The sequence below is a fragment of the Streptomyces sp. NPDC001890 genome (assembly GCF_042891445.1).
In the GTDB taxonomy this organism is placed as follows: Bacteria; Actinomycetota; Actinomycetes; order Streptomycetales; family Streptomycetaceae; genus Streptomyces.
The window spans coordinates 115,344-173,014 of record NZ_JBIATE010000012.1 but is presented as its reverse complement, the minus strand read 5'-3'; the positions used below and the strand labels follow the sequence as shown (position 1 = coordinate 173,014).

At 71.1% G+C, this 57,671-nt stretch carries 43 protein-coding genes, 1 tRNA gene and 1 pseudogene (2 of these 45 cut by a window edge); 15 read left to right on the top strand and 30 right to left on the bottom strand.

All coding sequences use genetic code 11. The annotated features are described in order from the left end of the window. Nucleotides 1-559 carry the 5' portion of a deoxynucleoside kinase gene (locus ACFYY1_RS26400; RefSeq protein WP_388589968.1) on the bottom strand. It extends 107 nt beyond the left edge of the window, so 559 of the gene's 666 nt are visible here — the first part of the coding sequence; its start codon is at nt 557-559; its stop codon lies beyond the left edge, outside the window. A 208-nt stretch (nt 560-767) separates the two neighbouring features. Beyond that, a pseudogene (locus tag ACFYY1_RS26395) lies at nt 768-2,208 on the bottom strand (alanine--tRNA ligase-related protein); the annotation flags it as partial. A gap of 15 nt (nt 2,209-2,223) precedes the next feature. On the opposite strand from ACFYY1_RS26395, the gene ACFYY1_RS26390 reads away from it, so the two are divergent. Beyond that, a complete protein-coding gene (locus ACFYY1_RS26390) occupies nt 2,224-2,697 on the top strand; it encodes a helix-turn-helix domain-containing protein (protein ID WP_388589965.1) in 474 nt (157 codons plus the stop codon). Beyond that, nucleotides 2,697-3,914: a tyrosine-type recombinase/integrase gene (locus ACFYY1_RS26385; RefSeq protein ID WP_388590129.1), complete on the top strand. Its 1,218-nt coding sequence runs from the start codon at nt 2,697-2,699 to the stop codon at nt 3,912-3,914. Before ACFYY1_RS26390 ends, ACFYY1_RS26385 begins: the two co-directional genes overlap by 1 nt. 110 nt (nt 3,915-4,024) lie before the next feature. Here the strand turns inward: ACFYY1_RS26385 and ACFYY1_RS26380 are convergent. Both ACFYY1_RS26380 and ACFYY1_RS26375 read right to left on the bottom strand, forming a co-directional pair. Beyond that, nucleotides 4,025-4,098 (bottom strand) — tRNA-Pro (locus tag ACFYY1_RS26380). Nucleotides 4,099-4,148: 50 nt separating this feature from the next. After that, complete coding sequence (locus ACFYY1_RS26375; RefSeq protein WP_388589962.1) at nt 4,149-6,782, bottom strand: ATP-binding protein; 2,634 nt, start codon at nt 6,780-6,782, stop codon at nt 4,149-4,151. 107 nt (nt 6,783-6,889) lie between these two features. Here ACFYY1_RS26375 and ACFYY1_RS26370 point away from each other — a divergent pair, with 107 nt between their 5' ends. Together ACFYY1_RS26370 and ACFYY1_RS26365 are read left to right on the top strand one after the other, a co-directional pair. Beyond that, the gene (locus ACFYY1_RS26370; protein WP_388589959.1) at nt 6,890-7,417 is read left to right on the top strand and encodes a DUF309 domain-containing protein; all 528 of its coding nucleotides are present in this window, start codon (nt 6,890-6,892) and stop codon (nt 7,415-7,417) included. 117 nt (nt 7,418-7,534) lie between these two features. Then, complete coding sequence (locus ACFYY1_RS26365; RefSeq protein WP_388589957.1) at nt 7,535-8,041, top strand: hypothetical protein; 507 nt, start codon at nt 7,535-7,537, stop codon at nt 8,039-8,041. A gap of 7 nt (nt 8,042-8,048) precedes the next feature. On the opposite strand, the gene ACFYY1_RS26360 is transcribed toward ACFYY1_RS26365, so the two are convergent. Genes ACFYY1_RS26360 through ACFYY1_RS26350 form a run of 3 tightly spaced genes read right to left on the bottom strand, consistent with a single transcriptional unit; the run spans nt 8,049 to nt 12,209 of the window. Beyond that, a complete protein-coding gene (locus ACFYY1_RS26360) occupies nt 8,049-9,284 on the bottom strand; it encodes an FAD-dependent oxidoreductase (protein ID WP_388589954.1) in 1,236 nt (411 codons plus the stop codon). Further along, nucleotides 9,281-10,735: an NAD(P)/FAD-dependent oxidoreductase gene (locus tag ACFYY1_RS26355; protein ID WP_388590126.1), complete on the bottom strand. Its 1,455-nt coding sequence runs from the start codon at nt 10,733-10,735 to the stop codon at nt 9,281-9,283. Before ACFYY1_RS26355 ends, ACFYY1_RS26360 begins: the two co-directional genes overlap by 4 nt. Nucleotides 10,736-10,775: 40 nt before the next feature. Beyond that, nucleotides 10,776-12,209, bottom strand: coding sequence for an FGGY family carbohydrate kinase (locus ACFYY1_RS26350; RefSeq protein ID WP_388589951.1), 1,434 nt, complete (start codon nt 12,207-12,209; stop codon nt 10,776-10,778). A gap of 442 nt (nt 12,210-12,651) precedes the next feature. Here ACFYY1_RS26350 and ACFYY1_RS26345 point away from each other — a divergent pair, with 442 nt between their 5' ends. Then, a complete protein-coding gene (locus ACFYY1_RS26345) occupies nt 12,652-13,659 on the top strand; it encodes a hypothetical protein (protein ID WP_388589948.1) in 1,008 nt (335 codons plus the stop codon). 88 nt (nt 13,660-13,747) lie between these two features. Further along, nucleotides 13,748-15,277 (top strand): amino acid permease, encoded by a 1,530-nt coding sequence (locus ACFYY1_RS26340; protein ID WP_388589946.1) that lies wholly within the window; start codon nt 13,748-13,750, stop codon nt 15,275-15,277. 130 nt (nt 15,278-15,407) lie between these two features. Here the strand turns inward: ACFYY1_RS26340 and ACFYY1_RS26335 are convergent, their stop codons facing one another. Genes ACFYY1_RS26335 through ACFYY1_RS26325 form a run of 3 tightly spaced genes read right to left on the bottom strand, consistent with a single transcriptional unit; the run spans nt 15,408 to nt 19,212 of the window. Next, on the bottom strand, nt 15,408-16,688 hold the full coding sequence (locus ACFYY1_RS26335) for an MFS transporter (protein ID WP_388589944.1): 1,281 nt from the start codon (nt 16,686-16,688) through the stop codon (nt 15,408-15,410). A 5-nt stretch (nt 16,689-16,693) separates the two neighbouring features. Further along, a complete protein-coding gene (locus ACFYY1_RS26330) occupies nt 16,694-17,299 on the bottom strand; it encodes a DUF5825 family protein (RefSeq protein ID WP_388589941.1) in 606 nt (201 codons plus the stop codon). Further along, nucleotides 17,296-19,212, bottom strand: a complete 1,917-nt coding sequence (locus tag ACFYY1_RS26325; RefSeq protein WP_388589939.1) for a RiPP maturation radical SAM C-methyltransferase — start codon at nt 19,210-19,212, stop codon at nt 17,296-17,298. Before ACFYY1_RS26325 ends, ACFYY1_RS26330 begins: the two co-directional genes overlap by 4 nt. A 430-nt stretch (nt 19,213-19,642) precedes the next feature. On the opposite strand from ACFYY1_RS26325, the gene ACFYY1_RS26320 reads away from it, so the two are divergent. The 6 genes from ACFYY1_RS26320 to ACFYY1_RS26295 all read left to right on the top strand — a co-directional run bounded on the left by ACFYY1_RS26320 (nt 19,643) and on the right by ACFYY1_RS26295 (nt 27,203). Then, entirely contained in the window at nt 19,643-20,776 is a 1,134-nt protein-coding gene (locus ACFYY1_RS26320) for a substrate-binding domain-containing protein (RefSeq protein ID WP_388589936.1), read from the top strand. A gap of 102 nt (nt 20,777-20,878) precedes the next feature. Next, on the top strand, nt 20,879-22,234 hold the full coding sequence (locus ACFYY1_RS26315; RefSeq protein WP_388589933.1) for an ABC transporter substrate-binding protein: 1,356 nt from the start codon (nt 20,879-20,881) through the stop codon (nt 22,232-22,234). A gap of 94 nt (nt 22,235-22,328) precedes the next feature. Continuing rightward, a complete protein-coding gene (locus tag ACFYY1_RS26310; RefSeq protein ID WP_388589930.1) occupies nt 22,329-23,345 on the top strand; it encodes a carbohydrate ABC transporter permease in 1,017 nt (338 codons plus the stop codon). Further along, the gene (locus ACFYY1_RS26305; protein WP_388589927.1) at nt 23,342-24,214 is read left to right on the top strand and encodes a carbohydrate ABC transporter permease; all 873 of its coding nucleotides are present in this window, start codon (nt 23,342-23,344) and stop codon (nt 24,212-24,214) included. The genes ACFYY1_RS26310 and ACFYY1_RS26305 overlap by 4 nt, the downstream gene beginning before the upstream one ends. A 35-nt stretch (nt 24,215-24,249) precedes the next feature. After that, the gene (locus ACFYY1_RS26300; protein ID WP_388589924.1) at nt 24,250-25,305 is read left to right on the top strand and encodes a hydroxyacid dehydrogenase; all 1,056 of its coding nucleotides are present in this window, start codon (nt 24,250-24,252) and stop codon (nt 25,303-25,305) included. Continuing rightward, a complete protein-coding gene (locus ACFYY1_RS26295) occupies nt 25,302-27,203 on the top strand; it encodes a DUF2264 domain-containing protein (RefSeq protein ID WP_388589921.1) in 1,902 nt (633 codons plus the stop codon). Before ACFYY1_RS26300 ends, ACFYY1_RS26295 begins: the two co-directional genes overlap by 4 nt. Before the next feature lie 70 nt (nt 27,204-27,273). On the opposite strand, the gene ACFYY1_RS26290 is transcribed toward ACFYY1_RS26295, so the two are convergent. The 5 genes from ACFYY1_RS26290 to ACFYY1_RS26270 form a co-directional block, all read right to left on the bottom strand. Continuing rightward, nucleotides 27,274-27,906: a lactate utilization protein C gene (locus ACFYY1_RS26290; protein WP_388589918.1), complete on the bottom strand. Its 633-nt coding sequence runs from the start codon at nt 27,904-27,906 to the stop codon at nt 27,274-27,276. Next, nucleotides 27,903-29,495, bottom strand: a complete 1,593-nt coding sequence (locus ACFYY1_RS26285) for a lactate utilization protein B (RefSeq protein WP_388589915.1) — start codon at nt 29,493-29,495, stop codon at nt 27,903-27,905. Before ACFYY1_RS26285 ends, ACFYY1_RS26290 begins: the two co-directional genes overlap by 4 nt. Continuing rightward, complete coding sequence (locus ACFYY1_RS26280) at nt 29,492-30,259, bottom strand: (Fe-S)-binding protein (protein ID WP_388589913.1); 768 nt, start codon at nt 30,257-30,259, stop codon at nt 29,492-29,494. Before ACFYY1_RS26280 ends, ACFYY1_RS26285 begins: the two co-directional genes overlap by 4 nt. A gap of 156 nt (nt 30,260-30,415) precedes the next feature. Beyond that, the gene (locus tag ACFYY1_RS26275; RefSeq protein ID WP_388589910.1) at nt 30,416-31,162 is read right to left on the bottom strand and encodes a FadR/GntR family transcriptional regulator; all 747 of its coding nucleotides are present in this window, start codon (nt 31,160-31,162) and stop codon (nt 30,416-30,418) included. Nucleotides 31,163-31,295: 133 nt separating this feature from the next. Beyond that, complete coding sequence (locus ACFYY1_RS26270; RefSeq protein ID WP_388589908.1) at nt 31,296-32,075, bottom strand: crotonase/enoyl-CoA hydratase family protein; 780 nt, start codon at nt 32,073-32,075, stop codon at nt 31,296-31,298. 173 nt (nt 32,076-32,248) lie between these two features. Here ACFYY1_RS26270 and ACFYY1_RS26265 point away from each other — a divergent pair, with 173 nt between their 5' ends. Further along, on the top strand, nt 32,249-33,127 hold the full coding sequence (locus ACFYY1_RS26265) for a DUF2510 domain-containing protein (protein WP_388590124.1): 879 nt from the start codon (nt 32,249-32,251) through the stop codon (nt 33,125-33,127). A 120-nt stretch (nt 33,128-33,247) separates the two neighbouring features. Continuing rightward, the gene (locus tag ACFYY1_RS26260) at nt 33,248-33,553 is read left to right on the top strand and encodes a hypothetical protein (protein WP_388589905.1); all 306 of its coding nucleotides are present in this window, start codon (nt 33,248-33,250) and stop codon (nt 33,551-33,553) included. Nucleotides 33,554-33,612: 59 nt separating this feature from the next. Here ACFYY1_RS26260 and ACFYY1_RS26255 read toward each other — a convergent pair whose 3' ends face one another. Continuing rightward, nucleotides 33,613-34,245, bottom strand: a complete 633-nt coding sequence (locus ACFYY1_RS26255; RefSeq protein ID WP_388589902.1) for a class I SAM-dependent methyltransferase — start codon at nt 34,243-34,245, stop codon at nt 33,613-33,615. Between the two features lie 462 nt (nt 34,246-34,707). Between ACFYY1_RS26255 and fusA the strand changes: the two genes are divergently transcribed. Further along, nucleotides 34,708-36,807 carry an elongation factor G gene (gene fusA / locus ACFYY1_RS26250; RefSeq protein ID WP_388589899.1) on the top strand — a complete coding sequence of 700 codons (2,100 nt, stop codon included), beginning with the start codon at nt 34,708-34,710 and terminating at the stop codon, nt 36,805-36,807. Here the strand turns inward: fusA and ACFYY1_RS26245 are convergent. The 14 genes from ACFYY1_RS26245 to ACFYY1_RS26180 all read right to left on the bottom strand — a co-directional run. Next, a complete protein-coding gene (locus ACFYY1_RS26245) occupies nt 36,696-37,319 on the bottom strand; it encodes a hypothetical protein (protein ID WP_388589897.1) in 624 nt (207 codons plus the stop codon). The genes fusA and ACFYY1_RS26245 overlap by 112 nt on opposite strands. A 366-nt stretch (nt 37,320-37,685) precedes the next feature. Beyond that, entirely contained in the window at nt 37,686-38,579 is an 894-nt protein-coding gene (locus tag ACFYY1_RS26240) for a peptidoglycan-binding protein (RefSeq protein ID WP_388589894.1), read from the bottom strand. Then, complete coding sequence (locus ACFYY1_RS26235) at nt 38,579-40,195, bottom strand: DUF6519 domain-containing protein (RefSeq protein ID WP_388589892.1); 1,617 nt, start codon at nt 40,193-40,195, stop codon at nt 38,579-38,581. The genes ACFYY1_RS26240 and ACFYY1_RS26235 overlap by 1 nt, the downstream gene beginning before the upstream one ends. 86 nt (nt 40,196-40,281) lie before the next feature. Next, nucleotides 40,282-42,423, bottom strand: a complete 2,142-nt coding sequence (locus tag ACFYY1_RS26230; RefSeq protein WP_388589889.1) for a hypothetical protein — start codon at nt 42,421-42,423, stop codon at nt 40,282-40,284. Next, nucleotides 42,423-46,214 (bottom strand): putative baseplate assembly protein, encoded by a 3,792-nt coding sequence (locus ACFYY1_RS26225; RefSeq protein WP_388589887.1) that lies wholly within the window; start codon nt 46,212-46,214, stop codon nt 42,423-42,425. The genes ACFYY1_RS26230 and ACFYY1_RS26225 overlap by 1 nt, the downstream gene beginning before the upstream one ends. Then, nucleotides 46,211-49,342, bottom strand: a complete 3,132-nt coding sequence (locus ACFYY1_RS26220) for a putative baseplate assembly protein (RefSeq protein ID WP_388589885.1) — start codon at nt 49,340-49,342, stop codon at nt 46,211-46,213. Before ACFYY1_RS26220 ends, ACFYY1_RS26225 begins: the two co-directional genes overlap by 4 nt. Beyond that, entirely contained in the window at nt 49,339-49,725 is a 387-nt protein-coding gene (locus tag ACFYY1_RS26215) for a GPW/gp25 family protein (RefSeq protein ID WP_266727805.1), read from the bottom strand. Before ACFYY1_RS26215 ends, ACFYY1_RS26220 begins: the two co-directional genes overlap by 4 nt. Next, on the bottom strand, nt 49,722-50,075 hold the full coding sequence (locus ACFYY1_RS26210; protein ID WP_388589883.1) for a hypothetical protein: 354 nt from the start codon (nt 50,073-50,075) through the stop codon (nt 49,722-49,724). Before ACFYY1_RS26210 ends, ACFYY1_RS26215 begins: the two co-directional genes overlap by 4 nt. Before the next feature lie 22 nt (nt 50,076-50,097). Next, nucleotides 50,098-50,631 carry a phage baseplate assembly protein V gene (locus ACFYY1_RS26205; protein WP_388589881.1) on the bottom strand — a complete coding sequence of 178 codons (534 nt, stop codon included), beginning with the start codon at nt 50,629-50,631 and terminating at the stop codon, nt 50,098-50,100. Between the two features lie 51 nt (nt 50,632-50,682). After that, nucleotides 50,683-51,822 (bottom strand): hypothetical protein, encoded by a 1,140-nt coding sequence (locus ACFYY1_RS26200; RefSeq protein WP_388589878.1) that lies wholly within the window; start codon nt 51,820-51,822, stop codon nt 50,683-50,685. Further along, complete coding sequence (locus ACFYY1_RS26195) at nt 51,815-52,183, bottom strand: hypothetical protein (RefSeq protein WP_356087805.1); 369 nt, start codon at nt 52,181-52,183, stop codon at nt 51,815-51,817. The genes ACFYY1_RS26200 and ACFYY1_RS26195 overlap by 8 nt, the downstream gene beginning before the upstream one ends. A 51-nt stretch (nt 52,184-52,234) precedes the next feature. Further along, nucleotides 52,235-52,906, bottom strand: coding sequence for a hypothetical protein (locus tag ACFYY1_RS26190; protein ID WP_388589875.1), 672 nt, complete (start codon nt 52,904-52,906; stop codon nt 52,235-52,237). Continuing rightward, complete coding sequence (locus tag ACFYY1_RS26185; RefSeq protein ID WP_388589872.1) at nt 52,903-53,610, bottom strand: hypothetical protein; 708 nt, start codon at nt 53,608-53,610, stop codon at nt 52,903-52,905. The genes ACFYY1_RS26190 and ACFYY1_RS26185 overlap by 4 nt, the downstream gene beginning before the upstream one ends. A 30-nt stretch (nt 53,611-53,640) precedes the next feature. Further along, nucleotides 53,641-57,671: the 3' portion of a DUF4157 domain-containing protein gene (locus ACFYY1_RS26180; RefSeq protein ID WP_388589869.1), read on the bottom strand. Its footprint extends 2,797 nt past the window's final position; only the last 4,031 of its 6,828 coding nucleotides appear in the window; its start codon lies beyond the right edge, outside the window; the stop codon is at nt 53,641-53,643.

The window sequence follows — 57,671 nt, the reverse complement described above, 5'->3', positions numbered from 1 at the left end:
CGAGGACGTCACTGGCGGAGTATTGCTCGTGGACCCAGTCGTCGTACCCGGACCACAGCGTCCGGTAGTACTCGACGAGGCTCCGGTCCTGCTCGAACTCGCGTCCCCGTAGCCCGATGCGGTGCAGTACCGTCTCGAAGTCCGCCCGGAGATACACCATGAGATCGGGTGCCTTGCGGTAGGGCAGGCCGTCGATCTCGCGCATCATCTCCGCGAGCAGCCCCTCGTAGACCTGCATCTCCAGGGAACTGATCCTGCCGAGGTCGTGGTTGACCTTGGCGAAGTACCAATCCTCGTAGATCGACCGGTCGAGGACGTTGTCGTCCTGCTTGTACGCCTCTTTGATCGCGGCGAACCGCGTCTGCAGGAAGTAGAGCTGGAGAAGGAAGGGGTAGCGCCGCGCCGCTATCTCCTCGGGGCCTGCTGTGTAAAAGAGGGGCAGGATCGGATTGTCGTCCACGCTCTCGTAGAAGACCTTGCTCCCCAGCTCCTTGGCGATCAGTTCGGCCACACTCGTCTTGCCGATGCCGATCATACCGCCGACGCAGATCACTGCCATACCTCGCTTCTTTCCCGGGCACCGTCAGAGGCGCGCGATGTCAGCGGGCGCGGCACTTGCACCACGCCACGAACCGTCGCGGAGCCTCAGAGACGCCGCAGCGGACATCAAGGGGCGAATTCGGCACTCTCGCGCATGACGGCCGGGAGGATCATATCTGCGGGGGGCAACGGCCGAATCCAGGTGACCGAGCCGACTGTCCGCACCGTCAGTGCGCCGCGATCACCTGCGGCAGCGAGCCCAGTGTCTCAGCGACCCGGTCGGCGGGCAGGCCGCCGCCCTGGGCGAGGTCGGCGGAGCCACCGCCTCGTCCGTCGAGGAGCGCCTTGATCAGCGCGGAGGCGTCGAGGCCGCTCGCGGGCCGCCCGGTTCAGGGCGATGACCATGGTTCCCGTGGTGGTGGCGACGGCCGCGGTGCCTGGGACGGTGGCGGGCAGGAGGTCACGGACGGCTGTGGCCAGCGCGCGAGCCTCTTCCGCGCCGCCCTCGACCGTGGCGGTGACGGTCTGCACGCCGTTGACATCGGTCGCGGTGCCGGCGAGTTCTCGGGCGCGCGCTCTGATGGCCCGGTCCTTGAGGCGGGCGTTCTCCCGGTCGGTGGTCCTGAGGCGGTCCAGGAGGGCGGCGATCTTCTCGGGAAGTTCGGCGCGGGGCGCGCCCACCTGTGCGGCAAGAGCGGCGACGAGGTCGCGTTCGCGGGCGAGGTAGCTGAAGCCCTCGATGCCGACGGCGGCCTCCAGGCGTCGCATGCCCGTGCCGACGGAGGACTCACCGACCAGGGCGACGGTGCCGATCTGCGAGGCGTGCTCGACGTGGGTGCCGCCGCACAGTTCGCGTGACCAGGCGCCACCGATCTCGACGACGCGGACCTTTTCGCCGTAGGTCTCGTCGAACAGGGCGAGCGCGCCGATCTCCTTGGCCTCGGGCAGCGTCATCCAGCGCACGCCGACGGTCAGGTCCTTGCGCAGGGCACGGTTCGCGGCTTCCTCGATCTCGCTGCGCGCGGCCGGGGACAGTGCGCCGCGCCAGGGGAAGTCGAGGCGCAGGTGGCCGGGCCGGTTGTAGGAGCCGAACTGGAGGGCGGTCGGTCCGAGGATCTCGCGCAGGGCGGCGTGCAGGACGTGGGTGCCGGAGTGGGCCTGGCGGGCGCCGAGCCGCCACTCCGGGTCCACCGCGGCGACCACGCGGTCGTCAGGCGCCATCTCACCTGCGGTGACGCGGACTTGGTGGGCGACCAGGCCGGGCAGCGGGCGCTGCACATCGAGGACTTCGGCCTCTGCGTGGGCTGACGAGAGGCGTCCGGCGTCGCTGTCCTGGCCGCCGGACTCGGCGTAGAACGATGAGCGGTCCAGGACGACGGTGACGATCTCGCCCTCGCGGGCGACCGGGATCGGGCCTGCCGGACCGAGGATGCCTAGGACGCGGGACTCGGTGGTCAGGGTCGTCCAGGCTTGCCAGTCGGTGGGGCCGTGGGCGTCGAGCAGGGCGCGCAGGGCAGTGGTGTCGGTGGTGTCGGTGGTGCCGCCTGACTTGCGGGCGCGGGCGTCGGCACGGGCGCGTTCGCGTTGGTCGGTCATGAGGGCGGTGAAGCCGTCGCGGTCGACCTCGACGCGGCAACATAGCCGAACATCGCCGGTTAGCCAAACCGGCGCTTCTGCAGACGATTGTTGTCCACCGTTTGCCCAGAGCACCACTGCGGATCAGTTCCATCAGAAGGGACTCACCGCTTCTGTGCATGCAGAACCGATGGTTCTCCACCTGCGGACCGCGTCGCTTGTCGCCGACCGCCTTCTTCGGTACCCCTTTGGTGCTCCATACCCCCCGGAGATCCACCGCCCTTGCCCACCGAACCGATAGCAGACAACACAGACCGTCAGACACACACGAAGGATGAGGGCAGTGCCCCTTTCGTCCGAGATGACAACCAGTCGTTTCTCCTGGCCAATGCCTGGTACTCGACGCGCGACCTCGCCGACTGCCTGCGTGTAAACACCTCGACTCTGCGCCGTTGGCGCACCGCTCGGCCGCCCCAGGGCCCGCCGTTCGTCTCCGTTTCGGAACGCGTCATCATGTACAGCGCGGTCGACGTTGAAGAATGGCTGCGTCGCCACCGGACCGTCCCGCGCCGAGTCGCATGATGACCGACAAGGCCATTGTGCCGGTCGGTGTCCGACTCACCACCGACATCGAGTACCGGCCTGATCGCCCCAACCCGTACCGCGCCCGAGTCCGCTGGTTCGACCCAGCTACGAAGCGGCGCCTGTCCCTGTCGGAGGGAAAGGCTGACGAGGATGAAGCGCAGGAGTGGCTCCAGTCCATCATCGAAGCGGCTGAGGCAGGGCTGTCCCCGTCGCTCGCCACCATGAAGCTCGCCGAATACGGCAACGCGAACATGGACCTCGCCCTGCGCGGCCTGGAGCTGAAAACACTCGACCCCTACCTGTCAGGCTGGCGGATGCGCGTCGTGCCCGCCCTGGGCCACGTCGCGGTCCGGATGATCACCAACGGCGCTGTCGACCGCACCGTGCAGAACTGGATCGCCGACGAGCACAGCCGCTCAACGGTCAAGAACACCATCGCCGTCCTGGTCCGCGTCATGGAGCAGGCAGTCCGCGACGGCATCATCAAGGTGAACCCCGCCCGGGTGACCGGCTGGCAGAAACTCTACAAGCAGGCTGAGGACGAACTCCTCGACCCACGCGCACTCGCCCTGCCCAACTGGGAAACACTCGTCGCACTGGCCGACGCACTCGTGGCCGCCTCCCACGACGAGTACCGCGGCTGGGGAGACGTGGTCATCTTCGCCGCGTGCACCGCCGCACGGATCGGAGAGATCTCAGGCTGCCGCATCGGAGACATCGACACCACCCAGTGGATCTGGACCGTGCGCCGTCAGACCACACCCGCCCCCGGCGGGCTGACCGACAAGGGCACCAAGGGCAAGCGGGCCCGCAAGGTTCCCATCGTCGAGGAGATCCGCCCCCTCGTCGCGCAACGCATCCTGTCCGCCGGCCCCAATCCGGACGCCCGCCTGTTCACGGGCCCGCGAGGCGGACGCATCTCCACCGCCGTCCTGCGCGACGCCACACACTGGGACGACGTGGTCACCAAGCTCGGCTACGAGCATCTGCGCCGCCACGACCTCCGACACACCGGACTGACCTGGTTCGCCGACGCCGGGGTCCAAGTACACGTGCTCCGCAGAATCGCCGGCCACGGTTCACTGACCACCACCCAGCGCTACCTTCACCCGGACGTCCACAAGATCACGGCCGCCGGGGCGGCGCTCTCGGCCCACTTCAGCGCGCTGCGCGCACCGCGCTCACTGCCGAGCCCCATCGTCATGACCCGCTGACCCGGTCAAGGACGCCGGACCTCCAGCTGGTCCCCAACTGGTCCCCAAAAATGATCAAGGGCCGGTTTCGGATTGCTCCGAAACTGGCCCTGATCTGCGACTGTCTCCAGTCGGGACGACAGGATTTGAACCTGCGACCCCTTGACCCCCAGTCAAGTGCGCTACCAAGCTGCGCCACGTCCCGATGCGGTTCCCCCCGGTGTTCCCCGGCGGGCTCGCAGGACAAACATTACCTCACTCCGAGGACCGGATCGACGCCCGTGCCTGGTGGGCGCGGTTCGCCAGGGATTCCGCGCCGCATGCGGTGGCCAGCTTGTGGGCCCGGGCGAGCTCGCGTGGTGAGCGGATGGCGATGCCGTAGTCGACGAGTGCCAGCGCGTGTTCGTACGCGGACGGGGACGCCTCCAGGTGGCGGACCGACTCGGCCAGCAGACGGGTGGCGTCCTCGGGGCCGACGAACAGGGAGACACAGCGCAGGGCCTCACCGATCGCGGTGTCCGTGCCGAAGCGCTCGGCGTGCACCCGGGCCGTGGTGGCGAGTTGGGCGGCGCGGGCCGGATCCTCCTCGGCCAGGGCGCGGGCCAGGTCACCGGCCCAGGGGGCCCAGACCCCGTTGAACCTGCCCCGGGGTTCGAGGGCCTGGCCGGCCGCTTCGAGTTCGGCGATCGCTTCCTTCGTACGGCCTTCGGCCAGCAGCAGGCGACCGCGTACGCACGGGCCGTCGGGCAGCACCATCGCGCTGGGGTAGGGCGCGCCGAAGGCGTAGCGGTCGGCGATCTCGCGGGCCTCGGTGACCCGGCCGCGGGCGACCAGGGTGTCGATGAGCAGGCAGGCCGCGTCCCAGTGGACCGGAAGTCCGCTGCCGACCCGGTCGGCGAGGCGCAGTCCTTCGCGCAGGAAGCCCTCGGCCTCGGCGAGCCGTCCGCGACGGCGGTGGACCAGTCCGAGCAGGGTGTGCGCGAACGCGAGGTGCGCCCCGCTCCAGCCGGAGATCTCGAAGGCCCGGACGGCCTCGCCGAAGAGTTCCTCGGCCCGGTCGAGCTGGTCGGTGAAGGCGTAGGTGATGCCGACGAGGGTCGGCAGTTCGAAGCCCCACTCCGTGTCGGTCCAGCCGAGGCCCCGGGCGGGGTGGCCGTCGACCAGGGCGCGTTCGCAGAGGTCGACGATGAGCTGGGAGTTCTCGCCGCGCAGCATGGCGTCGAAGGCGCGGAGCGTGAGGAGGGCGCGCTCGGCGTTGTCGCGGCCCTGGAGGTGGTCGGCGTTCCGTGCGAGACGGCTGGACCGGCCGGGACCGTCCTCCTCACCGGCCTGCATGCCCTCCCAGAGGAAGTGGGCCGCCTGGAGCCGCATCAGGCCGGGGCCCGGAGCGGTGCGTGCGGCCTCCGCGGCGAGGGCGCTCGCCGCTTCCCTGAGCTGGTTGTTGTGGGAGTGCGCGGCCGCGAGCCGGTAGGTGGCGTCGACCCGCTGGTCGTCGCCGAGTCCCGGCATGTCGAGGGCGGCGCGCAGGTGCTGGACGGTGGTGGCCGGGGAGCTGAGCAGCGTGGCGCAGCCCAGTTCGTACAGCAGGGTGGCCTTGACGCGCTGGCGCGGCGGTTCCTGCAGGGCACGTTCGAGACAGCGGCGGGCGGCTTCCGGGGCGCCGACGGCGAGGTGCAGCTTGGCTGCTTCGCGGAGCTGCTCGACCAGTTCCTGGTCGTCGTCCGGGTGTACTTCGAGCAGGTGTCGGGAGGCCGCGGCGGGGCCGAGGCCCGCCCGGGTGATCGCCCAGGCGGCGCGGCCGTGCATGGCGGTGCGGGTGGCCGGCGGGATGGACCGGTACACCGCGCTGGCGATGAGCGGGTGGACGAATTCCAGCGGGTCGAAGCCGGTGACGATACGCGCTTCGCGCAGTCGTGCCGTGCAGTCGGCGGCCTCGGCCGAGCTCATTCCGGCCAGGGTGGCGGCGAGGTCCTGTGAGATGTCCGTGCCGAGTACGGCGGCGGCCCAGGCGAACCGGTTGGCGTTGGTGCCGAGCCGTTCGAGCCGGGCGACGAGGCCGCTGCCCCGGGCCGAGGCGCCGAGCTCGCGCAGCAGTCCGGCGGCCTCCTCCAGCGGTGCCAGTTCGCGGTCCTGGACCTTGGCGACGAGTTCGACCGCCTCGTAGGGGTTGCCGCCGGTGACGGCCCACACCTCGCGGCAGAACGGGTCGTCGGCGTGCTCGCCGAGGGCGGCGCGGACCAGTTCCGCGGTGGCGTCCGGAGTGAGTGCGCGCAGCGCGACCCTGACCTGGGAGGGGTGGGCGCTGCCCGGTCCGCTCTCGTTCTGCCGCGCCGCCAGCTCTTCCGGGCGGTGGGCCTGGACGACCAGGACGGGCAGTTCGCCGAGGCGGGCGGTGAACGAGGCGAGCCAGGCGAGGGATTCGCCGTCCGCCCAGTGCGCGTCGTCGATGATGAGGAGCAGCGGACGGTGGCTCAGCCGGGAAGCGAGCCGGGCGACGACGAAGTCGAGGCCGTCGCGCACACCTTGCGGGTCCGGCTGCGGGCCGGTCGGCTCGGCCAGTCCGAGGGCCGGTGCGGCGATCTCGTACCAGGGCCCGAACAGGGTTCGTACCTCGTCGGGCGGGAATTGGTCCAGTGCGGGTTGCAGCAGCTGGCGCACGACGTGGAACGGCACGGATGTGACCGTTTCGCCGCCTCGTGCCGACCAGACGGTGCAGCGGTCGGCGGCGATCCTCTGGATCTCGCCGAGCAGTGCTGTCTTGCCGATGCCTGCCTCGCCGCTGAAGATCAGCAGCCCGCCGACGGCCTGGGCGCCGCAAAGGGCGTCCACGGCTTGTGCGGCGGCAGCGAGTTCCGGTTCGCGCTCGTACAGCGGCCGGGACGGCTTCATGCCTACCCTCCCCAGGGTGGTACGGATGGCTTCGACACTAGTCGTGTCCGGGGGTCCACGGACAGTGGTTCGGACAGTTCGCCGCAGGTGCGGGGCACAATCGTGGCGTGGACGAGACTCGCAGGGACCGGGACACCGAGGGCCGGGCGCGCAACGCCCGCCCGCGCGACGGGCTGGGGCGCCCCCTTCCGTACGGGGTGCCGGGGGTCGAACGGCAGCCGGAGGGGGTGGTGCGCACTCCCGAGGAGACGGTGCGGGAGGCGCAGCGGTTGCTGGACTCGGGGATGCCGTTCCACGCGCACGAGGTGTTCGAGGACGCGTGGAAGTCGGGTCCGGTGGCGGAACGGGAGTTGTGGCGCGGTCTGGCCCAGTTGGCCGTGGGGCTGACCCATGCGGCCCGGGGCAACGCGACGGGAGGGGCCCGGCTGTTGCGGCGCGGGGCGGCGGCGCTCGCGGAGTTCGCCGGGGCCCGGCCGTACGGGATCGGCGTCGACGGGCTGATCGGCTGGGCCGGTGAGCTGGCCGGGCGGGTGGAGGCCGCGGGTGGTGGGGGCGCGGCCGGTGGCGGAGGTGTGCGTGCCGAGCCGGTCGACGCGGCCGCCGAGGCGCCGCGCCTGCGGCCCCCGGCCCGGTGACCCGGTGGCACGGGCCGCGGGGATGTGGCCGGGCGCGCCGCAGGCCCGCGTCATATTGCGCCGCCCGTCTGCCGGAGCGGTGAACAGGGCGGCCCGTACCGATTACGATCGCGCGTCATGAGCACTTCTGACCAGGACCAGGCCGTGGACACCCCGATACCCGTCCCCGAGGCCGATCCCGAGACCGGTCCCGGGGCCGTCGTGGAGGCCGAGCCCGTCGCGGAGGCGAAGTCCATCGCGGAGGCGGAGCCCGACGTGGAGGCGAAGCCCGTCGCGGACGAGGAGACCGTCGCGGACGAGGAGACCAGGGCCGACGAGGAGAGCGGGGCTGCAGAGGAGGCCGGGGCCGACGAAGAGGCCGGGGAGCGTAAGCTGACGCCTCGTCAAGCCAGGCGGCTGCGGGTGGTTCTCTCCTCGGTCGGCATGGCCGCGATGGCGGTGGTCCTCGCGCTGCGGATCGCCAGCCGGTCTTCCGTCCTGGTGGTCGGGGTGTACGGGCTCGCGCTGATCCTGTGCGGGATCGTGATCGAGCTCAGCCGGAACGGCCGTACCCGCCTCGGCAGTTGGCTGCTGGCCGTCGGCCTGGCCGCGGCGATCGGGTCGGACTGGCTGTTGATTCCCTGACATACGGTCAGCGCACCGAGACCCGTACGGTCCCGCCGCGCGGATCGGCCCGGTCGAGCCAGTCGCCGCGCAGATGGAACGGGCGGTCCGGCACGGCGGGCAGCAGCAGCCGCTGCCGGTGGAGCTCCCGGCCGTCCTGGCGGACGACGAGCAGCGGCGAGGACAGCCGCCGGTCGGTGCGCAGGACGAAGCGGCCCCGGAGCGGGAGGCCGCCGTCCCGGTCCACGAGGTTCGGCGCGATCCACCGCAACGGGGAGTCGACCGCGACGGCCGGCCGGCCGGTGGGCCAGTCGCCGGTTGTCAGATGACGCAGTACGGGCGCGGCGACCGCCCGGCCCTCGGCCCGTGCGACGCCCGCGCTCTCCACGCCGTGCAGCAGGTTGCCGACAGCGAAGACTCCGGTGCGGTCGGTGCGGTGGGCGGCGTCGTACGCGGGACCGCGGGTGCCGGGGTCGAGGGTGACCTCGCCGCGCCGGGCGATTTCGTGGTCGGGGATCCAGTCGCCGGTGAAGACGACGGTGTCGCAGCGCAGGGTCGCCCTCCGGCCGTCGTGGTGGCGCACCGAGACTCCGGTGAGCCGTTCCCGGCCGGTCAGGGCGGTGACGGTGGTGCGGCCGAGGACCGGGGTCCGGTCGCCGGACCGGGTCAGGGCGGCGAGCCGGGGAGCGGGCCGGTCGGTGACCATGGCGACCACGTCCACGCCCGCGACGCGCAGGGTGTCGGCCGCGGCACGGCTGACGGGCTCGTCGCCGATGACGACCGCCCGGGTGCCGATCCGCTGCCGGTACAGGTGGACGGCCTGCTGAAGTTGGCCGGTGGTGTAGACGCCGGGCGGGCGGCTGCCGGGGACGAGACGGGCGCTTCGGGGGCGTTCGCGGGCGCCGGTGGCGAGGATCACCGCCCGGGCGGTGATGCGTTCGAGGCCGGTGGGTGCGGTGGTGTCCACGGTGAGCGGTCCGGCCCAGCCGGTGACGGTGACACCCGTACGCAGGGTGGCTCCGGCGCGGACGGCGGCGGCCACGCAGCTCTCGGCGTACGCGGGCCCGGTCGCCCTTCCCCCGCCGATGCTGCGGCCGCCGAATCCGCCGTGGTGGCAGTGGCGGGGGACGCCGCCCGCGGTCTGTTCGCGTTCCAGGATCTCGACCCGGCCCGCGCCGGACGCGGCGAGTTCGGCACCGGCGCCGAGGCCGGCCGGGCCGCCCCCGACGATCAGTACGTCGACGGTCCGTTCGTGCCGGGTCATGTCCTGGCCTCCTCGAAGAGTGCGCGGACCGCTGCCCCGCAGTAGAAACCCTGGCACCGTCCGTTGCCGGCTCGCGTCCTGCGCCGCAGGCCGTCCGGGGAGTGCGGCGGCACCGGGCCGGCCAGGGCGTCCCTGATCTCGCCCGCGGAGACCCGTTCGCAGTGGCAGACCAGCGTGCCGTACGCCGGGTCCGCCGCGATGCGTCCGGCGTCCTGGTACGGGCGCGGGAAGGCCTCGCCGAGGTTGGGCATGGTGACGGCCGGCAGTTCGTGCGGCGTTCCGAGATCGAGGCCCGAGTCTCCGAGCAGGTCGACGACGTGCGCGGCGATGGCCATGGAGGCGGTGAGTCCGGTGGAGCGGATACCGCCGACGGTGATGTACCGCAGCTCCGGCCGGGAGCGGATGCGGTAGTCCTCCTGGCCGGTCGCGGCACGGAGTCCGGCGTAGACGGCGGTGACTTCCTCGTCGAGCAGTTCCGGCAGGATGCGGCGGCCCTTCTCGCGGAGCAGGGCGATCGCGTCGGCCGTCGATCCGGTGGCGGTCTTGTCGTCGAGTTCCTCGGCGGTGGGGCCGAGCAGCACGTTGCCGAAGACGGTCGGTGCGACCAGGACGCCCTTCCCGGCGGCGGTGGGCACCGGCAACAGGATGTGGTCGACGAGATCGCGGGCGAGCTTGTCGAAGACGATGAGCTGGCCGCGGCGCGGGGTGACGGTGAAGTCTTCGTGGCCGAGTTCCCGGTCGAGTTCGTCGGCGTACAGTCCGGCGGCGTTGATCAGGTGGCGGGTGCGCAGCGGTCCCCGGGTGGTGGTGAGGGTGTGGACGTCGTCGCCGCGTTCGATGTGCCGCACCCGGCAGTTGAGGTGCAGATGGACTCCGGCGCGCACGGCCTGGGTGGCGTAGGCGAGCGGGGTCGTCCAGGGGCAGATGATGCTCTCGTCGGGGATTTCGAGTGCACCGAGGGCGCCGGGTCCCAGGTGGGGTTCGCGGGCGCGCAGCTCGTCGGCGTCCAGGAGGCGGGCCGCGTGGTAGTCGTTCCGCTCGGCCTTGGCCAACAGGGTGGGCAGTGCGGCGAGTTGCTCTTCGTCCCAGGCGACGAGCAGGGCTCCGACGCGTTCGACGGGGATGCCGGTCTCGGCCGCGTACGCACGGAGCCTGTGCTGTCCCTCGCGTACCAGCCGGGCTTCCAGGGAGCCGGGTACCGCGTCGAAACCGGTGTGCAGGATGGCGGTGTTGGCCTTCGAAGTGCCGTTGCCGATGTCGTCGGAGGCTTCCAGGAGTGCGGTGCGCAGCCGGTGGCGGGCCAGTTCGCGGGCGATGGCGGCGCCGACGACGCCGGCACCGACGACGGTCACGTCGTAGACAGGGCCGCCGGGCGGTTCGTCGGCGACGCGTTCACCGGCGATCGGTGCGCCGACGGTCAGTTCGCCGGCCGTTGTGATGGTCGGGCTCATCGCTTTGGTCGTGGGGCTCATCGCGTGACTCTCGTACGTCTCAGGCATGATCCAGCAGGGTCTGTACGGCGGTCCGGAACCCGGCGAGCCGTTCGGCCGCCTCGTCGGCGCCGATCCGGGGTTCGTACACGGCGGCCGGCTTCCAGTCGGGCAGGGCCTGGCGGACCGGGAGCCGCGGGTCGATGCCGAGCCTGGCGACGGCCCCGACGCCGAGTGCGGTGACATCGGGCAGGACGGACACCTCGACGGGCCGTTGCAGCAGGTCGGCCTGGGTCTGCATGAGGAGTTCGGAGCGGGTCAGGCCACCGTCGACCCGGAGCGCGGTCAGTGGCGAGCCGAGGTCGGTCGCGACCGCCTCGGTGAGCTCGACGACCTGGGCCGCGATGCCTTCGCACAGGGCCCGCACCAGGTGGCCCGGGGTGGTGCCGAGGCCGAGGCCGGTCATCGATCCGCGCAGGTCACCGCGCCACCAGGGGGCGGCGAGCCCGGCGAGTGCCGGTACGAAGGTGACGCCGCCGGAGTCGGGGACGGCCGTGCCGACCGGGTCGAGGTCGGCCGCGCCGGAGATCACCCCGAGGCCGGTGAGCCAGTCGACGGCGGACGCGGCGGTGTACACCTGCCCGTCGAGGCAGTAGCTGGTGCGGCCGCCGAGCCGCCAGGCGACGCAGCTGACCAGTCCGGTGGAGCCGCGGCGTGGGGCGGGCCCGGTCTGGGCGAGCAGGAAGGCGCCCGTCCCGTAGGTGCATTTGGCGTTGCCCGGGTCCAGGGCGTTCTGGGCGAGCAGGGCGGCCTGCTGGTCGACGAGCAGGCCGGTCAGCGGGAGTTCACCGCCGAAGGCGGTCGTCGTGCCGACCGTGGTGTCGCAGTCGACGACCTCGGGCAGCCGTTCGTCGCCGAGGCCGAAGACGTCCAGGGCCCGGGGCGACCAGTCCGCCCGGTCGAGGTCGAGCAGTTGGGTGCGGCCCGCCGTAGCCGTGTCGGTGACGAACGCGCCGGTCAGCTGATGGACCAGCCAGGAGTCGCTGGTGGTGACGACGCCTTCGCGGGTCAGCTCCCGGCGGATCCAGGCCATCTTCGGCGCGGCGAAGTACGGGTCGAGCGGCAGCCCGGTGAGATGCGTCAACTCGTCGTCGTATGAGGCGAGTTCGGTGCAGATCGAGGCAGCTCGCCGGTCCTGCCAGACGATCGCATCGGTAAGTGGCCGTCCCGTGTCCGGGTCCCAGGCGAGCACCGTCTCGCCCTGGTTGGCGAGGCCGACCGCGACCACGGGCTCGGCGGCCTCCCGTAACGCCCGGCCACCCGCTTCCACGACCGAGCCGAGCAGGTCGGCGGGGTCCGCCTCGACCACGCCTCCGGCGCCGTGCCGGGTTCGTACCGGAACGGAAGCGGAACCGATCACCCCTCGCTCGGGGCAGATCACCAGAGCCTTCGTCCCCGACGTGCCCTGGTCCACGGCGAGTACCGGGCCTGTCATCGACTCTCCAGCTGTGCGGAAGCTCTGCGGCTTGAACGGAATCGTGATCACTGAACTCGCCGCCCAGAGTGGTGCAGACCACCGCGTACGTCAAGCGCCGCCCGGGGCACGACCGGAACAACCGGTACATCTTTCAACGTCCTGGATAATCAGCCGACTTGAGTAAGATCCGCGAATCGGTCCGGAGTTCGGAGTGACTGGCCTTACACTCACCGCCGAGCAACAACCGGACGCTTTCGAGCAGTTCGTACTTCAACAGCTGCTTCACCCCCCACGTCCTTGAGGATTGATGAGACCGACAACCTGCCCCGAACCACCGACCACCGATGTCCCGGCCTTTTGCCATCGCACGGGTTCCATGCCGCCAACGGGTTGCGTGACGTGCTGAGCAGATCTCCCGACCGTCGCATGCCGGTTTGTCGTGCAGGGGCAGGGCAAGTCCATGGCCAACAGTGATTTCCGGCCGGTCTACCATCCGGCCGGCCATGACAACGATCTACGGGTCGCGTTACAGGACCTTCGCACCGGACGCTGGATGTCCATGCGGAGTCTGCTGGAGAGCACACCGGACTGGACCCTGTGGACCCAGCGCACACAGGTGCTCGGGGCGGTTGCCGCCGGTTCGGACGCGGTGCAGGCCTGGCTGGCCGAGGACCCCCGGAGCGTCGCCGCCACGGTGATGCAGGCGCGCGTCGTCGTCGAGCGGGCGGTGCGCGCCCACCGCGAGGGTCACCACCGGGCACAGGAGTTGTGGCAGGAGGCCTGGCAGGCGTGCCGGACGGCCGCGAACGCCTCGCCCGCGGACCCGGTGCCGTGGGTGTGCCTGCTGGCCCTGTCCCAGCTGGACGAACACCAGCAGCTGGAGGAACACCGGCTGCACCCGCCGGGGCCGATGCTCTTCCCCGGCCCGTGGGGGCTGCTGGCCGAGGCCGACAAGCGCGATCCGTGCAACCGCGAGGCCTACCACCGGATGCTCCAGTTCGTGTACGCGCGCAAGGCCGGCGGATCGCTCTCGGAGGCCGTCAACTTCGTTCAGTGGGCTGCCTCTTCGGCGCCCGACGGCTCCGCACTGCACGTGCTGCCGCTGTATGTGCGGGTCGAGCGCTACCGCCGCGAGCAGGGCCACGAGAAGGCCCTGGACCTGCACTGGGTCACCGAGGACGCGGAACGGGACGCGGCCCGTGCGCTGGAGCTCTGGTTCCGTCGCACACCACCGATCTCACACTCCCTGCTCGACCTCAACCACCTGGCCCACGCTCTGTGGGGCGCCCTCCAATTCGCCGATGCCGCAACGGTGTTCCAGGAGCTCGGCCCCTATTTCACCTCGGTTCCCTGGGTGTACCGCACACGGGGCCGCAAGGGCCCCGGAGACGCGGAGGACGTCTTCCTGCGTGCCCGCAGCCGCTGTCTCTCCGCCCCCCGCGATCCCGGACGGGGGCCGCAGCGCTGAGCGACGGCGCCACGATGCCGTGCGCCCGCCCCTTGCCGGACCGATACCTGACCGTCCCTTCCACAACCCGCTCACGGAGGTTTTCCCGATGTCCATATCCACCCCGACCCAGTCGGGTGCGGAGGCAACCCCGCCGAAGGACGAGGAGGAGCGGCTGCGCGAACTCGGCTACCAGCCGGTGCTCGCCCGCCGCATGGGAGGCTTCGGCAACTTCGCCATCAGCTTCTCCGTCATCTCGATCCTGTCCGGCTGCATGACCCTGTACGGCTTCGGCATGTCGACCGGTGGTCCGGCCGTGATGCTCTGGGGCTGGGCCGGTGTCGGGCTCTTCGTGCTCTGTGTCGGCATGGCGCTCGCCGAGGTCACCAGCGCGTACCCGACCTCGGGAGCGCTGTACTACATGGCCGACCGGCTCGGCGGCCGCAAGTGGGGCTGGTACACCGGCTGGCTGAATCTGCTGGGTCTGCTGGGCGCGATCGCGGGCATCGACTACGGTGCGGCACTGTTCACCGGTGCGCTGATGAACCTCCAGTGGGGATTCACTCCCACGCCCGGCAAGACAATGATCATTTTTGTCTGCATCCTGCTGCTGCACGCCGTGCTGAACCTCTTCGGCGTCCGCCTCGTCAGCGTCCTCAACTCCATCAGCGTCTGGTGGCACCTCGCCGGTGTCGCGGTGATCGTCACCGTGCTGGCGATCGTCCCCTCGCACCACCAGTCGCCGTCGTTCGTCTTCACCGAGTTCGTCAACGACACGGGCTGGCACAACCCGTTGTACGTGGCGGCGATCGGCCTGCTCCTCGCTCAGTACACCTTCTGCGGCTACGACGCGTCGGCGCACCTGTCGGAGGAGACGTCGAACGCCTCCGTGACGGCGGCCAAGGGCATCGTCCGCGCGATCTGGGTCTCCTGGATCGCCGGCTTCGTGCTGCTCGCCGGGCTGACCTTCGCCATCCAGGACTACGCGGGCGCCCAGAACAGCGACACCGGTGTGCCGCCCGCGCAGATCATGATCGACGCGCTGGGCACCTCCGGGGCCACCGCACTGCTGCTGATCGTGATCGCGGCCCAGCTGTTCTGCGGCAACGCCGAGGTCGCTGCCGCGAGCCGGATGGTGTTCGCCTTCAGCCGTGACAACGCCCTGCCGGGGTCGGCGCTGTGGCACAAGGTGAGCGCCCGCACCCAGACGCCCGTCAACGCGGTGTGGCTGTCGGTCGTCGTCGCCGGAGTGCTCGCCCTGCCCTCGCTGTACTCCGCCACCGCGTACGGTGCGGTGACCGCGATCAACGTCATCGGCATCACGCCCGCCTACGCGATCCCGATCTTCCTGAAGCTGCGCTCCGGCAGCCGGTTCGAACGCGGGCCGTGGCACCTGGGCCGCTGGAGCAAGCCGATCGGCTGGATCGCCGTCGTGTGGGTCGCCCTCGTGACCGTGCTGTTCCTGCTCCCGCAGTCCTCCCCGGTGACGGTCGACTCGATGAACTACGCGTCGATCGCGCTGATCGCGGTGCTGGTCCTGGCCACCGTGTGGTGGTTCGTCGCCCGCCGTTCGTACAGCACGCCATCGGCGTACGGAAACGCCCGCGAGCAGGCGGAGATCGAGGAAGGCATCGTCTGATCCGGTCCTTCTCCCCACCGGCCCTTCCGGAACCGCCCCGCCGACAGGCAGCGGTCCGGGAGGGCCGTGTGCGTGGTGGATCCCCGCACGGCCCGAGACGTCACGCGCCGCGTCCCTTCGGTTCCACGCGCTACGGCAGCCAGAGGCAGGCGGCGGCCACCAGTGCCACCGTCGCCCCGCCGGTGAGCACCGGCACATTGCCCAGCCAGGCGGCGAGCGCACCGCCGCCGAGGGCGCCGATCGGCACCGTACCGATGAGCGCGGCCTGCAGGACCCCGGCGACCCGGCCCTGGAGCTCGGGCGGTGTGATCAGTTGCTGGGTGGTGGTCATGGAGATGGCCCAGACCGTGGCCGCGAGACCGAAGACGAACTGGTACGCGAACAGCGCCGGGAAGCCGGGCCCCAGGGAGGCGCCCGGAATCAGGAAGATCGCGAGGGCGGCCACCACGGCGCAGATCCGGGTCGCCCTGGCCAGTCCGATGGTGGCGGCGAAGCGTCCCGCCAATAGCACTCCGAGGACGGTGGCGACGCTGAACGCGGCGTAGACCGTTCCCAACTGCCAGGCGGGCAGACCGAGATCACGCGTGGCGTAGAGCACGAAGAGCGCGTCGACGGCTCCGCTGCCGAGGTTGAACCCGGCCCCGGCGAGCACCTGTCGGCGCAACAGCCTTTCGCCGCGCACCACTTCGATTCCGGCGCGCAGTGCGGCTGCCCGGGGTTCCTTCTCCCGACTTGCTTTCCGGACCGATGAGTTGAGGGTGGCGGGGAGCCCCATCAGCAACAGTGCCTCGATGCCGTACGCCACACAGGCGGCCAGCAGTGCGGTGGAGGCCCCGGTCAGGCCCACCAGTACACCGCCGAGCGCGGGGCCGCCGATCTGCCCGGTGGTCCGGGCCCCGGTCAGCGCCGAGTTGGCGGACAGCAGCTGCTCGGGGTGCACGACCCGGGGCAGGGCAGCCTGGAGGGCGACGGCGAGCATGGAGGTCAGCGCGCCGGACAGAGCGGCCACCACGTACAGCTGGGGCAGCCCGAGCCGTCCCAGGGTGTCCGCCAGGGGTACGGAGCCGACGACCAGCACCTGGAGAACGGTGAGGAGCACGGTCAGTGCGCGCAGCCGTGCCCGGTCGACCAGCACCCCGGCGAACGGGCTGAGCAGCGCACCGGGGAGGTAGCTCAGCGCCATCAGCGCGGAGGCGCCGAAGGGCCCGGCGCCCAGGCGGGTCACGGCGAGCAGCGCGAGGGCCAGGGTGGTGACCTGGCGCCCGACGGAGCTGGCGATCTGTTCCCCGCACAGCAGCGCGAACGGCCGGTGGCGCAGCAGGGCACGTCCGGACCGCCCGGAGTGGTCGGTCCCGGCGCCGGAGGAACGGATCCCGGCTGACGGGCTCGGCGGCTCGGGCGGCTGCTCCATCCCGTTCAGATGTCGGTGCAGGGGACGGGCCACCGGCGGAGGCGGGGCGGCAGGGCCACCACCCAGCCGTCGGTCACCCGGGCGAGGCGTTCCGCCGCCAGCAGCTCCACCGCTTCCCGGCCGACTGCGGTCAGTGCGGCCATGGCAGTGGGGTCCTGGACGGTGCGGAACGTGGCGAGCAGATCGGGGTCCTCGATCGTGAAGCGGGCGGCGGCCGATGGCTCCCTGCGGTCCATGACGGTGACGAAGTCCGGTCCGCGCCGGTGGTAGAGCTGTCCGTAGGCGTGGCGGTCCCGCCAGGTGGTGAGCTCCGGAGGTTCGCCGGGCAGCGGGCCGGGGGCCGGCAGGTGGCGCAGCAGACGCGCCGTGTCGGCCACCTCGTGCGCGGGCCCGGTGAACAGCGGGTCGTCGGTCGCCGGAAGCCAGCGCACGACGAGATCGTGGCTCTGGCACTCGCGCAGGAACCGGACCGCTTCCGCGGCCGGCCGTCCGGCCGCGCCGATCCGCAGGGGTTCGTCGACCGTCACCAGCCGTCCTCGGATCCGGTGCGGCACCTGCCCGGCCGGCAGGGCGGGGGCGGTGCGGGTCGGGGGTGCGGGCAGCGGGCTCATCCGGCGGCCTTCTCTCCGTTGTCCGGGGCGACCGGTGATCCGCCGCCCGTCCCGTCCGGCGCCTGGGCGCGCTCGACCGACCGGACCGGCACGTGCCAGGTGGGCAGTGACACGTACGACCGCCCGTCGTCGAAGAGGAGCCCCAGCGCGACCGCTTCGCGGAGCCATGTGTCCAGTTCCCCGGCGGTCGGCGGGTTCGTGTCGGCCGTGAGCAGCCGGTGCAGTGCCGTCCGGGTGCGGCCCGCCTCCAGGTGGCGCAGGGCGGCGGCGCGCCAGCCGGTCAGCCGGTGGGTGCGGCGCGGCCAGCCGTGGCGTCGGTCGTGGACGAGCAGCACCTCCTCGCCGTCGGGCTGTTCCAGGACCAGGGTCGAGGCGGGGTGGCCGGTGTACCAGTCGCGGGCCGCGGCCTTCAGCCGCGCTTCGGTCCCGCCGCCGATCCCGGCGGGCGGGGTGTCGAAGAGGTAGACCAGATCGGCCAGTTGTTCCTCGGGCAGGTCGTAGACGTGGCGGTACATCTCGGCGGGTCGCCGCTCGGGGAAGCCCAGCGCGGGGTTGGCGAAGTTGGGGCTGAACCGCTCCAGCTGGATGCGGTGGGCGCCGCCGGGCGGCTGGAGGTGGACGAGCGCGGGCATCTGGTCGATGACACGGGCGTAGTCCTCGGCGGTCTCTCCCGGGAAGCCGTAGAGGTAGTTCCAGGAGCAGGTGAGCGAGTGGTTCTCGCATTCGCGGAGCGTACGGATGTTGCGGGCCCCGCTCACGCCCTTGTCCATGAGCTCCAGGGCCCTGTTGCTGAGGCTCTCGATGCCGGGCTGGATGTGGACCGATCCGGCTCGGGCGAGCGTCTCCAGTTGCTCGGCGGTGAGGTTGGACTTCACCTCGTAGTGCATGCGCAGGTCCCAGCCGCTGTCGGCGGCGAGCGGGAGGAAGTCCTTGAAGTACGCCATGTCGATGATGTTGTCGACGGTGACGACGTCCAGGATGCGGTGGCGCCGGACCAGGCGGTCGACCTCGTCCCAGAGCCGGTTTCCGGGCTTGGCGCGGAAGGCCATCGCCGAGCCGTTGAGTCCGCAGAAGGTGCAGTGGTGCTTCTCGCCCCACCAGCAGCCCCGGGCCCCCTCCACCACGAGTTTCGGATGGACGTACTCCGCGAGCGGGGAGGTGTCGATGGACTGCTGCCAGAGGTCGTAGTCGGGCGAGGGGATGTCGACGGGTGCGACGGTGCGCCGGGACTCCGCGTTGGCGCGCGACTGCGGCCCGTCCCACCAGCAGAGCCCGGGGACGTCGGCCGGTGCGGTGCCCGCGTCGATGTGGGCGAGCAGGGCGGGCAGGGCGTACTCCCCCTCGCCGCGCACCACATGGTCGACGAAGCGATGGTTGCGGTGCAGGGCGTGGCCCATCGGGCCGTCGCAGTTGCTGCCGCCGAACACCACGGTCAGTCCGGGGCGGCGTCGTTTGAGTTCGGCCGCGAGCGCCAGCGAGGAGACATTCTGCATGAACGTGGAGGTGAAACCGACGACGTCGGGCGCGTCGTCGAGTATCGCGCCGGCGCTGTCGTCGATGAACTCCGCGGCGTGGACCCTCATCGCGGTCGCGGTGGATATGTCGGTCCCGCGCCGCGTGGCGTACTCCTTGAGCTGCGCCACGCCCCATTCGGGATCGTTGTACAGGACGCCGGAGAACACCCAGTCCCCGAGGCCGTCGAAGATCGATTCACTGCCGACCGCGACATGGTCGCCGGGCCGGATCGCCCCCTGCGAGCGTTCCAGCAGGAATTCCGCCCAGCGCAGGGAGCCGTGGAACTCGCGCACCTCGTCGTCCGGCCGGGTCCGGTCCAGCAGCGCGTGCAACAGCCCCACCTGGAGCGAGGGGAGTTCGATCGGCTGCCACGGCATGGTGACCAGATGTATTCGCACTGCGCCTCCCACGGCACGGGGGGCGGACGCCGGATCGCGTCCGGCGTCCGCCCCTTTTCGTCACTGTCCGGCCGTGGCGCACCGGCCCCGGAAGGGCGATCGCGTCAGGTGCCGGCTGAACCGGAACGCACCGGTTCAGCGCGTCGGACGCTTCTCGATCGTCTGCCGTTCGCGGTTCTTCGCCTCTTCCTCGCGAACCACTACCTTCTTGATCTCCATGTGCCCCTCCCCTCGGCCTCCGGTCTCAAGTCCGTTGACGTTAGGTCGCGTTGTGACGCAGTCGCAAGAGTGCCTGCTGGGGCCGGCGGGGCGGACGGGGTGTTCCGTACCCATGGCGGACCGGAGGCCGATCGCTATGCTGCGTGCCGAAGCGCTCACCGGAAGCGCTCAAACGAACAGTGCGCGGCGGTAGGGCGAGGGGGCCAGCAGCATGCGGGAGCCGGTTGAACTCAGGCGTCAGCGAATCCTGTCGGTGGTGGAGTCGCGCGGCGCCGTGAAGGTCAGCGCGCTCGCGGCCGAGCTCGACGTCTCGGTGGTCACGGTCCGGCGGGACGTCGAGGAGCTGGCCCGGGACGGGCGGCTGCGGCGCGGGCACGGAGTGGCCCGCCCGGTGCGGGAGCCGGTCCCGACCGGCGCGGTCCCGGCGGCCCGGGGCGAGGAGCCGGCCGGGGAGGCCGGGGCGGTCGCCCTGGTCGTCCCGGAGCGGCACACGTACCTGTACGAGACCCTGCACGGTGCCCGCTCCGTGCTGGAGGAGCACGGGATCCGGATCGCCCTGCACATCGCGCCCCCGTCGGCCGGTGCCGAACGTCCGCTGGTCGAGCGGGCGCTGGCGGACGGGGCGCGCGGGCTGCTGATCGCGCCGCGCTGGCCCAGTACCCGCTCGGAGGAGCTGGACCACGGCTGGCTCGCGGACGTGGGGGTGCCGACCGTGCTGATGGAGCGGCGGCCCCGGCCGGGCAGCGCGCTGCACGCCCTGGACTCCGTCTGTTCCGATCACTGGTACGGGATCCATCTCGCCGTGGACCATCTGGTGTCGCTGGGGCATCGCCGAATCGTGCTGGCCGCCCGTGACGACAGTCCGACGGCGCGCAGCATCCGGGCCGCGTTCGCCGAGATCGCGGCGGCCCGTCCGGAGGTGGCGGACTGGTCGGTGGTGCTGAGCTCGCCCTCGGCGGCGGAGCCCCACGGGGCCGGTCCGGCGGCCGGCGGCCGGGCCGCTCTCGACCTCGCCGCGCTGCTGCGGGAGCGGGGCGCCACGGGGGCCGTGCTGCACGGCGACGTGGACGCGCTGATGCTGGTGCAGCGGCTGGCGGAGAGCGGTGTCGAGGTGCCCCGGGACTGCTCGGTGGTGGCGTACGACGATGGGGTCGCGGCCCTCGGCAGCACACCGCTGACGGCGGTGGCGCCGCCGAAGGCGGAGATCGGGCGGGCCGCCGCCGAACTGCTGCTCCACCGGCTGTCCGGTGCGGCGGGGGCGACCGGACCGGTGCGCCGCACGGAGCTGCTGCCCACGCTGAAGGTGCGTGGGTCGGCCCAGGAGCCGCACCGCTCCACCGAGTGATCGTTTGACCGTTTTAATTTTCTTCTGAGCGATCACTTGACCAGTACCGATCAGCCGATCAGGATTCCCCGTGAGCCGATTCAGCAGCCGCGGGAGGCACACATGCCCGGACGACAGAGCCGTCGGTCCGTGCTTGCCGCGATCGCCGCCCTGCCGCTGACGGGTGCGCTCGGTGCCTGCGGCGGCAGCGACGGCGACGGCCCGCCCGGACCGTCCGGGCCGGGCGACAGGGGCAGGAGACGCGCCACCCGCATCACCTTCTGGTCCGCCCTGCGCGGCAGCCAGGAGGTCGTGGACGCGTTCAACCGCACCCACGACACCGTCCAGGTCGACTTCCAGCAGGTCCCCGCGGGCTCGATGGGCGGGTACGCCAAGCTCAGCAACGCCGCCAGGGCGGGCAACGCCCCGGACGTCGCGACGATCGAGTACCCCCAGATCCCCGGCTTCGCCATCGACGGGGTCGCCCGGGACATCACCGGCCTCGTGAGCGACCGGCTGCGCACCGCCCTGCTGCCGCAGGCGCTCGGCCTGACCACCTTCGACCAGCGGGTCTTCAGCGTGCCGCTGGACGTCGAGCCGATGGTGATGCACTACCGCACCGACCTCTTCGCCGAGTACGGCCTGCCGGTCCCGCGCACCTGGGCCGAGTTCGAGGGCGTGGCCCGGACCGTGCGCCGCAAGGCCCCCGGCCGCCGGCTGACGGCCTTCGCCACGGACGGCGCCCCGCAGTTCGCCTCGTTCGCCTGGCAGGCCGGTGCCCAGTGGTTCGACACCCGGGCGGGTGCCTGGAACGTGTCGTTCGCGGACGCGCCGACCCGCCGCGTCGCCGCGTACTGGCAGCGGCTGATCGACCAGGACCTGGTCGTCGTGAACGCCGTCGACAGCCGTCAGTACGACGCGCAGCTCGCCGACGGCCAGGTGCTCACCCGGCTCAGCGGTGCCTGGGACGCCGGGGCGCAGATGAACGCACGGCCCGCGCAGAAGGGCAGGTGGGCCATCGCGCCGCTGCCCCAGTGGAGCCCGTCCGCCGCCGCGCTCGGCACCCACGGCGGGTCCACCTTCGCGGTCACCTCCGGCAGCAGCCACCCGGAGGCCGCCATGGAGTTCATCGAGTGGCAGGTGTCGCACCCCGACGCGCTGCGCGCCCGGCTCGCCGGCGGCACCAGCAGCCAGTACCCGGCCGCCCCCGGCCTCGTCGCCGTCGGCCGGAAGGCCTTCGACCGCGGCTACTACGACGGCCAGGACATCTACGCGCTCTTCGAGCAGGAGGCGCACAAGATCAGGGACGGCTGGACATGGGGACCACGGATGTCCGCCTCCCAGAAGGTGATGCAGGACGGCTTCGCCCGGGTGGGCGGCGGCCGGGGCTCACTGATCGACGCCGTGCGCGCGACCCAGCGGGGCACCATGCCGGACCTCAGGGCCCTGGGACTAGCCACCACCGAGCACAGCACCTGACCGCGCCCCCGTCTCCTCCCCCGTAACCCCGTTCCCCTCCCCCGCACCCCGTACCGGCAGCAGCCCTTCCAGCAGCAGAGAGGCAGGTGACACCGTGCCCAGCCACCTCACCACCCCCGCTCCCGCCCCCACGCGTCCGCCGGCGCACCCCTCGGGGACCCCCGGGGAGCGACCACCTGCCGCCGGACCGGCGCGCCGCGCCCGCAGGGCCGCCAGGCGCCGTGAACTCGGCGCGTGCGGCGCGCTGATGACCCCCTTCTTCATCCTTCTCGTGACGGTCTTCCTGATACCCGTCGGGACGGCCGTGTGGCTCAGCTTCTTCGCCGACGACCAGCCGGGCCTCGGCTTCGGACCGGAGCGGACGGTCTTCGTCGGGCTCCGCGCCTACACCGCCGTGCTGACCGACCCGACGTTCATCGGCGGACTGGGCACCGTCGTCCTGTACTGCCTGCTCTACATCCCGCTGATGGTGACCGGCTCCCTGGCGCTCGCCCTGCTGCTGGACTCCGGGGCGGTACGGCTGCGGTCCTGGGCCCGGCTCGGGCTGTTCCTGCCGCACGCGGTGCCCGGCATCATCGCGGCCGTCATCTGGCTGTACCTGTACACCCCGGGACTCAGCCCGGTGATCGAACTGCTGGGCAAGGCCGACATCACCGTCGACTTCCTCGGCGTGCACACCGTCGTGCCGTCGATCGTGAACATCGCCCTGTGGAGCAATCTCGGCTACAACATGGTCGTCTTCCACGCCGCCCTCCAGGCCGTGCCCCGCGAGGTGATCGAGGCGTCGGTGGTCGACGGCGCGGGTCCGGTCCGTACCGCGCTCCAGGTCAAGGCCCCGCTGGTGCGTTCGTCGATCGTGATGGTCGCGATGTTCACCCTGATCTTCGCCCTGCAGCTGTTCACCGAACCGATGCTGCTCGGCCAGGCCACACCGGTGATCAACTCGCGTTTCTCGCCCAGCATGTACATCTACGACGCGGCGTTCACCCGTAACAACTACGGCCTCGCCGCAGCCGCCTCGGTCGTCCTGCTCGTCTGCACGATCGCGCTCTCATACGGCGTCACCCGCTGGTCCAACCGCGCGGGGACCCCCGAGGAGGACGCCCGATGAGCGCGAGTCAGGCCATCGCCCGGGGCGCGCGGCGGCCCCGGCTCCTGGGCCGCGCCGTCGTCAACCTCGTCGTCGGCATCTCGGTGCTGTACACACTGCTGCCCGTGCTGTGGCTGGTGCTCGCCGCCTCGAAGGACCGCGACGCGCTGTTCGGCAGCGAGGTGCTCTCGCTGAACCACTTCTCCTTCGGACAGAACCTCAAGGACCTGTTCGCGATGGACGGCGGACTGTACGGGCGCTGGTACGGCAACAGCCTGCTGTACGCGGTCCTGGGAGCCGCGCTCGGCACGATGGTGAGCATCGCCTGCGGGTACGCCTTCGACAAGTACCGCTTCGCGCACAAGGAGAAGCTGTTCGCCCTGGTGCTGGCGGCGGTGATGGTGCCGCAGACCGTGCTCGCGCTGCCGCTCTACCTGATGGCTTCCGGCACCGGACTGGTCAACACCTTCTGGTCGGTCTTCATCCCGGTGCTCTTCAACCCGTTCGGGGTCTACCTCGGCCGGATCTTCAGCCGCGGGTACGTGCCGGACGAGGTGCTGGAGGCTGCGCGGATGGACGGCGCCGGCGAGCTGGCGGCCTACTTCCGGGTCGCCCTGCGGATGCTGGGGCCGGGTCTGGTCACCGTCTTCCTCTTCCAGCTCACGGCGATCTGGAACAACTTCTTCCTGCCGATGGTGATGCTCTCCGACCAGCATCTCTATCCGGTCAGCCTCGGCCTCTACACATGGAACAGCGCCGCCAACGTCTCACCCGAGTACTACCCCGTAGTGATCATGGGTTCGCTGCTAGCGGTCCTGCCGTTGATTCTCGCCTTCGCCCTGCTCCAGCGTTTCTGGAAGTCGGGGCTCACCGCAGGCGCCGTGAAGTGACCGGGCCACCGCCCCCGTTCCCCACCAGGAGAGAGATGCCCAGCACAGACCCCTCCGCCACCGCCCCCTCCGTCCCCGCCGCCCGGAACCGGCCGCGCACCGCCGTCGCCATGAAACCGGCCGCCGCGGACGCGCTCCTCGACGCCCGGTCCCTGGCCGCGCTCGACGAGGTGTGCGATCTCGCCGCCCTGCCCGCCCTCGACGACTTCTCCACCGACCGGGCCCGCACCGTGCTGGCCGACACCGAACTGCTGGTCACCGGTTGGGGCTGCCCGCCGCTCGACGCGGCCGCCCTGGACGCGGCGCCGCGGCTGCGCGCGGTCGTCCACACCGCGGGCAGTGTGCGCGGACACATCACCGAGGCCTGCTGGGAGCGCGGCATCGAGGTGTCCTCGGCGGCGGCCGCCAACGCGCTGCCGGTGGCCGAGTACACCGTCGCGATGATCCTGCTCTCCGGCAAACGGGCCCTGGAGCGCGCCCACGACTACCGGTCACGACGCCGCCGCGACAACTGGCTCGCCACCCCCGACCGGGTCGGGAACTATGGCCGCACCGTGGGCATCCTGTCCGCCTCCATGATCGGCCGGCGCGTCATCGAACTGCTGCGCCCCTACGACCTGCCCGTCCTGCTGCACGATCCATACGTCTCCGACACGGAGGCCGCCGACCTCGGCGTCCGGCCCGTCGGCCTCGCGGAACTCTTCGCGCAGAGCGACGTGGTCAGCGTCCACACCCCGCTGCTGCCGGCCACCCACGGGCTGGTCAGCCGCGAACTGCTCACCTCGATGCGCCCGGACGCCGTGCTGATCAACACCGCGCGGGGCGCCGTCGTCGACCAGGACGCGCTCGTCGACGTACTCCGGCAGGACCGGATCCGGGCGATCCTCGACGTCACCGACCCGGACACACTGCCCGCCGCACACCCCCTCTGGGACTGCGACAACGCCCTGATCACCCCGCATCTCGCAGGCTCGCAGGGCAACGAGCTGCGGCGACTGGTCGATCTGGCGGCGGGCGAGGCCGGCCGCTGGGCCGCGGGCGACGGTTTCGCCCATCCCGTACGACGCGAAAGGCTGGCGTTCCTCGCATGACCGCTCCGCATCCGATCTCACCCCTCGAACTCCCGGCGGACGACCGGGTGTCGAGCCCGTACACCGGCTACACCCGCGCGCACTGGGAGGCCGCCGCCGACGGGCTGCTCCGGGCCGCCTGGCAGTGGGCGACGCCGGGCGGCGCCCTGTTGGACCTGCCGGGCCGGCCGTCCGCGTCCGGAGTGCGCTCCGACGGTCTGGAGGGTTACGCGCGCACCTTCCTCGCCGCCGCCTTCCGGGTCGCGGGCGCTCAGGGCGAGGACCCGCACGGCTGGCTCGACCGGTACGCGGACGGGCTCGCGGCCGGTACCCGTACCCCGGGCCGCGAGGACGCCGAGTCCTGGCCGCTGATCCGCGACCACACCGTGTTCGGCCAGCCCATGGTCGAGTCCGCCTCGGTGGCCATAGGTCTGCGGCTGACCCGGCCGTGGCTCTGGGACCGGCTGGACGCCGGGGTCCAGGACCGGACCGAACAGTGGCTGCGCGACGCGCTGCGGCACACCCCCGCCCCCAACAACTGGTACCTCTTCCCCTACTCCGTGGCCGGGTTCCTGGAGTCCGTGGGCCGTGGCGACGCGCAGACCGCACGGGCCAAGGAGCGGGCCCTCGAACTGCTGGAGGGCTGGTACCGGGGCGACGGCTGGTACGCGGACGGCGACGGCCGGGCCTTCGACCACTACAACGGCTGGGCGCTGCACCTCTACCCCGTGCTGGACGCGCATCTGTCGGGCGACGCCGGACTGTCCGCGCACTACGGCGCCCGGCTGCGCGAGCACCTGGAGGGCTACTCGCTGCTGTTCGGGGGCGACGGGGCGCCGATCCACTTCGGCCGCTCGCTGACCTACCGCTTCGCGGCGGCCTCCTCGGTGGCGCTCGGAGCCGTCAGCGGGCACACCCCGCTCACGCCCGGCGCCTCCCGGCGGGTGATCAACGGATCGCTGCGCTACTTCCTGGACCGGGGCGCGACCGGTACGGACGGGCTGCTGAACCTGGGCTGGCACGGCCCGCACGAGGCGTCGCTGCAGAACTACTCGGCGCCCGCCTCGCCGTACTGGGCGTCCAAGGCCTTCGTGTCGCTGCTCGCCCCGGACGGCCATCCGCTGTGGACCGCGACCGAGGAACCCGCGCCCAGCGAGGGCCCCGACCGGGTTCTCGCACTGCCCGCGCCCGGACTGCTCGTGCAGACCACCCGCGCGGACGGGATCGTACGGCTGCACAACCACGGCAGCGACCATGTGCGCCCGCACGAGGGCGAGTCGGGTGTGCAGGACGACCCGCTGTACAGCCGCCAGTCCTACTCCACGGTGACCGGTCCCACGTCGAGGGCGAACGCGGCGGACAACCACCTGGCCGTGGTCGTCGCCGGGGCCCGCAGCGGTCGCCGGGTCATCCGTGCGCTGGGCGCGGGCGGGGGCGACGGCTGGGGCTGGGCCGCCTCCTGGCACCGCCCGGTGTTCACGTCGGGCTCGCCGATGGTGCCGGGGCTGCGCGTGGAGAGCGTCACGGTGGTGCGCGGCCGCTACGAACTGCGGGCGCACCGGGTGCTCGGCGCGCCGGACGGGGCCCGGGTGGAGCAGACGGGCTGGGCGACCGGCCGCGACGACACCCTGACCTCCGCGCTGCACGGTCTGCACGGCTGGGAGTCCCGGGACGAGGTGCGGGCTCCGCAGGGCACCGCGTACACGCCCTGGGCCCTGGTGCCCCGGCTGTCCGCCTCCGTGTCCGGCTCGGCGGTCCTGGTCGCGCTGGCCTCGCTGACCGCGGAGCCCGACGCGGCGCCGCTCGACACGGTGGTCGACGCGGTGACGGTGGACGGGGACACGGTGGAGGTCCGCTGGGCGCAGGACGGGACGACGACACGTATCGGCTTCGAGCCGGTGACGGTCACGCACGGCTGAGCGCCGGGGTGCGCGGCGCGGAGCCTTCCGCAGCCGCCGCGCACCCCGCCCGCCGGGCAGGCTCCGCGGGTCACATGTCCGTCCGGATCACCACGGCCAGGGTGCGCGGACCGTGCACGCCCTCCACCCGTTCCAGCTCGATGTCGGAGGTGGCCGAGGGGCCGCTGATCAGCGTCGTCGGGCGCTGCGGCACCAGCCGCGCCACCGCTTCCGGCACACCGGTCTCGACCGTCGACAGGTCGACGACGCAGACGTGGAGATCGGGAACGAGGGACAGTGCCCGCCGCCCCTGGTCGGGCGAACCGTCCAGGAAGATGGTGCCGGTCTCGGCGCAGCTGACGGCCGAGGCGGTGACGACCCCGTCCAGTGCGTCGAGCCGGGGCGCCGGGATGTCGGCGGAGTCCTGCTGGACCTCGCCGTCGTACGCGTCGAGCCAGCGTGCGTCGAGCCCGGCCGGCACACCGATCCGCCGCGCCCCGCGCTCCCGCAGCACCTCGGCGACGACCTCCGCGGTGCGTTCGGCGGTGCAGGTGTGCACGGTGGCCTTGTAGTCGACGAGCCGGTCGGTGAAGAGGGCCAGGCGCTGGTCGTGGGGGAGGGTGCGTCCGGTGCGGTAGGCACGCGGGACGGCGATGTCGGGGGCGGGGGCGAGGGAGAGGGCGTCCTTGATCCGGCCCAGTACCGCTTCGCGAGCGTTCGTCACTTCTCTTCCTCCGTCTTCTCCGCCTTCTCCGATTTCTCCGCCTTCTTCCGGTTCTGTTCGTCCTTCTTCCGGTTCTGTTCGTGCTCGTCCGCGGCGGCCCGCATCGTCGCGGCGCCCTCGGCCGATGCCAGCCAGGAGCGGAAGGTCTGCTTCGGCGGCACCTGGGTGTCCCGGCTCTCGCTCCAGCCGTTGAACGGCGGGGGCAGGTGCGAGATCTTGCCGTCCCGCCCGCCGATGACCCGGCCGATCCCCGCGCCCTTCTGCGCGGCCGTGAAGAGCTTCGGATGCTTCATGACGGTGGCCGCGGCCTTCATGGCCAGCTTCTCCGCCGTCGTGCCGGACTGCTCGGTGTGCTGGTGGCGCAGTTCGACCAGGAGCGACGGAATGTCGATCTTGACCGGGCAGGCGTCGAAGCAGGCACCGCAGAGACTGGAGGCGTACGGCAGCGAGCTGTTGGGATCGTCCTTGGCCGCGTGCATCCCGGCGAGCTGCGGGGTGAGGACCGCACCGATCGGTCCGGGGTACGTCGATCCGTACGCGTGGCCGCCGGCCCGTTCGTACACCGGACAGACGTTGAGACAGGCCGAGCAGCGGATGCAGTTGAGGGCCTCGCGCCCGATCCGGTCGGCGAGCGCCGCGGTGCGGCCGTTGTCGAGCAGGACCAGATGGAAGTCCTGCGGCCCGTCGCCCGGCGTCACTCCGGTCCACATCGAGGTGTACGGGTTCATCCGCTCGCCCGTGGAGGAGCGCGGCAGCAACTGCAGGAACACTTCGAGGTCCTGGTAGCGCGGCAGCACCTTCTCGATGCCCATGACGGTGATCAGGGTGTCGGGCATCGTCAGGCACATGCGGCCGTTGCCCTCGGACTCCACGACCGCGAGCGTTCCGGTCTCGGCGATCCCGAAGTTGGCGCCGGAGACCGCCACCTTGGTCGTCATGAACTTCTCGCGCAGATAGGCGCGGGCGGCGGCGGCCAGGTGCGCGGGCACGTTGTCCAGGCGCGGGTCGACGCCCGGGATCTCCTTGAGGAAGATCTGCCGGATCTCGTCGCGGTTGCGGTGGATCGCGGGGACCAGGATGTGCGACGGCTTGTCGTGCGCGAGCTGGACGATCAGTTCGGCGAGGTCCGTCTCGTACGGGGTGATGCCGGACGATTCGAGGTGTTCGTTGAGGCCGATCTCCTGGGTGGCCATCGACTTGACCTTGATGACGTCGCTGCTGCCCGTCGCCCTGACCAGCCGGGTGACGATCTCGTTGGCCTCGACGCCGTCGCGCGCCCAGTGGACGGTGCCGCCGCGCTCGGTGACCTTGCGCTCCAGCTCCTCCAGGAGTTCGGGGAGCCGGTTCATGGTGTCGGTCTTGATGGCCGAGCCCGCCTCGCGCAGGGCTTCCCAGTCGGGCAGTTCACCGGTGACGTTCAGGCGTTTGGCGCGGATGGTGCGGGTGGCCCGGCCGAGGTTGCGGCGCAGTTGTTCGTTGCGCAGCTCGTCGTGGGCGGCCTCGGGGAACTTCCGGTCGCCGCGCAGATTGCCCGTCCCGTACGGGGAGCGGGGCGGGGTCGCGGGCATGCCGAGGAAGGTGCTGCTCATCGGACGGCCTCCGTGGGGACGTACGGCGAGGTGCGGGTGGCGGAGAGGATCTGCGCGAGGTGCAGGGTGCGGGTGCCCGACCTGATGCGGGAGAGCCCGCCGCCGATGTGCATCAGGCAGGACGAGTCGCCCGCGGTGCAGACGTCGGCCCCGGTGGTGGCGATGTTGCGCATCTTGTCCTGGAGCATCGCGGTCGACGTGTCGGCGTTCTTGACGGCGAAGGTGCCGCCGAACCCGCAGCAGGAGTCGGCTTCGGGGAGCTCGACGAGGTCGATGGAATCGACGGCCCGGAGCAGCTTCAGGGGCTTGTCGCCGACGTGCAGCATGCGCAGGGAATGACAGGTGGGGTGGTACGTCACCCGGTGCGGGAAGTACGCGCCGACGTCGTCCACCTCCAGGACGTCCACGAGGAACTCCGACAGCTCGTACGTCTTGGCCTTGACGGTGGCGACGCCCGCGCGCAGCGCGGCGTCCCCGTACCGTTCGGCGACGATCTCGTGCTGGTGACGGACCGAGCCCGCGCACGATCCGGACGGCATGACGACGGCGTCGATCGAGGCGTCGCCGAACTGGTCGGCGAAGTTCCGCACCAGGGGTACGGGTTCGCGCTGGTAGCCGGTGTTCACATGCATCTGACCGCAGCAGGTCTGCCCCGGCGGGAACACCACGTCGTGGCCCAGGCGGGCGAGCAGGACCGCGGTCGATTTCACCGCCTCGGGGAAGAGCGTGTCTCCCAGACAGGTGGCGAAGAGTCCGATGCGCATGGGGGTCTCTCCGATCGCTTCTCCATTTTTATGGTCCGACCATACTAGCCTCGGTCCGGAACGTGAAGGACGCGACACGAGGAGCCGGAGCAGAGAAAGTCATGCACCTGACAAATCTTGAATCCTCACACCACCGATCGGGCCCCACCCCCTGCGTCAGGATTCCTCCGGGCCTCGGTCGGAGTTCTCGTCGACCAGCGTGCCGTGCAGGCTGCGAATGTGCTTCTCGACCAGGTCGGCGGCGCTCGCACCGTCGCCCGCACGCACCCGCCTCAGCAGCTCGGCGTGCTCCGCGTTGAGCGCGGCGGAGGTGGCCGGCCAGTCCTCGGCCGCCTCCAGGGCCCTCAGGATCAGCGGTCGCACCGATTCACGGACGGCGGAGGTGAGCGTGGAGGTCAGTTCATTGCCGGAGCTGCGGGCGATGTGCACATGGAACCGGGTGTCCAGATCATTGAACTCCGCCACCGTGACGTCCGGCTCCCCCATGCGTACGACCAGCGCCTCCGCCTCGTCGAGATCCGCCGGGGAGGCATGCATGGCAGCCGCCTCGAAGCTGGACCGCTCCAGCACGACGCGCGCCTCCAGGACGTCCTCCAGGCTGTAGCTGCCCAGCGCGAAGTGCAGTCGCAGCAACCGCCCGAGCGCGTCGTCGGGGTTGCGTACGATCCGCGCCCCGGAATCCGGCCCCCGGCCCGGCTGCGCGACCAGCACGCCGATGGTCTCCAGAACCCTCAGCGCCTCGCGCAGCGCGGACCGGCTGACCCCGAGCACCGGCGCGAGCTCGCGCTCGGGCGGCAGTCGGTCGCCCGCCCTGAGCTCACCGGCGAAGACCCGCTCCTCGATGCTCTGGAGCACGAGCTCATGCGTACGGGACTGCCGTACGGGTTGCCATTCGACGGGCATCCGTCACCCCCTGCCTCGGCCGGAATCGTCCGGTTGCCGTCGCCTCTGCTGCCGGATCTTCCACTATGTCACACACCACATATGGTCGGACCAAAGAGGCGATGCCGACAGGTCCCACCCGCCGGCCAACCGGTCACCCGTCGAAGGATCCGTGGCGGCCCGCGCCGCCTCCGAACCGCTCGGCCCCGGCCTGCGTCTCCCCTGCGGTCAGCGGCACCAGACCGTGCCGGTACTCCTGGGCCAGCGCCTCCGGTTCGCTCAGGCCGTGCTGCTCGCGCACCGAAAGCCGGTCGTGGCGCAGGCACAGCTGCGGGAACGCGGCGATCTCGCGGGCGAGGTCCTCCGCCGCGCCGCGTGCCTCGCCGGGTGGCACGATCCGGTTGGCGAGCCCCATGGCGTACGCCTCGGCGGCCGGTACGGGGCGCCCGGTGAGGATCATGTCCATGGCCCGGCTCTCCCCGATGAGCCTCGGCAGCCGTACCGTTCCGCCGTCCACCAGCGGCACTCCCCAGCGCCGGCAGAACACCCCGAACACCGCGTCCTCCTCCGCCACCCGCAGATCGCACCAGAGGGCGAGCTCCAGGCCCCCGGCCACCGCGTGGCCGGAGACCGCCGCGATGACGGGCTTGCCCAGGTGCATGCGGGTCGGCCCCATCGGCCCGTCGCCCTCGGCCAGGACCTTGTTGCCCCGCTCCGTTCCGATGCCCTTCAGGTCGGCGCCCGAGCAGAACGTACCGCCCGCGCCCCACAGCACTGCGACAGTTGCTTCCGGGTCGCCCTCGAACTGCCTGAAGGCGTCGGCCAGTTGGCGGGCGGTCGGCCCGTCCACCGCGTTGCGGACCTCGGGACGGTCGAGGATCACCGTGAACACGGGGCCGTCGCGCTCGATGCGCACGGCTGCTTCTTCGCTCATCGTTCGGCCTCCCGCTGGGACGGCGGAGAACCCCTCCGGCCGGCGGGGCGTCCTGAACCCGGGCTCCGTCCGTGGGACGGAGCGCTGCCTCACCCTATTGATCCGGATCGATCCGCCACAGCCGATTCATGCGATTCTCACGCAACCGTTCTACGGTGGGGCCCGTGACCCAGATGACCCCGCCCGGCTGGCACCCAGACCCCGGGTACACAGGAATCGGCCCCGTTCACGAGCGCTGGTGGGACGGCACCCGGTGGACCGACCAGCTGCGCGTGCCGCCCGCCACGATCCGGCGGCGCCGGATGCGCGTCGGACTGGGCATCACCGCCGCGGTAGTGGTCCTCGCCGTCGTGGGAGGCGGTGTCTTCCTGCTGTCGGACAACTCCGGCGACGACAACGAGCGTGCGGCCACGGCCCCGTCCGCCCCGCCGTCGGACTCCCCCCGTCGCGGGCCGGGCGCTCCGGGAGGCGGCGGCGGGAGCGGCGCCCCCGAGCAGCGGATACCGGGGACCGAGGACGGCTACGCCACCGACCTGACCAGCGGGATCAACCTGCCGGTGCCCGACGGCTGGAAGGGCACCTCCGGGGTCACGGGTGCGGGAGTGACGACGGGTGAGTACCCGTGCCCCGGCGACTCGTCCCAACAGTGTGTGCGCGGTGGGGTGTTCTCCGCGCCGGCCAAGGCGCTGAAGCTCGACACCACGACGGCGAAGGCCACGGCGGAGAAGGACATCACCGCCAATGCCACCGAATCGTACGGCGAGAAGATCTACGGCGGCATCACCTCGCACCAGGAACTCAAGTCCGAGCCGGTGACCGTGGCCGGCGAACAGGGGTACCTGGTGCGCTGGAAGGTGGTGACGAAGAACGGTGACGACGGATACGTCCAGTCGCTGGCCTTCCCGTCGCCCCGCTCGAAGGACCTGCTGGTCGTGGTCCGGTCGGGCTTCGACGTCAACGCCAAGGCCCCCGAGCTGTCCGTCATGGACGACATCACCAAGGGCATCAAGGCCACCTCGGGAGCGGGCTCCGACCCCGGCACCACGGCTTAGCGGCCGTCACGGACGGGCCCGGCGGCCCGCCTTCGTACACCCGGGCCGTGAGTACGAGGGCGGGCCGGGCTGAGTACCTCGGCCGATCCGCCGGCAGGCGGGTGCTGGTCGAATGGCCACATGCTTCCTGACGCACCGTCCCGCCCCCGCATCCAGCACGTCGCCTCCGCCGGCACGACGCTGGCGCTGTCGCTGGCCCCGCTGGTGATCGGCGTGCTGCTCGCCAAGACCATGGCGACGGACCCGATGACCCCGGTGAACGCGCTGGTCACCCGGGGCGGGCAGCCCGGACCCATCTCGCCCGCGCAGTGGCGCGGGTGCGGCAGGCAGGCGCTGCGCAACTGGAAGGGCCCGCTGGAGGCCGGCCGGCGTCCCGTCTCCCTCGTGCGGCGGTGCGCCGGGGTCCGGCGCACCGCCGCCCGGTGAAGCTGCCGGTCGAGCACTGAGGGGCGGCGGGCCCGGTACCCGCGGGTGGGCCGGGTGCCTCAGGCCCGTCGGCAGTGCAGGAACAACTGGGGCTCGGCCACCGCCCCTTCGTACTCAGGGGTGAACAGGGTGCTCTGTTCCCACAGCACCGACAATCCGGCCGCGGTGACCAGCTCGGTGAACTCCTCCGGGCCGAAGCTCGTCGCCCGCACGTGGTGGCCCATGAAGACGACGTCGAAGTCCTCCACGTCCAGCGGCACCGTGGCCACGACCAGATGGCCGCCGGGAACCAGCAGCCGACCGAGCTTCCGCAGGAGCCGGAACTGGTCGTCGCGGGACATCTGGAGCAGTGAGAAATAGGCGCAGACAGCGTCGAAACTGCCTTCTTCCAGGGGGAGTTCGCGAATGTCGGCGCACTCGAACGCCACTTCGGGAACCTGTCGGGCCGCCAGTTCGACCATGCCGGGCGAGACGTCCACCCCCAACACGTCATGGCCGGCCTCGGTGAGGGTCCGGGCGGTCGGGCGCCCCGTTCCGCTGCCGACGTCCAGGATCCGGCTGTGCGGTGCGAGATCGCCCAGCAACCGGTGCAACGAGGCGTGGTGGGCGGCGGATCCGGCGAACGCCCGCTCGTAGTCGGCCCCCAGCGCGTCGAACACCGTGGCGGCAGCCCGGCCGTGGTCTGCGTCCATCGATGTGTTTCCTTCCCCGAGCACCACACCGTGCGGTTCCCGGGGATCGTTTCATCATTCGTCATCGCCTTCAACGCCCGTCCCACGGGGCCGCGAAATCCGGTTTCCCGCCCGCACCCCTGTTCCCTACACTCACGACGAAACGCGCGCCACAGCGGCATTGCGGCGCGCACCGTGACCAGTGAGGGGAGACCGGCCGTGCGCTACCGCACCGCTGTTGTCGTTCCCTCGTCGCGGTACGAGGTGATCCTGGTGTCTTCGTGCGCCCGGTGCAGGCTGCGCGGCCCGCACCGGTCCCCCGCGACGGACAACTGACCTCGCAGCGCCCGGCGTCGATACGGCCGGGCGGCCGCTCACCGGTGTGACACACCGTTTTGGAGGTCTTCGCCCGGCCTGACCACAGGCCGGTTCGTCCGGGAATCGCGCCCTCCCGTTCCGGATCATTCCGAAAGGCCATGGGCCGTGCGTACCGAACTGCACCGTCAACACACCAGTCCGCTCACCGACGTCCGCAATCTGGGCATCCTCGCCCACGTCGACGCCGGCAAGACCACCGTCACCGAGCGGATCCTCTACCTCACCGGCGCCGTCCACAAGCAGGGCGAGGTCCACGACGGGACGACCGTCACCGACTTCGACTCCCAGGAACGCGACCGGGGCATCACCATCTTCGCCGCCGCGGTGAGCTGTTCATGGGACGGTCACCGGATCAATCTGATCGACACCCCGGGCCATGTCGACTTCTCCGACGAGGTGGAGCGCTCGCTGCGGGTGCTCGACGGAGCGATCGCGGTGTTCGACGCCGTCGCGGGCGTCGAGCCGCAGAGCGAGTCGGTGTGGCGGCAGGCCGACCGGCACGGGGTGCCGCGGATCGCCTTCGTCAACAAGCTGGACCGGGCCGGGGCCGACCTCGACACGGCGGTCGCGTCGATCAGGGACCGGCTGCACACCGTCCCGTTGGTGGTCCAGCTGCCGATCGGGAGCGAGAACGGGTTCAGCGGAGTGGTGGATCTGCTGCGCATGCGGGCGTTGGTCTGGGCCGACGGCGGTGGCACGTTCGAGGAGGGGCCGGTGCCCGAAGCGCTGCGCGAGGAGGCGCAGCGGCGCAGGCGGCTGCTGGAGGAGGCGGTGGCGGAGCTCCATCCGGCCGCGCTGGAGGAGTTCTGCGCGCGGGCCTCGGTCTCCGGGCGGACGCTGCGGTCCGCGCTGCGCGATCTGACCCGTACCGGCGAAGGTGTGGTGGTGCTGTGCGGTTCGGCCTACCGCAACCGAGGCATCGAGCCGCTCCTGGAAGCCGTGGTGGACTACCTGCCCTCGCCGCTGGACGTGCCGCCGGTGCGTGGCGCCCTGGACGGCACGGTGCAGGAGCGGGCCGCCGATCCGGCGGCGCCGTTCGCCGCGCTGGTGTTCAAGGTGAACTCGGCCGATACGGGCCGGCTGACCTACCTGAGGGTGTACTCGGGAACGATCCGGAAGGGGGACACGGTGCTGGACGCGGGCGCGCGGCGCCACGAGCGCGTCGGACGGATCCTGCGCGTGCAGGCCGGCCGGCACGCGGATGTCGACACGGCGGTGGCCGGGGACATCGTCGCGGTGATCGGGCTGAAGGCTGCCCGTGCCGGGGCGACCCTGTGCGCGCCCTCGGCGCCCCTGGTCCTCGAACCGCCCACCGCGGCCGACCCGGTCGTCTCGGTGGCGGTCGAGGCCCGCAGACGGACCGATACCGAGCGGCTGGTGACGGCGCTGGCGCGGCTGGTCGAGGAGGATCCCTCGCTGGCGGTCCGCACCGATCCCGAGACCGGGCAGACGGTGCTGTCGGGAATGGGGGAACTGCACCTGGAGGTCGCGGTGGAGAAGATCCGGCGTGCGCACGGGCTGGAGATCGGTGTCGGCAGGCCGCAGGTGGCCTACCGGGAGACGGTCGCCCGCGGGGTGTCCGGGCTGGTGTACCGGCATGTGAAGCAGGACGGCGGCGCCGGGCAGTTCGCCCATGTCGTCATCGACACGGAGCCGTTGGAGGCCACCGGTGACGACGGCGGGGACAGCGGGCCGGAGTTCGTGTTCCGGTCGACCGTCGTCGGCGGCCGGGTGCCGCAGGAGTACGTCCGTGCGGTGGAGGCCGGCTGCCGGGACGCGCTGGCCGAGGGCCCGCTCGGCGGGCACCCGGTGACCGGGGTGCGGGTCACGCTGACCGACGGGGCGACCCACTCCAAGGACTCCTCGGAGATGGCGTTCCGCACGGCCGGCCGGTTCGCGCTCCGTGAGGCGTTGCGGGCGAGTGCGATGGTGCTGCTGGAGCCGGTGGCGGAGGTCACCGTCACCGTGCCCGACGACGCCGTGGGCGGTGTCCTCGGCGATCTGGCGGCACGGCGCGGCCGGGTCTCCGGCTCGGCCGCGCGGGCAGGCACGGCGGTGATCACGGCGACCGTGCCGCTGGCGGAGCTGTTCGGCTACGCGACCCGGCTGCGCAGCCGGACCCAGGGCCGGGGAACGTTCACCACCCGGCCCACCGGGTACGCCCCGGCGCCGAACCCGGTCCCGCCCGCGGCGGCGGCCCGGTAGCGACCGGTCCGGCCCCACCCGTTCGCGGGCGGGGCCGGACCGGCCTCACGTCGCGGGGTGCGGCCGCCGCGGCTGCGCTCCTCCGCGACCCGCACCCGCTCGCCGAAGCGCTCCTCGATCGCCTCCGCGAGGCCGTCCGGCGGGACGGGGGGCTGCGCACCCTCCGCGGGCGTGGCCCCACCGGGCTGCGAGCTGGTGACGACCACGGGATACACCCGAAGGGCGCGGGCCTCCCCGTCGTACGCCTCGATCAGCCTGTCCCGGATGATCCGCCGCGCGGCCACGGTGTCCACGTCCGGCAGGAGGAGGACGGGGCGGCGGGCCCGGTTGAGACGGCGGACGACGCCGTAGTGCGCGTCGATGTCGGCGAGCAGCGCCTCGACGAGCAGCAGCTGTTTCGCCGCCGCGGGCCCGCTCCGCAGCCGTTCCAGCTCCTCGCAGACCGCCTCGAAGGTGCGCTGCCGGGGGAAACGCCGGGTGCCGTACCAGCGAACCGTCCGCCGTAGCCGCACCCCTCGGTCATCGCCTGCAACTGCTCGACGACCAGGCCTTCCTCGTCCTGCCCGGTCGGGACTTCGCTCGGGTTGTTGACCGGGACGATGCCGCGGTAGCTCCTGAGCAGCGCCCCGAGCCACTGCCGGACAGGGGCCGGAGCGCCCTCGATCCGGACGACGAGCGCACCGGATCTGCGCTCGAAGCGCACCCGTTTCCGGGTGAATCGCTCCCTGAAGGTCAACTGCGCCAGGACATCGTCCAGCCCCATCCGTACTCCTGTTGCCGGACGACGAATCGGCGATCACTATATTTTCAAGTGGGCATAACAGGACGGAAGTTGAGGATTCAGCGACGGCTGTCCCCAGTTCCCGTCGTGCTCACCGCTACGCCTTCGGCACCTTCAGCCGGTCCCAGCTGACCTTCCCGGGGGTGCCGTCGGCGTCCTTGCCCTTGAAGCCCAGTTTGCGCTGCCACGCCGCGTACGACTTGCGGTCCGCCTCGGTCCACTCGGGGCCCGGGCCCGTCTCGTAGTGGCTGCAGCCCTCCGCCGTCAGGCGACGCCCCATCGCGGTGATCACGGGGTGGCTCCGTCCCACGTGGAAGAAACCGGCGCCCGGGAACCTCTCGTACTCGGTCTTCGGCTTCGGCTTCGGCTTCGGCTCGTGGCTCCCGCTGTCCCCGCCGTGGCCGTCCAGGCGGTCCGCTATGCGCCTTCGCATGCCGTCCATCGTGAAGCCTCGCGGGTCGACCTTGCCGGGCTGCCACTCCTTGTGGCCGATCACCGAGCGTTCGCTCCAGCCGTGGGCGCGGCAGATGGCGGCGGCGACCTTCTCGATGGCCTCCTTCTGGGCCTCGGGCCACGGGTCCTTGCCGTCGCCGCGGTTGATGCACTCGAAGCCGTAGAAGTGGCGGTTGCCGTCGGTGTCGGCGGCGTTGTCGTGCGGCAGTTTCGTCTCGTTGACGACGGCGCGCAGCACGTCGCTGTCGCCGAGGCCCGCGTGATTGGCCCGGCCGTTGCCGACCAGGTGGATCTCCCCCTTCTTGTCGATGACGCCGTGGCACAGCGGGCCCGGCAGGCCGGAGTGGCCGTCGTAGCAGAGCGCGACCGAGGAGTCCGTCCCGGAGGTGACGGTGTGGTGGATCATCACGCCGTGCATCGGGCCGTACGGGCCCTTCGCGTTGCGGTTGTGGCGGCGCCAGTTGCGTACCTCATGGACGGTGAGGCCCTCGGCGCGCAGGACTTCCACCAGCTTGGACGCGGTCAGGGGCGTGGCCATCAGGCGTTCTCCTCTCCGGCCGCGGCCTCGTCCACCTCGGCCTCGGCGGCGGCGGTCGTCTGCGACCTCGTCGATGCCGGGGCGGCGCCCTCGGCGGCCAGCTCCTCTTCCCGTGCCTGCTGTTCGGCGGCGAGGGCGGCCGCGCCCGCCGGCGGGACGGCCCGGGTGGCGAGGGGGGTGAAGCCGAGACGCAGGTCCACGGTGCTTCCCTCGCCCTTGACGAGGGCGAGCGGCGCGTAGTGGCGGACGATGCCGGCGGGGTGGCACAGCAGCGGCTTGCGGGCGGCGTTCACGGGCCATTCGACGCTGCCGGTGGCGGTGCGGGCGGCGACGGTCCAGTAGTCGCCGGTGCGGTACGTGCCGCCCTTCTCGAAGTAGATCTCGACACCGTCCTCCAGCGGCAGCCAGGCGCCTTCCTCGATGCGGACGGCGCCGCCGCGCAGCGCGGTGGTGCGGCCGCCGCGGCGGGCCGGCGCCGCCCGGTGGTCCCAGCGGCGCAGGTACGGGTGGAGTTCGGGGCGCCGCCCGACGTGCCGGTCCGGCTCGGCGGAAAGCCTGACCCGGCGGCCCGGCAGATCCAGTTCCTCGACCCTGAGCAGCGGCAGGGGCTCCCGCCGGGAGGCGTACGCGGTGTCGACGAGCTCGACGTGGTCGCCGACGTCCAGGTCCAGTTTGTCGTCCTGCCCGAGGCTCGCCAACTGCACCCAGGTGCCGTCGACCTCGTCGACGGGGAAGACCACGGAGCCGTTCTCGCGGGACCACTTGAAGGTGGCGTCGCCGGGCTTGCCCGCCTTGCCGGCCTCGCCCCCCTCGTGGATCTCGACGCGGTAGAGCTGGTTCTCCGGGCCCCGGTAGCGGGCGTCGGGCTTGACCAGGCAGGGGTCCTCGTCGGCGTGGTCGGGGCGCTCGCTGCGGGCGGCGAGGCGGGACTTGGGGGCGGCCTCGTCCGCCGCCCAGCGCTCGAAGGCCCGGCGCACGTCGTCGGGCGACGGCACATCGCCCTCGATGCCCAGCTTCGCGTAGGCGAGCGGCAGGACCTGCCAGACGACCTTGCGGCGGGCGGCGGTGTCCGGCATCGCCGGGCCGAGGGCGACCTCGCGCAGCGCCGGGTCCTCGGCGGCGGTCACCGCCCGCTCCCACACGTCGAGGTAGACGACGAACGGGTAGTCGGTGGGCAGCCGGTCGCCCGGCTTCTCCTTGTCGCGGTAGCCGTCGGGCTGGTCCCAGTAGTCCCAGAACGCGGGCTGTGCGGCGGTGGGCGTCCCGTCGTCGGGGTCGGAGGCGGTGGCGTCCTCGTCGGGCACCGCGTCGCCGGGGGCCGGGCGGGCCGCGTCGCACAGGATGCCGTCGACGTAGTAGTGGCCGCCGTGGATGTCCAGGGTGTCGAGCTCGGGGGTGACTGCGTGGTACTCGATGCGGAAGCCCGTGTCGCCGTCGGCGCCGAGCGGGCCGCCGTGCCGGCCGATCAGGTCGACGGCGGTCGTGCGCGCCTGATGGAGCTGGATCGCGGCCTGCTCGTTGGCGTCCGCGTCGAGCTGGACCCGGCCCTGTTGGGCGATGACCGCCGAGTAGTGCCGCGCGGGCCGGAAGGTGGAGCGGGAGAGATCTGCGTGCATGAAGGGTGTCCCCCTGGTTCGGAAGTGTGCGGGTCGCACGTCGTCGGTGGGCAGGGCGCGGCGAACGCCCGTGGGTGCGGCTCGGCTCAGGTCACGAAGAAGATCCCGGCGTCGGTCCCGGCGGGCACGTACTCCGCGAGCCGGGCCCGCAGGCTGTCCTCGCGCTGCGGCCGGTACAGGTCGTGGAAGGCACCCATCTCGGCCCCGTCCTCGGCTCCGCGCCGGATCTCCTCGGCGCATCGTTCGGACGGCTGCCCGTACCAGGGCGTCCCGTAGCGCTCGGAGGTGAACAGCGGCCGGACCTTCGCGGCGCCGCCGGGGCCGGCGAGGTCGGGCAGGCAGCGGTAGCGGCGCGGGGTGCGTGACCCGGCCGGAACGCTGGAGAAGCGCAGGCAGCCGATCCCGCGCCGCGCGACGTGCAGCCGCCCGGTGAAGACCGAGTTCTCGGCGATGCGCACCGCGTGCGTGTGCACTTCGCCGATCACGGTGGAGCGGTGGATGTGCAGTACGGCGTGCGCGTGCCGGCGGTCCGGTGCGGACAGCGCCTCCCGGTCGGGTCCCGTGGCGTCGAGTATCGAGTCGCGCAGGTGGATGTCGAGGGGTTCCTCGGACACCTCGTCGCCGATGACCTCGATGGTGCCGAGGATGCTGTCCTCGATCTGCAGGCAGGCGGTGGTGCGTTCCAGGACGATGCTGGGCTCGTCGGGCGAGTGCGGAGCGCACTCCGGCTCCAGGGACCAGCCGGGAACGAGCGTCGAGTGCCGTACGACGACCGCGCCCATCGGGCCCGTGACGTTGATGCCGCGCCCGGCGACGAGCAGCCCGTCGAGCACGACGCGCGGCCGCTCCCCGGGCGCGCAGTCCTGCGACACGGCACGGATGTTGAGGGCGTCGGGCCGGTTGCTGTACCAGTCCAGGAGCCGGATGACGGGACGTGTGCCCTCCGCGGCACGGAGCTCGAAACGGTCGCCCGGGTCGAGGTCGAAGTCCAGCTGTTCCTGATAGGCGCCGCTGTGGGTGATCTCGACGATGCCGTCGGGCCCGCAGGTGCCCGCCCGGCGGTCGTGCTGCCAGGCCCGGTAGGCGTCCATGATCTGCCGGTACGTCTGGCCGGGGCCCACCCGGTACACGGTGGCGCCGGGCCGCTCGACGCGGTCGCGCGGGTACTGGCCGCCGCCCTTGTCGGCGCCGAACGCGTAGTGGTGGTCGACCCACACGCCCTGCCGGGGCGCGGACCGCGCGCCGAACGCGATCCGGCCCAGCTCGGGGTCGACGGCGACCTGTCCGCGCCGCGGCCGGTAGCGCCACTGCGAGAGGTCGGCGACCACGATGTCGGACAGCGGCACGGGCTCGTCCTCGCCGTCGCGGCGGATGACGAAGCTCTTGCCCGGCCCGTAGTAGTCGGCGAGCCGATCGTGCAGCTGGCGGCGCCGGATGAACGCCGGGACGTTGTCGACCGTCGCGATGTGCGTGGCGGACGGCTCCGGCTCCGGTTTGGTGACCAGCGGGCTGTCGTTGCCGAGGATGGAGAAGGTGTACAGGTTGCGGGCCCGGTCGATGCAGTACGCGGGTGACGTGGTCAGCGGGTACGCCTTGAGCCGCCAGACGAACAGCGCCACCCCGGCCGGGCTCAGGCCCCCTTGCCGGTAGCGGGAATCGGCGCGCCGCACGTCCACCGCCCGGGAGACCGTCCCGAAGGGCCCGCCGGCCAGATCGAGCGCCGCGCCGTCGCGCAGGTCGGCGGTCCGCCCGCGCCCGACGCGGTGCCCGGACCCGTCCGCGTACAGCTTGACCGGCTGCTGATGGGAGACGAGCCGCGACAGCTCGACCGCCCGGGCGGGCCAGTTCGCGACCTGCTCGGAGATCTCCTCCAGGAGGTGCAGGGTGCCCTTGCGGCGCCGGTTGGCGACGGTCGCGGCGACATCGCGGCGTGGCGCGATGGCCTGCTCCAGTCCGGCCGGAGCGGCCCCGCGCAGGCCGGGGGCGAGGACCCGCTCGTAGCCGGGCAGGGTCCGGTAGCCCACGAGGTCGCCGAGGTAGGGCAGCACCCAGGGTGCGGCCGTCTCCACGAACAGGTCCTCGTAGCCCTGCTCGACACCGTCGCGCACCCGGTCCAGCTGTTCGGCCATGACGGCGAGCAGCGCCCGCAGCGGTTCGCCCTCCTCGGCGTCGCGCAGTCGGTGCCACTGGGGCAGCAGGTCGGCGAGGCCGTCCGGCTCTCGGGACATCACTTGACCTCCGTGAGAACGATCGTGTCCGCGGCCTTCGGCGACAGCATGACGAGCTGCGCCGGGCGGATGCCGCGGAAGACGTACACCGAACGGCCCCTGGCCAGGCGCCGGGTGTCGGTGATGTCGGGGTTGAGGCGCAGCAGTTCGGCGAGCGGCAGCCCGTAGCGGGCGCTGACGGCCGACAGCGTCTCGCCGTCCTTGTCGCGCACGGTGTGGACGCGTTCGTCGTACGTCGCCGGGCGCGCCGGGACAACGGGGCGTGGTGGACCGGGGTCGGCGACCAGGTCGGCCAGCTCACCGGGGGTCGCCGAGGCGGGGACCCCGGTGAACACGTCGATGTCCAGGTAATCGACGCCCGGCACCGAGTGCGCCGTGGCGAGGACCTCGGACAGGGCGGCGGGCCGGGCCAACTCCCTTCCCTCGAAGCCGAGTCGGCGCAGCAGCGCCTGGCGCAGCCGCGGCTCGACGGTCTCCCAGGAGTGGTCGGGGGCCACCTTGACCCTGGCCGCGAGGAGCAGCACCACGAGTTCGCGTACGTCGACCCGCACGGTCAGGCGCGGATCGCCGTACTCGCAGAGGGAGGCACGCAGGGAGCGCAGCAGGTCCGATTCGCCGGTGTCGTCGGCGATCGGGACGTCGTCGGTGCCGGCGACCGTGACATGCAGCAACCGCCGTCTGCCGTCGAAGAGTTCGCGGGCCGAGGCCCGGCCGATCCCAGCACGGGAGCGGGCGAAGTCCTCGTAGTCGGGGGCCGAGACGAGGCGGTCCAGGGCGGCGACCGACAACGGAATGGTGCGGCGGGTGAGCGCGGGCGCGTCAGCGTCGGCGCCTCCGGTGGCGGGCCGCGGATTGGTGACCGCGGTGACACCGAGGGGGCGGGTGACGGCCTGGGTGATGCGGTCCGCGTCGACATTGGCGGCCTTGCCGGTGCCGAAGCGGTAGCGGGCGCGGACGTTCTCGTGGCCGCTGGGCAGCCGGGCGCCGTGCACACCGTCGCCGAAGGTCACCGTGGTGCGGCCGTCGGCGGTGGTGCCGGTGATGTAGACGCGGTCGCGGGGGCCGCTTCCGGCGAGGCTGTCGACGGGGTGCCAGAGCAGTCCGTCGACGCGTATCTCAAGGGCGGGTGTGGCGCCCAGGGGGGTGTCGGCGGCCGTCCAGGTGAGCGGGGACTGCCAGAGCGCGAAGGTCTGGTCGGTGCGCTCGGAGTCGCCGCTGCCGATGGGTTCGTCGCGGCTCTCGCCGTGGGTCGCCTCCACCACGTTGCCGAGGATCCGGACCGTCTCGCGGCGGTAGCGGTGGGCGAGGTCGGCGGTGAGCGTGAGCCTGGTGTGGGAGGGCCCGTCCGGGGCGGCCGGGTCGTTGGCCGGCTCGGCCTCGGCGATCACCACGACCTCGGTGGCCTCCACGCCGGTCGTGCCGGGGATGTCGCTGCGCTCCCCGCTGACGACGAGGGTCCGGCCGCGCCGCAGGTCCTGATGGAGGTCGGCCAGCTCGATCTCGTTGCCGTGCACGTCCTCGCCGAGCGGTTCGTCCGCCATCCGCAGCGGTTCCCCGGCCGCGTACACCGTGGTGTCCCTGATGTGCGAGAGCAGCACATCCTTCTCGTCCAGCCACGGGTCGGCGAGGACGAGTTCGGTGCCGCGACCGGTGATCCCGTAGCCGGCGTACGCGGCCGTACGCACCGCCGTGACCTTGGTGGTGACGAATCCCAGGTCCGGGGCGCCGGGCGGGCGGGTCTGCCGGCTCTTCCCGGGGCGCAGGACCGCGACCCAGCTGCCGACGGTGATGGCGTCCTGCACGCTGTCCAGCTGCAGGATCGTGCGGTCGATCGGCTCGGGCCTGCTCGCGATGACGATCTCCACCGCCGGCTGGGTGCCGCTCGCCGTGTACGTGAGCGCCACCTCGTACCCGTCGCGCGTGACCTGCTGGGGCACGCCCGGCTGCAGGACGACCGGCTCGGACGAGCCGTTGCTGACGACGACCTGGATGCGGTTCGCATCGTCGGGCCGGGACACGAACAGGCCGAGTTCGGGCAGCCCCGCGTGCAGCTGGGCGGTGACGCCGGGCTCCTGGGAGTCGGTGGGGCGCCGGGCCAGCCAGCTCAGTTCGCGGTCCGGGGCGGTACGGGTCGACAGGTCGACGGTGCCGGGGCCGAGCGGGAACGTCGGGATGGCCGACTGGCCGAGCAGGTTCTCCGACCGCTGGTCGGCGGAGCTGCCCTCGATGTACTGGAACTCCGCCTTCTCCGGGACCTTGCCCGAGGTGTCGAAGACGACGCGCATGCTGGTCATCGCGGCGCCGGTGAGCGGCCAGTCGGCGGTGCGAACGACCCGGCCGCGGTCGTCCTGGACCGGTTTGAGCGGGGCCGTCGCGCCGAACGGGGCGGTCCGTACCCGCATGGCGAGGAGCTCGCGCAGCAGCTTGGGCGCGCTCGGCGCCCTGGCCTCGCGCAGGGCCGGCGGGAGGGTGCGGGCCAGGACGGGGTGCAGGGCGGTGAGGAGGCGGGCGGTGTCGGCCCCCGGGGCCGGGGCGGCGGGGGTGTGGCCGGTGCGGGCGGCCCGGCCCGCGGTGAGGGCGGGCACGAGGGCGGCCAGGGCGTCGAAGGCGGCGGCCCGGGGTTGGTGCCGCTGCGCGGTGTACTTCCGCACCGCGGCCCGCTCGTCCTCCTCCACCGGCCGGCCGGGTGCCAGCTCCATGGCCCGGTCGGCCAGTTCGGCGAGTACTGCCTCCAGCTGCCCGAACCAGGCCGCGACGTCCTCGTACGCCTCGGCGAGGACCTGCGCCTCACCGAGGCGCTCCACCGGCTCGGCGAGCCGGGCGGCGAGCTTCCCCGGCGTACTGATGCCCGGCAGGTCGGCCCGCAGGGGTGCGAGCACCTGCTGGTCGAACTCCTCGATGAACAGGCTGACCGGCCGCGGGTTGGGCACCTCGGGCGTGGGCGGCTCCTCCCCCGGCTCGCCCGGTCCCTCCGGTTCGGCGACCCGGCGCCGCACCTCGTCGACGAGTTCCTTCAGGGTCGGCGGCGCCGATATGGGCAGGCCGATGCCGGTGATGTCCTCGTCCCGGTCGACGCGGACCCGCGCGACGGGCGCGAGGCGCCGGTCGCCGCCCGCCTTCTCCTCGAAGACGAACAGCAGTTGGTCCCCGGTGTGCAGGGCATGGTCGGCGCCCTCGACGAACAGCTCGGAACGGCGCTCCACGTCGTCCGGGGTGATGGGTGTGGCCCGGCGGCGGCGCACCTTGAGCTCGTTCCAGTCCCAGCGGGCCACCAGGTCCCGGCCCGTCTCGAAGGTCAGGGACTCCTCGTCGGCGGAAGCGGGCACGGAGTGGCTGCGCGCGCCGCGCGGGACGAGCACGGGCAGCGTCTCGGCGCGCGGGTCGCGGTCCAGGCGGTACGCGAGGTGGGTGGAGGCGGCGACGCCGGGGCGCGGCCGGTGTCCGACCAGCCGGCCCAGCAGCACCAGCGAGCGGTGCTCGTTGGCGGTGCGCACATAGGACTCGTCGGCGATCCGCTCGGAGTGGAAGGTGAGCAGGTCCCCGAGGACGGCGGTGGCGTCGAGCAGGCCGAGCGCCGGGTCGTCGGGGGTACGGACGGTGAGCCGGTCCAGGGCCGGGTAGGCGGGTGAGGCGAGCCGGTCGTGGAGGGCTGCCAGGAAGGAGCCGTAGTCGCCGACCCGGTAGTCGAGAGCGGTACGGCCCGGCGGGTTGTGGGGGGCGGACGGCGCCCGGCGCTCGTCGTGCCCGCCGCCGCACGCGCCGCCGCAGGCGCACTCGTCGAAGTCACTCATCGGGCACCTCCCAGGGTGATCTCCAGCCGGCCGTTCTCGGGCCGGTCCGGATCGTTGTCGCAGGTGGCGATCGTCAGCGGGCCGAGCCGCAGCACGCCTTCCTCCCTCTCTCCTCGGTCCTCCTCGAACAGCCGCCGCAACCGGGTGACCTGGACGCTCTCCACTCCCTGGACGGCGGCCGCGACCGCGACGAGACGGCTGAGCCGCACCGGCTCGCCGAAGGTCAGCGCGTCCGGGTGGAAGAAGCCGAGCCGCCCGCCGGGCAGCCGGCCGCGGCCGAGGACGCGGTACAGCTCGGCGAGGATCTGCCCGTGCTGGTGCCCCGGCTTCGCGGTCACGCACAGTCCGATGTCCACCGGGGTCGGCCGGGCGGGGCCGACCACCAGGTCGTGACCGATGCGCCGGTACGCCTCCAGTGCGTGTGCCACCGAGTCGAGCAGGGCGGGCCCCGGGGTGCCGGTGCCGTACGCGTCGATGGCCACGTGGACTTCCTGGACGCTGCCGGTCCAGCGGATCTCGGCGGCGGCCCGCTGCACGCCGGGCAGGGCCGAGGCGAGCTCCGCGTAGTCCTTCGCGGTGATGGCGCGCAGCCGGGTGCGGCGCAGGTCGAGCGGCGCCAACTGCCTCACTTGTTCCAGGGGTTCGGGTTCCGCTCCGCCGAGCGCGGGCAGCGGGTTGCGTACGCCCGCGACGGGGACCGGTGCGTCGTCCTCCCGGCAGACCACCAGGTGGTTGATGGCCTCGGCGCCGACGTTGCCCGCGTTGCCGCCACCGAGCCGGTAGCTCAGCTCCAGGCGTGCGCCCGGGGTGGGCCGGGCTCCGTTCGAGCCGTCGCCGAAGCGCAGGGCGAGACGGCCGTCGTCGTCGAGCTCGCCGACGAAGTGCCGGTCGCGGGGCCCGCTTTCGAGCAGGTCGCGGCGCGGCTCCCAGACGTGCTCGCCGTCGTGGACGCGAACGGCGGGCAGGGCATGGCGCGGGTCGTGGGCGAGGGCGGCGGAGGCCGGGCCGCGCAGGACGGGCTCGTCGGGGTGGAGCCCGGCCGCGTACGCCGGGCCCCAGCTGTGGGCGATCTCCCAGGCGATGTGTCCGTCGAGGACCGTGCCGGCGCGGGCGCGGGCGGTGAGGACCTCGATGCGGCGCAGTTTGCCCGCGATCAACCGGTCGCTCCGGTGGAGCAGTTCCCGCAGCGCCCGGACCGGATGCAGGTGGAGTTCGAGGTGCTCCAGGGTCTTCAGGCCGTAGAGGACGGTGAGTTCGGCGATCTCCGCCTCGTCGAGCCCGTCGCGGGACCGGGCGCTGCGCCACAGCTCGACCAGGCGCTGCCTGATCCGCTCGGGGATCGCCGCGAGCAGGTCGGCCTGGCCACTGCTGACCTGGGCCGGGTCCGGGAAGGCGACGGCCTGGGTGATGGGTGAGCGGCCTGGCCTCGGGTGGAAGCGGGGTGCGATGCCCGGGTAGACGGACTGGGCGAGGAGGGTCTTGAGTGCGGCGGCCTGGGCGTAGGAGGTGCCGGGGACCACACGCTCGCGGCCGTGCTGCCCGGCGAGTTCGAGGCCGAGCCCGGCGCGGTCGGTCTCCGCCTCGCCGACGACGTCGAACAGCTCACGGATGTCGTCCGCGCTCAGCGGCGTACCGCATTCCGCCTTGTCGGTCAGGAAGTTGATGAGCCGGGCCGGTGCGTTGCCCTCGTCGCGGTCGGCGCAGCCGAAGGACGGGGTGCCGCAGACGTCGGCCACGGCGGGGGCGTGCGGCACGGTCACCGTCTCGGGCAGGCCGTCGCCGTACCGGGTCAGGGAGCGTCCGTGGTCGACGAGCACGACATTGCCGCGCGCCAGGCTGACGTCCTCGACGGGAGCGCAGTCGCGGCCACCGGTCGTGGCCAGGCACAGCGGGAAGCTCAGGGCGTCCTCGGCGGCCCAGGTGACGTCGAGGACGGGCTGGTCCTCGACGCGGTCGACGCCGGGGGTGACCGAGGTGAGGCGGACGGCCTGGCGGTGGGCGGGGTCGGCGTCGCCCGGAGTGCCGGTGCGCGGCCCCTTCACCTCCTCGAGGATCAGTACGTCGCCGGGGTGGAGGTCGAGCCGGCGCTCCTGGCAGAGCTCCGGATCGCGCCACTCGTCGCGCAGGGTGACGGCGGTCGCGCCCTGGGGCAGGCCGGTCGTCTCGCCGCCCCAGGTCCACAGGCGGATCGCGTTGTGGGCGTCGAGCAGTCGCAGCGGTTCGTCGGCGGCGACCGGTTCGAAGACCTCGACCGCGCCGCGCTCGTCCAGGTCCGCGAGGTCCGCGTCGTCGATGACGGTGCCGGGTGCGGGGGTGTCGTGCGGGTCGAGGGCGCGGATGTCCACGGAGGCGAAGCGGAAGGTTCCCGGCAGCAGGGTGTGTTCGCCGGCCGTCTCGACGGCGACGTGGGCCCGCGCGCCCACGCCGTCGTGCATCGCGTAGTCGATGAGCCGTACGTGGCGGCGTACGGAGATCCGGCGGCGGGCGGTGTCCAGATAGGCCTCGGTGGCGACCGCGTCCTGCTGATAGCTGATCCGGTCGCCGGTGTGGGCGAGCAGCTCGACCAGGGTCGTGCCGAGGTCGGCGGGGCTCCGCTCGGCCCAGTCGGGAGTGGTGAGCGCGAGCCGGTCCAGGAGCAGCTTGCGGATCGTCCCGTAGTCGCGGGCCGTGTAGTCGATGACCGGCGCCGCGCGGAAGCCGGCTTCCTGGTGGGGCGCTTCCTCGCAGTCGAAAGGTGTGGGGCAGTCGGGGCGGAAGACGAACCCGGCGCTGTGATAGCGCTGGTCGAAGCCGCGGAAGGGCACCTCGCCGGGCCGCCCGTACGGGTCGGCCTCCACGAGCGCGAGCCGGTAACGGGAGGTGTCGCCCGCCTTGTCGAGGGTGACGTACAGGCGGTCGTCGAGCTCCGGGTCCTCCTCGCGCTCCACGCTCACGTCCTCGGCGCGGATGCCGGTGATGCGGCGGCCGCCGTCGATGCGTACGTTCTCCGGGCCCAGGCCGTGCGGGGCCTTGCCGAGGAAGGTGACGGTGAGGGTGAGCCCGTCGTCGCTCACCTCGACGAAGTCGACTCCGTTGAGCTGTGCGGCTCTCACCTTGGCCCGTCGAGTGCCGGTCGTCGCGCTGCTCATGCCTGGGCCCTCCCTTCGAAGACGTCGTCACGGCGGGTTCCGGTGACGCGCACGGCGTAGGCGAGGTGGACGCGTACGACGTTCTCGTCGCTCTCCATGTCCAGGGCCTCGACCTCGATCAGGTCGCCGAGCCAGCGCTGCAGAGCGGCCTGTACGGACAGCTCAAGGGTGCTGGTCAGCTCGGGGCTGCTGGGCGAGAACACCAGGTCGCGGAGTCCGCAGCCGAAGTCGGGGCGCATCACGCGCTCACCGGGGCTGGTGAACAGCAACTGCTCGATCAGGTCCCGTACGTGCTCGTCGTGATCCGCGTGCGCGGTGCGCCCCCGCCGGTCGACCCGGAACGGGAAGGCGATGTCGCTGCGGACCCTGGTCCGTCGGCTCATGGGACGATCACCTCTCGCTGCGTGGCCTGGACGAAGGGCGGCCCCTGGGCGACGGACGCCGCCGAGAAGCACTGGGCCGCGGAGGTGTCGAGCAGCACGGGCGCGCCGTCGACGGTGATGCCGGTGTCCTGCGCGGTGAAGCGGACGGCCACACAGGGTGAGGGCACACCGTCGACGGTGTGCGGGCAGCCGGCGACCACATGGGTGTGCGCGCCGGTGAGGACCGGCACTCCGTTGAGGAACACCGGCCCGTTCGATGGTGTGGCGGTCGTGGCACGGCCGCCGTGCGGGCAGCTGATCACGGCGTCCTCGCCGAGCAGATTGCCGGATGCCCCGGTTGTCCCGGACACTTCGATTCTTCCCCCGTCCTGTCTACTGCTTGGCTTCCACGGTCAGGCCCTTGCTGATGGTCACTCGCCTGCCCTCAAGGACGATCTCCGCGCCCTCGCCGGTCGCGATGGTGATCTTTTCCTTGGTGATGTGGATGTACGAGCCGCCTTCGGCCTGCAGCTTGATCCCCCGCTCGGCGCCCGGCGCGTCCGACATCACGATCTTGTGCGCCCCGGGTGTCTGCACCACGACCGGCTTGAACTCGGACGGTCGCTCCACCAACTTCTTTGCGTCCGGCGGCAGTTCCTTCTCGTCGCCGTACCAGCAGCCGGTCCAGATCGGAAAGCTCGGGTCACCCTGCTCGAACTCCACCCACACGCCCGTGCCCCTCGACGGCACCACGAACTGGCCGGCCTCGGGCCCGGTGAACGGCAGGCAGGGCAGCGCCCAGGTGGACGCCTCCTGGCCGAGGACGTCCGGGACCTCGACGGTGACCCTGCCCAGGTGCAGCGGGTCGTTGTTGTCCATGACCCGGCCGCGGAACTTGCCGAGGTAGCGATTGTTGGGTGCCGCCATGCTGAACTGCTCCTGGTGTGTGCGGTGTTGCGCGCTGTCGGGGGGCTGCCTTCAGGGCCGGACGACGGTGCTCTGTGCCTCGAAGCCCTCCCTGGAGAGCGTGAAGTTCTGCTGGAACGAGCCGGGCCGCAGATTGTGCGTGACGGACTTGACGTAGTAGTCGCCGTCGTACGCCCGCCCCGAGCCGCGCACCCCGACCAGCTGGCGGGGCTGCAGCAGATACCCGTGCCGGTTGACGTCGAGGGACCCCGAGCCGCTGATGACGTCGGCCGATGTGGCGGCCTGGGCGAGGAGTTGTGCCTCGGCCTGGGCACGCGACTGCTTGGCGGTGCCGGAGAGTGTCGTGCGCTTGAGCGCGGGCGTGGGCCGCTTGCCGAGCGGCGGCCGCAGCGGCGTGATCGGCGGCTGCGGCAGCAGGTCGGAGTGCCGGGTTGCGGGGTCCTGCACGCGGGCCTGCGGCTCCTGCCGCGCGGTGCCGTCGTAGGCGAACGTCAGCTGGTCCACGGTGGAGTTGTGGTCCATGTTGACGTTGAGGGCGTGCTGCCGGATGCCGAGCCGCACCTCGGGACCCCAACGGGCCGAAGACTGGCCGGGGTTGGGCCCCGGCTCCAAGTAGAAGGTGTAGCCGTTGGCGCGAGCGAGCTCATTGACGTAACTCAGATCGGTACCGGTCTGGTAGTGCACCCGCAGGTTCTGGTCCGGCGGCTGGTGGATCTGCTCCCGGTACACATCCGGCCGGATGCCGTACTCGGAGTAGCGGCGCAGGATGGCGAGGACGCGCTCGGAAGGCGGGAGGTTGGGGTATTTGTCGGTGCGCTCCTCCAGGTCCATGAGGAGGGTGAGGTCCTCGCCGGTGACGGTGAGGGTGGAGTGCCCCGGCTGGTTGCTGGCGCCGACCTCCTGGCGCACGATCAGCCCGTCGAGCAGCACCTCCGGGGTGCCCTTGACGGCGACCGTGACGATGATGCGGGTCTTCGGGTCGAAGAACCCTTCCGGCAGGAGGGTGCGGCTGATCAGGCCGTTCTTCGTCAGGTCGAAGGCGAGCTGGAAGCCGCTCCGCTCCCCCGCCGTCGCGGTGATCTGCGCGGACAGCAGCGCCTCCACGACCTGCTGTGGCACGGGCCTGGTGAGCTGCGTCCCCATGTGCAGGGTGATGTGGACGGGGCCCTTCCCCACGGGCTGCTCAGACACGGCGGCTCCCCTGCGGGAAGCCGCCGGCGAGCGGGATGTCGATGGTGCTGCCGGCCTCGTCGGTCAGCTCCCCGGGATCCAGTACGGGGTTGGCATCGGCGATCTGCCACCACTGGCCCGGATCCCCGAAGTAGCGCTGCCCGAGCAGATCGGGGCGCTCGCCGGCGCCGACGGTGTGCGGCTGAGTATCGCCCTCGTCCGGCAGCGGGGGCAGTAACCGCCGCTTGGTGTAACGGACTTCGGTGCCATCCGCCTGCCGGTGGATCCCGATCTCGGCGTCGTGATAGCGGCTCGACCTCGGGTACGGGTGCGCGCCCGGTATCGCGTCCATCGCGTTCTCGTACGGCTCGATGTCAGCCATGTCTCCGGCTCAGCCCCTCCCGCTCGCTGTGTACGTACGTCCCCGTGGTCATCAGCCCAGCACCCCGTTGAGCCCCAGCGCCCCGAGGCTGCCGCGGCGCGCGGCGCTCGCGAGCCGCTCCTTCTGCGCGAGATGCGCCATGTAGAGGTCGGCGCCCAGGTGCCCGGCCGGCAGATCGCTGACGCTGAGCACCTTCAGGCCGATGCTCAGCGAGGCCCGGATGGGGTTCAGGTTCACGTCGAACGCCGACTCGTTGATGGAGAGTTCGGTGAGCCGCACGGGCATGACGCGCTTGCTCCCCCACGTGAAGAGGGTGAGCGGCATCTCGATGGGGCTGATCTCGATGGTCCCGTTCTTGGCCAGCCGACTCGCCTCGCGGAGCTGCGCGGTGGTGGGCTGCACCAGCATTTCGAGGGTGGCGAGTTGGGGGTGGATACCGTCGGGCGCGGCGACCTCCAGCTGATCGGTCGCGTCGATCTCGGCGGTGAACTTCCACGTCTCCTGGGCGGGCCCTTTCAGTCGGAGGGCCTCGTTCCGGTCTCCGTTTCCACTGCCTCCACCACCGGAGTCACCGCCGGACCCTGCGGTCTGGGGCGAGAGGCTGCGCTCCAGGGTGTCGGGGTTGAACTGGAGCACGATGATGCGCTGGGGGGTGCCGCGCTCGGGGTCGATGAGGACTATGCCGGAGCGGATGGGTTTGGGGATGCCGGCGTAGCGGGTCACAGGCGGGCCTCCAGACGGGGCAGAAGCGACGAGTAGTCATGCGCCGGAAAAAGCTCAGGAAAAACCTGAAGCATGTTCTCAAGATATCTTGCGATTTCCGAGAACTCTCCCCCTCCGAGTGATTGCTCCGCAAAAAGGTACTGCCACCCGAATGTACCTTTCGTCAGAATTAGGGCATCGAGATACTGACAATAGTTGATGTCGAGCCTGATAAATCCCGGAGGGTATGGAGGATTCCCGATATTGGCGATGTCGCTGTACCAGATTTCCAACTCAGGAACGTCTTCCTGCAGGCGCAAATATGTTTGCACACCCGCCCCCGAGCGGGGCGTGCGGTCAATTGGACAGAGTTGCCCCAGGAACTCTCGATGGAAATCCGTCGTACCCCATCTCGGCCCAGGGTCACTCGATCTGAGCGCGTCATGGAAGTTTATTAGACTGAATTCACCTTTGATGCCCGGAAGGTCCGGACGCTCGTCGAGCGTATACCAAAAGGCGCCCAGCTCATTGAACCTGAGAGAGCATTCGATCATACGATCGCCGAATTCCACACCTTCCCATTCATCTCTGTAGTCTCCGGCAAAAATCGCGGAGAGCGGTCGAGCGATTTCCCCTTCACTCCAGCGCGCCGCCAATGCAGGACAGTTCTTGATCTCGGCCAGAGATTCCGCATGGCGCGTCTCATTCGATGTTAGCGAATACATATCATCCCCCCCTACTCCTGAGTTAATCGCTCAAAATGTGAAGCGTCCGGCATCGTACCGCTTCTTTACCTCTTCGAGCTCGGTGGCGAGACCATGAATCGCATGCCCGCGGGAACTCTTCCAATTTGCCAATTGCCCTGCCATGTCGTCGAACCCGGAGAACGCATCCTTCCCCACCAGGCGCGCCGCTTCCCTGATATCCAGTACCGCCTCATGGAATTTTGGAGTGCTTTCCAGAGCCTTTTCGACTTCACTGTCACGACTCTTGTTTATATTGACCTTGGCCGACTTGGTACCGCCGACCGGCGGTGGGTCGATGTAGAGGGTTCGATTCTGAGAGGCGCTGAGCTTTGTCCAGTCGGAGTGATTTTCGCCAGTCCTCTCCGGTTTCCTTCCATAAAGCCCCCAGGATGCAGTAAATGTTTTCGGAAATCCAGGAGGGTAGTGATTGGTCGGGTACCGCTCACGCGGGCCTCCACTTCCGGGGTAGCCTCGTTTACTCTTCCCTTCCCAGCGTGTCAGATTTACGGTGTACCACCCGATGATGGGCATCTTGTTCTCTGGTTCCGGTGGACCTTTCGCTTCCTCGGCGGAACCGAACACCAGGGCTGGATACTTCTCGAAGGCGTCATAGAACGGTCCATTTATGCTATTGAGAGCAGGCACGAAGTTACCCGTGTTTGCGGGGCCACCGAGCTGCCTGGGGATCAGGTGCATTCGATCCCACTGCGGCTTACCCTTGGCGTTGAGCCCAGCCTTCTCAACATACTCCCAACCTTCGGTGTACTGCCCTCCCGGCCTTTCGCCATTGTCGTGGGCAAACTTCGGGTTGATATATTTTGCGTTGATCTCCGCCACGGGTGGGACGTCCATACGCGGGTTGGGCATCAACACAGGGCGGGGAAGTTGGTGCTTCTCCAGGTAGTCGCGCGTTCCCTCTGTAACCCCAGTGATCACATCCTTCTCCGGGTTGAGTACAGCACGCGTGGTGAACTCCGGCCTATTTACCGTGTACAGGCTCGTGAGTCGGTAACGCCATTTCAACTCGGCAAGGAGTTGACGATGCGCCGATTGTGCAAGGCCGGGTTTAAGTTTCCTCTTCAGGATCGGCCGGATACGCGCGACAATTTTGTCCAGCCGATCATCCTTGTCGTCCTTCTCTTCTTCTTTGCGCTTGTCCCGCTTGTCTTCCTTGCCGTTGGGGTCCTTGTCCCTGGATCCGTCCGGGTCCTTCTTCCCCGGGCCGTCCTTCTTGCCGTCGGGCGTCTTGTCCTGGTCCTTGCCCTTGTCGTCCTTGCCCTTGTCGTCCTTGCCTGGGTCCTTCTTCGTGCCGTCCGGCCCGTCCTTCTTGCCCGGGTCCTGCTGCGACTTGGCCGGTGGAGTCGGCTTCGTGTCCTGCTTGTCCTTGTCCGGCTGCTGGTCCTTGTCCTTCGGGTTGCCGTTCTTGTCCTTGGACGTCGGGGGCGTCGGCTTCGTGGACTTGTCGCTCGGGGTGTTGTTCTTCTTGTCGTCGGGCTTGCCGTTGTCCTTACCGGGCTTGCTGGTGTCCGTACCGGGCTTACCGGTGTCCTTGCCCGGCGTGGTGTCCTTGCCCGGCTTGGTGGTGGTGGGCTTGGGCTTTGTCGGGCGGGGGGACGGGGCGTCGGTGTTCCTGTCGTTCGGCTTTGCAGGCTTCGTCGTGGGCGGCTTGCTGTCCTTGCCCTTGCCCGGTGCGCCGTTGTCCTTGCCCGGTGCCTTCTTGTCCCCCGGGCTCGTGGAGCCGCCCGTGTCCTTGGGCTTCGGGCCCTTGCCCGCGGGAGGCGTCGTCGACGTCTGGGGCTTCGGCGAAGTCGATGAGGGGGCGCTCTTGTCGCCGCCCTTGTCGTCGCCGCCCCCGCCGTCCTTCCCCTTGTCCCCGCCCGGACCGCCCTTGTCCTTGCCGATCTTCGCCGCCACGCCGCTCAGCCGCTTGCCGACCTTCTTGACGTACTTGCCGATTCCGCTGAGCAGCAACTCGTACGCCATTTCCAGGAGCACCACCACGCCCGCCGCTATCGCCTTCGCGAAGAGGACGCCCGCGCCTCCCTGGCGTACCGACTTCAGCCAGGTGATGACCGCGCCCATCGCCTTCAGGATCTCGCCCAATGAACCGATGGCCGCCTGGATCGCCTCCAGGATCGCCGCGCCCCAGCCCGCGCCGGGGATCAACTTTGCCAGGACCTTGGTGATGACGATCTCGCCGATGATGAAGGGGAGTTGAGGGACGATCGCGTCCCAGACTTCCGTCGCGATCTTCTCTAGGGTCCAGCCGCCCTTCGTCAGCTTGTTCCAGACGGCTTCGGTCAGCCCCGTGATCTCCTTGACCTTGTCGTTGAACCACTGCTTGACGGCGTTCTTCACCTCGTTGAAGAGGTGGTTCTTCGCCCCGTCGTACGCGGAGTTCTTCGCGCCGCTCAGCCAGCCGCCCGGGTCGGAGAGAATGTCGACCAGGATCATCATGAACTCGCCGAACGCGGCGATGAACTTCGTCGCGAAGTCGAGGATCGACTTCAGTGCGTCCTTGCACGCCTTCAGGACGTCCAGAAGCATCTTCTTCAGCATGCTCAGGATGTCGCTGAGCAGCTTCGCCATCGACTCCAGCAGATCCTTCATGATCTGCTTCAGCGCGTTCGCCAGCCTCGTCACGAATGCCAGTGCCGCGTTGATCAGGTCCGTGATGAACTTTCGTATACGGCGAGCGATTTCGATGACCGCTTCCACCAAGGACGTGACGAACTCGATCAGGTCCTCGATGAACTTCTTGATCATCTCGACGATGCCCTCGCGGGCCGCGTTGATCCAGCCCTCGACCGTCTCCTTGAACTTCTTCAGAGCCCCGATGATCGCTTCACGGGCGTCCTTGATGATCTTGACGATCTTGTCCCGCAGCTCGATGAACTGTTCCTTGATCCAGTCGAGCGCCTTGGACAGCCAGTTCTTGGAGTCGTCGGTCTTCTCGTCCTTCTTCTTCTCCGCGTCCTCCTCGGCCTTCTCGCCCTTGTCCTTGACGTCCTTGTCGCTGGTCTCCTTCTCCTTCTCGACGTCCTTGTCGGTGTCTTCCTCTTCCTTCTTGACGTCTTCCCGGACCTTCTTCTCCCGGTCCGACTTCTTCGTGCCGAGCTTCTTCAGCTCGTCGTCCTGCTCCTGGGTCCAGTCGGCGCGCTGTTTGTCGACGTCGTCCAGGACGCCTTCGCGCTTGCCCGTCTGCTCCTTGGTGTTGGACTTGACTTCCTTGTCGACCTGCCGCTTGTGCTGCGCCTCGGACTTGCGAGTGTCCTGCTCCTTCTTCTCACGGCTCTTGCCCATGTCCTGGCGGCCGTCGGTGAGCGCCTTCTTGAACTGCGGCTTGCGCTCGTGCTCGGCGACCTCCGAAGCCGCCTCGGGCGGTACGGCGCCCGTGTTCGCGCCACCCCCGCCGACGCGCGCCTTGCCGCCCTGCTCCTTCGGCACCTTGCCCTCAAGGCGCTCCTTGGGCGCGTCCGGATAGACCTGGTCCTCGCCCATCTTCCGACCGGCGTCGTCGGCCCCGGTCTCAGCGGCCTCCTGGCTCTTGTCGTCGGTGTTGCCGCCCTGCTCGCCGGCCTTGTCGTCTGCCTGGCCCTGCATGTCCACGCCCGGCGCAGTACCGTTCTGCGCCTGCTTCATGGCCTCGTCCTTCGTCGGCATCCCGGCGAACTGCGCGGCGAGGTCCTCCGCCCTCACATCGAGGCCGATCAGGTCGCCCGCCCAGCCGAGGGCGTACCCCGCCATCATCCCGACCTGGTCAAAGAAGTCGGGCTCCTCCATCTCCTCGGCCTCGATCTTGCCCTCGGGCTTCTTCTCGCCCTTGACCTCGGCCTTCTCGCCCTTGGCGTCGTCCGCTCGCGCCGCCTTGTCCTGGTTGTACTCCGCGGCCTCCTCGGAGTTCGGCTTGCCGTGCAGGGTCTTCGGCGCACCCGTCGGGCGGTCCATCGCCGGGGGCTTGGACGCGAGCTGCTGGTGCTCCTTGCCGACGTCCTTGTCGACCGCGCCGCCGACGCTGTCCATCGCCTCGACCGCCTGAT

Bases quoted from the DNA above. Each gene is read 5' to 3' on its own strand.
- ACFYY1_RS26385 (WP_388590129.1), top strand. From the start codon at position 2,697: ATGACCGACAAGGCCATTGTGCCGGTCGGTGTCCGACTCACCACCGAC.
- ACFYY1_RS26375 (WP_388589962.1), bottom strand. From the start codon at position 6,782: ATGAAGCCGTCCCGGCCGCTGTACGAGCGCGAACCGGAACTCGCTGCC.
- ACFYY1_RS26365 (WP_388589957.1), top strand. From the start codon at position 7,535: ATGAGCACTTCTGACCAGGACCAGGCCGTGGACACCCCGATACCCGTC.
- ACFYY1_RS26360 (WP_388589954.1), bottom strand. From the start codon at position 9,284: ATGACCCGGCACGAACGGACCGTCGACGTACTGATCGTCGGGGGCGGC.
- ACFYY1_RS26355 (WP_388590126.1), bottom strand. From the start codon at position 10,735: ATGAGCCCGACCATCACAACGGCCGGCGAACTGACCGTCGGCGCACCG.
- ACFYY1_RS26350 (WP_388589951.1), bottom strand. From the start codon at position 12,209: ATGACAGGCCCGGTACTCGCCGTGGACCAGGGCACGTCGGGGACGAAG.
- ACFYY1_RS26345 (WP_388589948.1), top strand. From the start codon at position 12,652: ATGGCCAACAGTGATTTCCGGCCGGTCTACCATCCGGCCGGCCATGAC.
- ACFYY1_RS26340 (WP_388589946.1), top strand. From the start codon at position 13,748: ATGTCCATATCCACCCCGACCCAGTCGGGTGCGGAGGCAACCCCGCCG.
- ACFYY1_RS26335 (WP_388589944.1), bottom strand. From the start codon at position 16,688: ATGGAGCAGCCGCCCGAGCCGCCGAGCCCGTCAGCCGGGATCCGTTCC.
- ACFYY1_RS26330 (WP_388589941.1), bottom strand. From the start codon at position 17,299: ATGAGCCCGCTGCCCGCACCCCCGACCCGCACCGCCCCCGCCCTGCCG.
- ACFYY1_RS26320 (WP_388589936.1), top strand. From the start codon at position 19,643: ATGCGGGAGCCGGTTGAACTCAGGCGTCAGCGAATCCTGTCGGTGGTG.
- ACFYY1_RS26315 (WP_388589933.1), top strand. From the start codon at position 20,879: ATGCCCGGACGACAGAGCCGTCGGTCCGTGCTTGCCGCGATCGCCGCC.
- ACFYY1_RS26305 (WP_388589927.1), top strand. From the start codon at position 23,342: ATGAGCGCGAGTCAGGCCATCGCCCGGGGCGCGCGGCGGCCCCGGCTC.
- ACFYY1_RS26300 (WP_388589924.1), top strand. From the start codon at position 24,250: ATGCCCAGCACAGACCCCTCCGCCACCGCCCCCTCCGTCCCCGCCGCC.
- ACFYY1_RS26295 (WP_388589921.1), top strand. From the start codon at position 25,302: ATGACCGCTCCGCATCCGATCTCACCCCTCGAACTCCCGGCGGACGAC.
- ACFYY1_RS26285 (WP_388589915.1), bottom strand. From the start codon at position 29,495: ATGAGCAGCACCTTCCTCGGCATGCCCGCGACCCCGCCCCGCTCCCCG.
- ACFYY1_RS26280 (WP_388589913.1), bottom strand. From the start codon at position 30,259: ATGCGCATCGGACTCTTCGCCACCTGTCTGGGAGACACGCTCTTCCCC.
- ACFYY1_RS26275 (WP_388589910.1), bottom strand. From the start codon at position 31,162: ATGCCCGTCGAATGGCAACCCGTACGGCAGTCCCGTACGCATGAGCTC.
- ACFYY1_RS26270 (WP_388589908.1), bottom strand. From the start codon at position 32,075: ATGAGCGAAGAAGCAGCCGTGCGCATCGAGCGCGACGGCCCCGTGTTC.
- ACFYY1_RS26265 (WP_388590124.1), top strand. From the start codon at position 32,249: ATGACCCCGCCCGGCTGGCACCCAGACCCCGGGTACACAGGAATCGGC.
- ACFYY1_RS26260 (WP_388589905.1), top strand. From the start codon at position 33,248: ATGCTTCCTGACGCACCGTCCCGCCCCCGCATCCAGCACGTCGCCTCC.
- ACFYY1_RS26255 (WP_388589902.1), bottom strand. From the start codon at position 34,245: ATGGACGCAGACCACGGCCGGGCTGCCGCCACGGTGTTCGACGCGCTG.
- ACFYY1_RS26240 (WP_388589894.1), bottom strand. From the start codon at position 38,579: ATGGCCACGCCCCTGACCGCGTCCAAGCTGGTGGAAGTCCTGCGCGCC.
- ACFYY1_RS26235 (WP_388589892.1), bottom strand. From the start codon at position 40,195: ATGCACGCAGATCTCTCCCGCTCCACCTTCCGGCCCGCGCGGCACTAC.
- ACFYY1_RS26230 (WP_388589889.1), bottom strand. From the start codon at position 42,423: ATGTCCCGAGAGCCGGACGGCCTCGCCGACCTGCTGCCCCAGTGGCAC.
- ACFYY1_RS26225 (WP_388589887.1), bottom strand. From the start codon at position 46,214: ATGAGTGACTTCGACGAGTGCGCCTGCGGCGGCGCGTGCGGCGGCGGG.
- ACFYY1_RS26220 (WP_388589885.1), bottom strand. From the start codon at position 49,342: ATGAGCAGCGCGACGACCGGCACTCGACGGGCCAAGGTGAGAGCCGCA.
- ACFYY1_RS26215 (WP_266727805.1), bottom strand. From the start codon at position 49,725: ATGAGCCGACGGACCAGGGTCCGCAGCGACATCGCCTTCCCGTTCCGG.
- ACFYY1_RS26205 (WP_388589881.1), bottom strand. From the start codon at position 50,631: ATGGCGGCACCCAACAATCGCTACCTCGGCAAGTTCCGCGGCCGGGTC.
- ACFYY1_RS26195 (WP_356087805.1), bottom strand. From the start codon at position 52,183: ATGGCTGACATCGAGCCGTACGAGAACGCGATGGACGCGATACCGGGC.
- ACFYY1_RS26185 (WP_388589872.1), bottom strand. From the start codon at position 53,610: ATGTATTCGCTAACATCGAATGAGACGCGCCATGCGGAATCTCTGGCC.